Raw genomic sequence first — 56951 nt, forward strand, 5'->3', positions numbered from 1 at the left:
AAGGTGGCGCCGAGATTGCGCAGGGTCGAGTACGTGCCGCCCTGCCCGCTCGGGTCCTGATCCCGGGCCAGACGTGAACGGCTGACGCCGGCACTGGCATCCAGGGTCGGCATGCGCTCGGCATCGGCAGCATAAGCGGCGGCGCTGGCCTGGTGGGCGCGGGCGTCGGCGATCTGCATGTCAGGGCTGTCTTGCAGCGCTTCACGGATCAGGCCGTCCAGCTGCGGATCACCCAGGCTTTTCCACCAGTCGCTTTTCGGCCAGGCCGCCGGTGTCAGGGTAACGCCGCTCAGGGATTGGCCAGCCTTGAGGGTTTTCGCATCGAGGCTTTTGCCCTCGGTGGTCAGGCCGCTGTAGCTGGCGCAACCGGCCAGAGTCATGGCGGCGAACACTAAACCCAGATGCAGGCCCAGACCGGTACGCAAGGTTTTGCTGCTCATTTGTCACCAACCCGCAGCAAGGTGATCGAGTCACCGGCTGCCACCAGGATTTTCTTCAGGATCTGCTCCAGGGTGGCCAGCTCGTCCGGCGTAATAGCGCCGGCCAGCTCGTTCATGGCTTCAGCGCCGATATGTGGCAGGCGGTCGGCAAGGTGCTGACCTTCTTCAGTCAACACCAATTGCACCTGGCGGCGATCCGCTTCTGAACGTTGGCGAGCGAGGAAACCTTTCTGTTCCAGACGATCGAGCATGCGCGTCATCGAACCGCTGTCCAGGGACAGGTGGCGGCACAGCTCGGCCGGGGTATCGACGCCGAACTGGGCCATGATGATCAGCACCTTGAACTGCGCGGCAGTGATGCCGTGAGGTTCCATGTGGGTGTCGATGATCCGGTCCTTGAGCAGCGCGGCGCGCCCGAGCAGGAGCCCGAGGTGGCAATTCTTGAAGTCGTCCGGGGTGAAATGTTTCATCTGTCCACCAATTAGCTGCCTAGGCAGAGAATGTATGTCGAGATGTTACTGCCTAGGCAGCGAATGTCAACGCAATAGTTAGGATGCTTGGTATTAGGTTGATAAACGGTGCCTGATTTTGCGCTGAGCGGTCTGACGCCATCGCGGGCAAGCCCGCTCCCACAGGGATTACCTTGACCTGTGGGAGCGGGCTTGCCCGCGATGGGGACGACGCGATTTTCGAATGGAAAGCAGGCCTAGAAATCCCGCTTGTAGAAGATATCCAGCGAACTGGCGACGCCGCCCGCGGCTTCCAGATACACCTTCTTGCTCAGCTTGTAGCGCAGCGCAATGGTGTTGGCCGGCTCGAACACCCCCACCCCATAACGCAAGCTGAGTTTTTCCGAGATGTTGCCGCTGGCCACCACGGAGGTTTCATTGCCGCTGCCCTCGGTGTCGAGCTGGAAATCCTGGATGCCCAGGTTCTTCGCCAACCCGCTGGTCACACCCGAACTACCCATCAACCCCAAACCGAGGGCGGCCTGGGCGAGCATGTTGTTGTCTTCGCCGTTGGTGCTCAACGGACGGCCCAGCACCAGATAGGACAACGCCTGTTCCTGGCTCATGGCCGGTTCGGAGAAGATTTGCGTGGTCGGCTGCTCGGCGCTGCCGCTCAGGCGAATCCCGGCGATGATGTCATCGGTCTGGCGAATCGCTTCGATGTCCAGGTACGGTTGATCGATAGGACCGGCAAACAGCAAGCGCGCCCGGCGCACCGTCAAACGCTGACCGTAGGCACGGTAACGGCCGTCGTTGAGCCAGAGTTCGCCACGGGTGTCCATGTTGTCGCCGATGTGCACATGGCCTTGCAGGTTGGCCGTCAGTCCAAATCCGGCAAAGCTCAGTTTGTCCTCACCCACGACCACGTCGATGTCCATTTTCATGGCAATCGGCGGTTTCCCTTCTTCGGTTTGCTGCCCGACAATGACCGTGTCGTTGGAGACCTTGACCGTCGATGGCGGCAGTTCGCGCACGGTGATGTCGCCTTTGGGCACCAGTACCTTGCCGGCAATCGCCAGTTCATCGTCCTTCATCGAGATCTTCAGGTCCGGCGCCACTTCCAGCTTGGCGTAGGGTTCGACGGTCACCGGCAGTTGAGAGCCTTTGAGTGCCAGGTCCACCACCAGCGCCTGGCCCCACGCGATGTTGCCGTTCAGGCTGCCCTGCCCGGCCTTGCCGCTTTTCCAGCCACCGTTCACTTGCACGGTTTCGCCGGCGATGACGGCTTGCAGCTGCAACGCCTGAATCTCCATCGGCAGTTCCGGCCCGGACACTTCGCCATTGCTCAGCAGCAGATTGCCGTTGACCAGTGGCGCCATCAGCGTGCCTGCGATGGTCCCGCTACCATTCAGACGCCCCGTGAGTTTCTCGACCAAGGGCAAAAACGGTCGAGCCACGGACAAATCCAGACCATTCAGGCGGAAGTTGCCACTGAGCGGTTTGTTCGCCGGAATTGGATTGATCTGCGCCTGTACCCGCAATTCACCCAGCTTCTGACCGACGAAGTTGAGGTCGGTGTCGATGCGTTTTGGCGTGAGTTTGCTGGTGAGCAGCAAGGTCTGGTACGGGAAGTCCAGCCACTGGTCCTTCTCGCGCACACGCAGCGTGCCGCCGCTGGCATCAAGGGTGATCTGACCGTTCGGGCCGCTGGCAGGCAGGTCCAGTTGCAGGTCGGCGTTGAGCCGGCCTTTCCACGCAAAATCTTTCGGCAACCATTGAGCCAGGCTGTCGATCGGGAATTGCTTGAGGTGGTATCGCAGCTTCGGTTCCGGCATCAAGCGCTGGTCTTCACCGCACAAGCTGGCTTGGCCTGACATCCAGCAATGGGCGCCGAAATTGATTTTGCCATCGGCCAATCGCTCAAGCTTTGCCGGACCTTGCAGCTTCCAGTCCTGTCCGCCGGCCTGAATGTCTCCCCTGGCCAGGCGTCCACGCCAATTGCCTTTGTCCAGTGCGCCATCGAGGCCGAGCGCGAGTTTGAGCTGCGGCCCTTGCAAATCGAGGCTGAGCTTCTGGTTTTTGATATCGCCCTGGCCGCTGGCAGTCAACGTGCCCAACGAGGTATCGCCGGCTTGTATGCCACTGCCCTTCAGGTCAATTTTCGCCCGCTGTGCGCTGTCCAGCGTTGCGTCCAGATTGAGGCTTTGCAGGCGATTGTCCTGGAATGCCAGTTGGGTGCCTTGCAATCCGAGCTTGCCCTGGGGCGCCTTGAGCGTGCCGGCAACGTCGACCCGGCCATTGAGCTGGCCACGCAGTTGCGGCCACAGCTGGGCAAGACGCGGCATCTTGATATCGATCTGGCCGGCGAGTTTCTGATGCAGGCTGCCCTTGCCGTTGATGCTGTTGTCACCCAGGCGCACTTGCAGCGCGTTGAGGTTCCATTGCTCACCGCCGCCATCAGCCTTGGCCTGGATCACCGCCGGTTGCCCACGCAGTTTGCCCTTGAGGTCGAGATCCGCGTTCAGGCTGAGCTTTTCATTTTTCATTTCACCGGTGCTGCGCAACGGGCCGGCCAGGGTGCCTGGCAACTCCGCGACCCAATACGCCGGGTTGATCGCCGACAGGTCCAGCGCCGTGTCCCAGGCGATGCCATCGGCGAATTGCAGGTTCAGGTGACCTTCGGCCTTGCCCTGCCCGGCTTCGAGTTGAATCTGCTGCAGGTAGATTTTCGTCAGGTCGCCTGCGAACGGACTGCTCAAGCTGAATGCGCCTGCCGGACCATCCAGTGCGGCCTTGAAGTGGCCCAGGTATTTACCGTCGGTATAGGACACTTCGCCAGTGAAGCTGCGCAATGCGACTTCCGGCTCATCGATCAGCGGATAGAGACGATGCCAGGGGAAATCCACCCAGTCGACGGTCGCTTCGGCGCTCAGGCCTTTGCTCCAGTCGAGGTTGCCGGTGAGCTTGAGGCTTTGCTTGTCATTGGCGGTCAGATCCAGGCCAGCGATCTGCGCGCCATTCGCGTCGACCTTGCCCTGGAGCAACAACGCGACCGGGCCTTTCTCGGCCGGCAGGTTGGCTTTACCGAGCAACTGGTAACCGTTTTTCAAGTCGCCGGTGCCCGTGAGCTCCAATTGATTGAGTTGAAGGGTATCCGGCAGATCGGCACTGGGTTTGAAGCCGTCCGCGGTGATCCGAACCTTCGCGGGCAGGTTTTCCACCAACGGCTGCAACTCGCCGGTCAACTGCCCGTTGAGGTAACCGCTGCTGTCGGCCTTGAGGTTCAGGGTCTTCAGCAAATCGCCGTCGACGTTCAGGGCCAGCGCCCAAGGCCCGGTGCCGGGTGCCGGCAGTGTCAGCGTGCCTTCGGCCTTGAGCGGCCAGTTGCCCGTCGGTTGCAGCAGGCCGGACAGGTTCAGGCTGAGCTCGTCGCGCTGCAACTTTACCGAATCGATCTGTAGTCCTTGCGCGGTCCAGTGCGCCGCCAGTTGCAAGCCCTTGAGTTCTTCGCTGCCGTTGAACAGCAGGCTGCCGACCTTTACGTCACCCAGTTCGATGGCCAACGGCAGGCTCAAATCCGGAAGACTGATCGGCCCGCTGCTGGCTTCATCGGTGCCGGGTGGAAATTGCAGGCTGACCTGATCGGCTTGCAACTGGTCAATGCACAGGGTTCGGCGCAACAGGCATGAGGGCGACCAGGCGAAAATCGCTTTGCTCAACTCGACCCGACTGGTGTCCTGCTGCCAAACGAGATGGTCGGCGCTCCACTGCCCGCCCAGGCGACCCTGGAAATTGTCCACGGTCAGGCCCGGTACGAAACCCAGCGCCCAACGACTGCCCGCCGCCGTACCGAGCACCGTGGCCAGCGCCAGAACGACCAGCATCAGCAGGGTCAGAATGGCGAGCAGCGTTATTTTCAAACCACGATTCAAAGCTCAGGCCCCATGGAAAAGTGCAGTCGGATGCCGCCGGGGTCGTCCAGCGCGTGGGCCAGGTCGAGGCGGATCGGCCCTACCGGCGAGACCCAGCGCACGCCGATACCGACGCCGGTCTTGAGGCTCGGCAGTTCAAGGTTGTTGAAAGAGTTGCCTTGGTCGACGAAGGTCGCGACCCGCCATTTTTCGGCGACGGAATATTGGTATTCGGCGCTGGCACTGACCATGTAACGGCCACCGATGCGATCGCCTTCGGAGTTTTCCGGGGACAGACTCTGATAGTCGTAACCGCGCACGCTCTGATCGCCACCGGCGAAAAAGCGCAGTGACGGCGGAATCGATTTATAGCCATTGGTGGCGCTGCCGCCGACCTGCACCCGGCCGAGGAACCGGTGTTTGTCGAACACGGTGGTCAGGCCTTTGACCAGCGCGGTGCCATATAGGAGGTTGTTGTCGGACCCCAACCCTTCCTTGGCCACTTTGCTCTCGAACTGCAGGCGATAACCATTGTGCGGATCGATGCGGTTGTCGCTTTTCAGGTACGAATAACTGATACCGGGCATGAGCAAGGTGCTGAGTCCCGAGTCATCGCCCAGACGGTATTCCTCGCGTTGCCACTTGAGCGATACCACCCGCTGCCAACCGCTGGGCAACTTGCTGTGCCACTCAGGACCAATTGTCAGCAGTTTGCTGAGGGAGTCCTTGTCGGCAATTTCTTCGCTCTGGTAGCCACCGGCGAAACGCAGTTTGTCGGTGAGCGGCGGGTCCAGGGGAATGTCGTAGAAGATCCCGACGTTCTGCCGGGGCGCCGAGATTTCGGTCTCCCAGCCATAACTATGCCCTTGGGGATTGACCCAGTGGCGGGTCCAGTTGGCCTTGACCCGTGGACCGACGTCAGTGGAGTAGCCGAGGCCCAGGCCCATGGTCCGCGGCTTGCGAGTGTCGAGTTTGACGTCCACCGGGATCACATTGTTCTTGGATGCGGTGGGTGCCGCATCGACCCGGACGCTTTCGAAATAGCCGCTCGACTGCATGGCCTGGTTGAGTTCGGCGATCAGTTCGGAGTCGTAAGGCGCGCCTTCCTTGAACGGCACCATGCGCTTGAGCAAGTCTTCATCGAACGGCGTGTCGCCCTCGAAACTGACCTTGCCCAGCGAATAACGCGGGCCGCTTTCGTAGACCAGATCGATGTCTGCCACCCCGGCTCGCGGGTCGACCGATAACGTCTGGTGCGAGAAGTGACCACTGAAAAAACCGTAGCGCGAAGCCTGGTTCTGGATCAGTCGTTTGGCGTCTTCGTAGTGCCCATGATTGAGCACCGCGCCGGTTTTCAGCGCAGCACTCTTGGGCACCCGAAAGGATTTGAGCGAAGCGGCAGGCCCCTCGACACGCACCGTGACGTTGCGCAGATGGATCGGCTCGCCGGGGTCGATCGTGAGAATCAGGCGCGGCGACTTGCCGCCCTGCACGTCCGATTCGATCTGGGGCTGGTAATAACCCAAGGCCTGGGCAGCCTTGCGCGCCTGTTCCTCGGCACCGCGACTGAAGCGCAGCAAGGCTTCCTCGTCGCGATCGCCGAGGCTGCCGATATAGCCCTCTATATTGGCGTTCAGTTCATCGTTGGACGGTTTGATCCGCACATCCAATTCACTTTGCGCCAGCGCCGCGCAGCTGGATAACAGCATCAGCACGCCGCTGGTAATTCTTCCTGGAAACTTCATAGGCGCGGATGCTATCACGAGCTTGGGAGCGTGATAGAGCCTTGGGTGCGCGGAAAGTTCGACCTTTATGCGGTGGCGGTTTGCAGCACCTGCGGATTGGCGTGAAAAAACACGTGTTCGCGTACCGGCCCTACGGCCACTTCGCCGATTTCTTCATAACCCTGGCGTTTGTAGAACTCAAGGTAACGAGGATTGCCGGTGTCGAGGACCACACCCTGGGAATGCTCATCGACCGCGCACCAGTTGTGCACCGCTTGCAGCAGCTGTTCGCCGAAGTGCTTGCCTTGAAACTGCGGATGAATCCCCAGTAACGGCAGCAGGTGAACCGAGTCGGACGGCACGCAGGCCATGACTGCATCGTGGTATTCCAGATAACGACGGGTGCAGCGGAAACCGGTGCTGAGCACCATGCGCAGACGCCAGGCCCAGCTCTCCGTGATGCCCAGGCGACGTTGCGGCGGCGCGATCAGGGCAATGCCGATCAACCGGTCATTGACCAACAGGCCGATGGCCGGCAGGTCTTGAAGGAAATGCTGCTTGACCAGCTCACGCACCGTGGCGCGCACGCGCTGCTCATAGCCGGGACGCTCCGCTTCGAACAGATAGCTGAACGTTGGCTCATGTCGATAGGCCTGGTACAGCAACGAACGGGCTTCACGGGAATAGCCACTGTCGAGCATGTGGATATCGGCAATGGCGGTCGAGGTTTCGGGCATAACGGTCAATCTCCCCAGGGCGCCGCTCAAAATGGTGGCGCTCTTGTTATTACGAGCCTACATGGGTAGGCACAGTTCCTTGCTGACTGAAATCAGTGTCGACACGGGGCTGACATCGCTAGTAGTTATAGTCCAGGTTCTGGCGCGGTACTCAGAACCTGTAGACCTCCTGTAGGAGCAAAGCTTGTTCCGGGCAGCGTTCCGACGATAGCGCTGGGTCAGCGGCATCAACGGGATCTGACACACCGCGATCGTCGGAACGCCGCCCGGAACAAGCTTTGCTCCTACGGGCGGAAGTCGGCTAGCATCGCCCTTTTTGCCAGGACTGCCGACCATGAAGATCGTCTCCTTCAACATCAACGGGCTGCGTGCTCGCCCGCATCAGCTGGCGGCGCTGATAGAAAAGCATCAGCCCGATGTGATCGGACTGCAGGAAACCAAGGTGCACGACGACCAGTTCCCGCTCGCCGAGGTTCAAGCGCTGGGCTACCACGTGTATTTCCACGGTCAAAAAGGTCATTACGGCGTCGCCCTGCTCTCGCGCAAGGAACCCCTGGAACTGCACAAAGGTTTCACGACCGATGACGAAGACGCACAGCGTCGCTTCATCTGGGGCAAGTTCGCCGACGAAAATGGCGTACCGGTGACCATCATGAACGGTTACTTCCCACAGGGCGAAAGCCGCGATCACCCGACCAAATTCCCAGCCAAGGAACGCTTCTACAACGACTTGCAGCAATTGCTGGAAAGCCAGTTCAGCAACGACCAGCCAGTCGTGGTGATGGGCGACGTCAATATTTCTCCGGAAGATTGCGACATCGGCATCGGCCCGGACAACATGAAGCGCTGGCTGAAAACCGGCAAATGCAGCTTCCTGCCCGAAGAGCGCGAGTGGATGGCGCGCCTGAAGAACTGGGGTCTGGTGGACAGCTTCCGGCACCTGAACCCGGACGTGGCCGACCGTTTCAGCTGGTTCGACTACCGCAGTCGCGGGTTTGAAGACGAGCCCAAGCGCGGGCTGCGTATCGACTTGATCATGGCGTCCCATGGTTTGCTGCCACGGGTCAAGGATGCGGGCGTGGATTACGAACTGCGCGGGATGGAGAAACCCTCGGACCATGCGCCGATCTGGCTGGAATTGAGCTAAAAAAGCAAAAGATCGCAGCGTGCCGTGTAGTGGTTCAGTTTTTTTAAACCATCCTGTAGGAGCTGCGGCACGCTGCGATCTTTTGATCTGTCATCTTTGTGAAACCCTACTGACTTAATCTCCCGGCACCTCCTTTGGCTTATTAGGGTGCCGGCATGATGCTGCGCGTTTTGTACCTGTGGATACTGGGCGCCCTGGCGCCTGCGTCGGTGTTCGCCGCAGCGTTGCCGACACCTGAACACGGCCCGGCTTTGCGCATTCAGGGTTCCAACACCATTGGCGCAGCGCTGGGCCCGGCGCTGGTCGAAGGGCTCATGCGCGAACAGGGCCTGATCAAGGTTCATCGCGAAATGCCTGGCACCACCAATGAACTGCGCATCGCGGGCGAGACGGCGCAGGGGCGCCGGGTCGTGGTGGACATCGCCGCCCACGGTTCCAGCACCGGCTTCACCGCCTTGCAAGCGGGGACTGCCGACCTCGCCGCGTCCTCCCGTCCGATCAAGGACGGCGAGGTGTCCAACCTCCGCTCCCTGGGCGATTTGAAAAGCCCCGTCGCCGAGCAGGTCATTGCCATCGATGGCCTGGCGATCATCCTTCATCCCCACAACCCCCTGACCCAACTCAACACCGATCAACTGGCGCGAATCTTCAGCGGTGAAGCGAAAAGCTGGGAAGACGTCGGCGGTGTCGGCGGCACCATTCATCTGTATGCGCGGGATGATCAGTCGGGCACTTACGACACGTTCAAGGAGCTGGTCCTCAGTGGCCGTGGGAAAGCCCTGAGCGCCACCGCGAAACGCTTCGAATCCAGCGAACAGTTGTCCGACGCCGTCAGTCAGGACCCGCAAGCCATCGGTTTCATCGGCCTGCCCTATGTCCGAGAAGCGAAAGCCGTGGCCATTGCCGACGGCCCCTCCCAGGCCATGTTGCCGCTCAACAGTCTGGTCGCCACCGAAGACTATCCGCTGTCTCGTCGATTGTTCTTTTACCTGCCACCCAACGGTAAAAATCCCTGGGCAGATGCACTGGTGGCCTACACCCAAAGCAGCCAGGGTCAGGCAATTGTCGCTGCCAACGGTTTTATCGCCCAGACCGTCCAGGCGATGGCCGTTACGCCCAACGCGCTGATGCCCGAGGGTTACCAGGCGCTGAGCCGGCATGCCCAGCGCCTGACGGTGAATTTCCGCTTTGAAGAAGGCAGCGCAATGCTAGATAACAAAGCCCGGCAAGACCTGTCACGGGTGCTCGACTATATAAAGCAACGGGACAAAACCAATCGGCAGGTCACGCTGGTGGGGTTTGGCGATGCCAAGACTGATCCGGCACGTGCCGATCTGTTGTCGAAACTGCGGGCCATGGCGGTACGGCGGGAGTTGGTGAAGCGTGGCGTGGTGTTTCGCGAGATTCGTGGTTTTGGCGCCGAAATGCCGGTGGCGGCGAACAGCGCGGATGAGGGACGGATCAAGAATCGGCGGGTTGAGGTCTGGGTGTATTAAGGGTTTGAAGAGCAAGGCCAAAATTCGGCAGCCCCCCCTGTGGCGAGCGAGCTTGCTCGCGCTGGGCTGCGTAGCGGCCCCAAAAATTTTGCAGCCAATGCATTTTTGTGAGTGCTGCGCACTCAAGCGTCGGAACGCCGCCCGGAGCAAGCTCGCTCGCCACAAAATCACCACAAACTCATCACCCGGTCAGCGTGTCCTTTCAAGCGATGCGTAATCAGCCCAGCAGCTTCTCAAGCTGTGCGGTGGTGTCCACCGCGCCCATGGTCTTCGCAGCGTCCAGCGCGCAAACGCCATTGGCATCCTTGGCTTTCGGATCGGCACCTTTGCTGATCAGGTAGTCGACGATTTCCACGCGGTTGAACATCGCAGCCATCATCAGTGCCGTACGACCGTCGAAGGACGACCCTTCGACCTGTGCACCACTTTCTACCAACGCCTTGACCACCGGCAGGTCGCCCTTGAACGCTGCACCAGCGATCGGGCTCTGGCCGTTGTCGTTGCGGATTTCCGGGTCAGCCTTGTGCTCGAGCAGGACTTTTACCGTCTCCAGATGACCGTGGTACGCCGCCAGCATCAGCAAGGTATCGCCCTTGTGATTGCGCAGGTTCGGTGGCAGGCCTTTGGACAGCAGCGCAGCCATCATGGCCGCATCACCCTCACGTGCCTTGTTGAATACCTGCTCGGCAAATTCAGCGGCCTCTTCCGGGGTCATCTGACGGCTTTGGTCTGTCATGGGAAACTCCACTTCTGTGTCATCGCAAAAGGGCGACAGTTTCCGGAGCAGGCTGGAAACTGTCACTTCTTTTTTCTCATCAAGGGTCATAGCCACATTCAATAACGGTATTTGCCGTCATGAATCTCAGCCAGCACCTCTTCAGTCACTTGCACGTAGGTGTGAGTTCCCGGCAGCCAGGCATAAATGGGATCGTCGCCGGTTTTTCCAGGATCAAAACCTTCGTCCTTGAGTCGAGTCTTCTGGTACTTGAAGGTCCCGGTGGTCTCCATCTTCACTTTCACTCGCAGAAACAACGGCACCGCGTACGCCGGCATTTGCTCGCGGGCAAAGGTCAGCAGTTCGCTGAAATCCAGGGTGGCCAACGACTCGGCCGGGGTAATCGCCGCCATACCGGCGCGACCGTTGGTGTTGCGCACTTCCACTCCGTAGGCCACGGCCTCAGAAATATTCAGGTGCTGCAGCAGGATGTTTTCGACTTCAGTGGTCGAGACGTTTTCGCCCTTCCAGCGGTACGTGTCGCCCAGCCGATCGACAAACTGCGCATGACCAAAGCCGATGTTGCGCAGCAGGTCACCGGTATTGAAGTAACGGTCACCCTTCTCGAACACGTCGTGCAACACGACCTTCTCGGTTTTCTGCGGATCGGTGTAGCCGTCCAGTGGCGCTTTTTCATCAATCTTCGCCAACAGCAACCCCTGCTCGCCTTTGCCAACTTTGCGCATGAACCCCTTGGCATCGCGAATCGGTTGTCCGCTGTCATGGTCGTACGCCGCCAACTCCCACGACATCAGGGAAAAACCGACGGTGTTGTCGAAGTTGAGAATATTGGTGAAGCCGATGTTGCCGTCGCTGGCGGCATACAGCTCGCAGATGTGATCCACCGCAAAGCGGGTTTTGAAGGCGGCCCACGCGCCAGGTCGCAGGCCGTTGCCGATCATTTTCGTGACTCGGTGCTGGTTGTCCTCGGCACTCGGTGGCTGGTCCACGAGGTAGCGGCACAGCTCGCCGACATATCCGAGCGTGGTTGCGCGGTACTTGCGCACATCGCTCCAGAACTGACTGGCGCTGAACTTGCGGCGGATGGCGAACCCCGAGGCGCCGCTGATGGCCGAACCCCAGCACACGCACAGCCCCGTGGCGTGATACAGCGGCAGGGTGCAATAGACGACATCATCCGGCCCCATGTTCAGGGCGATCATGCCGAAGCTGGCCGAACTGCGCATCCAGCGCCCGTGCTTGAACACCCCGGCCTTGGGCAATCCCGTGGTGCCTGAGGTGTAGATGTAGAAACAAGGGTCGTCGAAAAATATCTGCTGACTGCTGGCGGGATTGCCATCCGGGCTGTCGGCTGTGGCGGTCATCAAGTTGATGAAACCCTCGGGGGCATCGCCGGGATGGCCGATGGCGGCTCGTTCTGCAACGAACCAGGTGCGGCTCGCCTCTATCGCCACACGCTCGCGAACAGCGGAGAACGCCGGGACCAACTCTTGACCGACGATGATTGCCGCCGGCGAAACCAGGTTCAGGCTGTGGGCCAGGGTGTCGCGGGTTTGCGAGGTGTTGAGCAATGCACTGATGGCACCGGTCTTGGCCACCGCCAGGATGGTGACCAGCAGTTCCGGGCGGTTTTCGATGAACACCGCCACCACGTCGCCCTTGCGGATGCCTTGTGCCGTCAGGTGATGGGCGATTCGATTGGCCCACTGGTTGACTTGCGCGTAGCTCAACACCACATCGTCCTGCAGCAATGCCGGGCCGTCGGGGTTACGCAGGGTTGCCTGTTCAAAACTCCAGCCCAGACCGCACGATTGGGTCGGGTCCGTGACGTTGGCAGCTTTCATGCCCTTGACCACGCGAGGAATGGCTCTGGCGATGGAGGGCAGCTTGCGGAGCATCATGCTCCAGGTAATCGTGTCGTTCTGCGTGCGGCTCATAGTTGCTCCCGTTCGATCTTTTTATTGTCGGGTGGCGATGTCTGAGGCCGAAAGTACGTCAGCCGTTCCTGAGCTGTACACGCGGTTTTTGAAATGTTTTGTATCCGCGAAAACCAGGGGTGGAAACGAGAGCACGGGTTTAGCGAATGGTTCCGTAGAAACCTCCCCAACCACGCAAAATGCAGGATGCACGATGGCCATTCATGCACATTGCACGAAAGCAAAAAACGCTTAAAAATGCAAACTATTGATTTATATGGGTTTTTTATTTTTCAAATGCTGGCACAAAGGCTGCAACTACCTCTCCATGCTTGCCAACCAAGTGCTAACGGAGCTGATAGACATGAGCCTGATCCAAGAAAAATTTACCTCCCTGTTCTCCAACTTCGAAGTCAACACCCAGCCTCGTCCTGACGGTGGCATCCTGCTGACGCTGCGCAGTCAGGAAGGCAAAGTCTTCAAGCGTTCGATTTCCTACCAGCAGTTGCACGCCGGCGATCAGTTGTCGTGGGTAATCAGTGCCATTCGCCGCGACCTGGCTGAACAAGCCAGCGAGCTGCCACAGATTTCCATGCTGCAAAGCCAGCAACGGTTCGCTCTGCCGACTTATCACTCGGCGTAAATCGCTGCAGGGCTACAAACAAACAGGCCGTGAGAGCTTTCGCTTCACGGCCTGAATTGTTTCTGGGGTAGGTCCTCGATCGCCCGATCCCCTGCCTATCTGGTGTGGGGCCGGGCTTGCTCGCGATAGCGGTCTGTCAGTCAATACTGATTTGTCTGCCAGGCCGCATCGGCTCAGTCATCAAGACCCGGGAATCGGCTGGCGATGTCTTCGCCAGTGAACTTCGCGGGCGAGCCGTCAGAACGACTGATCATTCGGATCGTAATGAAATGCGGATGCTCGCCCATGTCGAAACAATGCCGGATGCCGGCGGGCACTGTGATCAGGTCATTCTTTTCGCAGAGCACTGCATAGACGTAATCGTCGATGTGCAGGTTGAACAAGCCACTTCCCGCCACGAATAACCGGACTTGCTCCTCGCCGTTACAGCGCTCGTCAAGCAGTTCTGCGCGCAGCTCGGCTTTTTGCGGGTGGTCGCTGTTCAAGCTGATGACATCGACGGTGACGTACCCGCGTTCGGTCATTAACTGGTCGATCTGTTCCTGGTAGGCGCCGATCAGGTCTTCCTGACTGGCACCGGGCTGGATTTTTGCCGCTGCGTGCCAGCGGTCAAATCGCACGCCCTGTTCGGCCAGGGTCGAGGCAATGTCTTCTAAATGGGTCAGCACCTTGTTGGGAATGTCAGGGCTTGAGACGTGGTAGACGGACAGGCTGCTCATCAGGCAACTCCTTAACGGTTCATTCTTTACAGGTTCGAGCGCGAGCGCGAGCGCGGCGTCATCTCGCATTCGAACAAAAATTCAGCGGCGTCGGACTGCGCTCATGGCCGGTCCTCTTGCATGCGAACGGCAATGATAACGGCAGCCGCGAGGGCCGCGATGCTTGCAATACTAAAGGTCAACTGTGAGCCAAGGGCGTTCCAGCTGTAGCCAGAATACAGGGCGCCCAATGCGCCACCCGTGCCGGCCAACGCGGCGTACAACGCCTGGCCCTGCCCTTGCTGGCGTGCACCGAAGCTACGTTGTACGAACTGGATGGCCGCCGCGTGAAAGCTGCCGAAAGTGGCCGCGTGCAGTACCTGGGCAAACAGCAGCACCCAGAGGTATTCGGCAAAGGTGCCGAGCAACAACCAGCGCAGCGCGGCCAGGAGGAAACTCGCCATCAGTACCCGGCGCACCGAGAACCGCGCAAGAATCCTGCTCATGGCCAGGAACATCAAAACTTCGGCGACGACGCCCACGGCCCAGAGCATACCGATCAGGCCACGGGTGTAGCCGAGGCGTTCCAGGTGCAGTGTCAGAAAGGTGTAATACGGGCCGTGGCTCATCTGCATCAGCGCCACGCAACCGTAGAAAGCCAGCACGCCTGGACTGCGAAGTTGCCTCAGAAAGCCGTCCCCGGCGATCCGCTCAGTCTGCACCGGCTGGGCGTTTGGCACCCACAGGCTGCTGACGACGATGCCTGCCATGATCAAAACCAGCGCCGTCGGGTAGATGTCCAGGCTCAGCCATTCAAACAGCCGGCCCAGCGCGACGACTGTAATGATGAAACCGATGGAGCCCCACAAGCGGATCTGACTGTAGCGCGACGTCTGCCCTTTCAAATGCGCCAGGGTAATGACTTCGAACTGCGGCAACACGGCGTGCCAGAAGAACGCATGCAAGGCCATGACCATCGCCAGCCAGGCGTAGGTCTTGCTGACGAAAATCAGCGAAAAGGTGAGCAGCGTGCAGACCGCGCCGAAACGCACGATGGCCAGCCGGCGGCCGGTGTAATCACCGAGCCAGCCCCAGATATTCGGCGCCACGCAGCGCATCAGCATCGGTATCGCTACCAGTTCACCGATGCGCGCGCTGGAAAAACCCAGGTGATCGAAGTACAGCGCCAGAAACGGCGCCGTCGAACCGAGCAAGGCGAAATAGAACAGATAGAAACTGGAGAGCCGCCAGTACGGGAGCGTCGCCACGGTCGTCAGACCGCAGCGACCGAGAGGTCAGCCATTAAAGCTGACCCAGCACCGGCGTGCTCACGCGCACATCGGCATTCTGCCCACGATGACGCAGCAGGTGATCCATCAGCACGATGGCCATCATCGCTTCGGCGATGGGCGTGGCGCGGATGCCGACACACGGGTCGTGGCGGCCCTTGGTGATGACGTCAACCGGATTGCCATGCACGTCGATCGAACGGCCCGGCGTGGTGATACTGGATGTAGGTTTGAGCGCCAGGTGCGCGATGATTGGCTGACCGGACGAGATGCCGCCCAGAATGCCGCCCGCGTTGTTGCTGAGGAAACCTTGCGGGGTCATCTCATCGCGGTGTTCGGTGCCGCGTTGAGCGACGCTGGCGAAACCGGCGCCGATTTCCACGCCTTTGACGGCGTTGATGCTCATCAACGCATGGGCCAGCTCGGCGTCGAGACGGTCGAAGATCGGCTCGCCAAGACCCGGCATGACGCCTTCAGCAACCACGGTGATCTTCGCACCGACCGAATCCTGATCCCGGCGCAACTGGTCCATGTACGCCTCGAGCTCCGGGACCTTGTCCGGATCGGGGCTGAAGAACGCGTTCTCTTCCACGCAATCCCAGGTCTTGAACGGGATTTCAATCGGGCCGAGCTGGCTCATGTAGCCACGAATGACAATGCCCTGGGTGGCCAGGTACTTCTTGGCAATCGCGCCGGCCGCAACACGCATGGCGGTTTCCCGCGCCGAACTGCGACCGCCGCCGCGGTAATCGCGCTCGCCGTATTTGTGGTGGTAGGTGTAATCAGCGTGAGCCGGGCGGAACAGGTCCTTGATCGCCGAGTAGTCCTTGGACTTCTGGTCGGTGTTACGGATCAACAGGCCAATGGCGCACCCGGTGGTGCGACCCTCGAACACGCCGGAGAGGATTTCGACTTCGTCGGCTTCCTGGCGCTGGGTGGTGTGGCGGCTGGTGCCGGGCTTGCGGCGATCGAGGTCGCGCTGCAAATCCTCGAGGGAAATCTCCAGACCCGGCGGGCAGCCGTCGACAATGGCGACCAACGCCGGACCATGGCTTTCGCCAGCGGTGGTGACAGTGAACAGCTTGCCGTAGGTATTGCCGGACATGCAGGACGCTCCGTGAAATGAACCTGAATACGTAATGCGCGCCAGTATACGCAGGCTACCCAAGTAGTTCATCCTCGAACCTTATGGGTGCCCGCGAGTCCAACCGGCATCTTCGTGAATGATGGCGTGATGATGCTGCGAGTTCTAGCCTTGAGTCTTACCTTGTTTACCGGCTTTGCCCAGGCCACTGTCCTGCAACGCCCGATCACTCTCGACACCGGCCACGGCGAGCTTTTCGGCTCGCTGCTGCTGCCCAAATCCGACACGCCCGTGCCCGTCGTCCTGATTATTTCCGGCTCCGGTCCGACGGATCGCGACGGCAATAATCCCGACGGTGGGCGTAACGACAGCCTCAAACGCCTGGCCTGGGTGCTCGCCAAGCACAACATTGCCAGCGTGCGTTACGACAAGCGCGGCGTGGCAGCGAGTCTGGCCGCCGCCCCTGACGAACGTAATCTGTCAGTGGAAGGCTATGTGTCCGACGCGCAAGCGTGGGGCCAGAAACTTAAAGCCGACCCTCGATTCGGCCAGTTGATCCTGCTGGGACACAGCGAAGGTGCGTTGATCGCCACCCTCGCCGCGCCGAGCGTTGATGCGGCAGCGGTGATTTCCATGTCCGGCAGCGCTCGCCCGATTGACCAGGTATTGCGCCAGCAACTGAGCAATCGCCTGCCGCCTCCGTTGATGCTGCGCGCCAATGAATTGCTCGACAGCCTCAAGGCCGGCCAGACCGACGACAACGTGCCGCCGCAACTGCAGGTGATTTTCCGCCCGAGCGTCCAGCCGTATCTGATTTCGCTGTTCCGCCAGGACCCGGCGGCGGCTTTCGCCAAACTCAAAATGCCGGCGTTGATCATTCAGGGCAGCAACGACATTCAAGTGGGTGTCGGCGACGCCAGGCTGCTCAAGGCGGCCAAACCGGACGCTGAACTGGCGTTGATTGAAGGCATGAACCACGTGATGCGCATCGTGCCCAACGATGTAAAACGGCAGTTGGCCTCTTACAAAGACCCGCAGTTGCCGTTGGCCGCCGAACTGGGCGCACGAATCCTCGGGTTTATTGACGGACTTCGCACCAGTTAAGCTCTTTTTGTCCTCCAGTCCTGACAAAAACGGCCGATAAGCCTTTGTCGCCAGCGCCAAGACTGGCGACAAGCAGAGCTTGGACAGGATCTCGCCGTTATGACCGACAACCCGACTTCACCCGACACCCCTGCTGAACAAGAGGCACCGCCGGCGGTTGAGCTGCCGTGGGCGGATGTGCACGTCGAGCACCAGAAAATGCTCCGCCTGGCGCCGTTGCAGACCGATCGCAACACCGGTGGACGCCCGCTGCGCTTTGTCGAATTCGGTTACGCCGAACGCCACGACAAGGAGCGCAGCCTGATGCGCATGACCATCACCCTGCCCGGTCAGCGCGTGCGCAAGGAACAGAATCATCTGGATGTGTGGGTCGATCACGTCGACAAAACCGTGGGTTTCGGGCCGGACAGCGGCTTGCAGATTGAACCGATGAACCGTGGCATCGGCCGTTTCATGGCCGCCCACGCAATTAACTGGGCCAAAAAACGCTGGTCTGGCTACACCGTCGAAGGCTCGGACCTGAACAACAAGGACGCGTTGAACGAAGACACTCGCTTGCGTCGCGACCACTTTCTGAAGAGCCACGGTTTTGAAGTGGTGTACGCCGATGCCCAGCATCTAAAGGGCAGCGTCAAAGACGCGCGGGTCGGTGACCTGAAAGCAGACTGGAACCGCGAAAAGCTTCAGGTGGTGGAAATTATCGAAGCGGCGCACATGCTTCAGCAAGCCGAGCACAACCTGGCCGAGCAGGAAGTGAAACTCAAGAAACACGAAGAAAAAGTCAGCAAGTACATGCGTGAAGACGCGGCGCTGCGGTTCACCATTACGTGTTTGGTGGCGTTCGCGATGTTTCAGGCGGGGTTGTTGATCTGGATTGCTACGCAGCGGTGATGAATTTTTTGGCGTGCAGGTTTTTTGCGGCACGTGGGTTCTGTGGCAAGGGGATTTCGTGGCGAGGGGATTTATCCCCGTTGGGTCGCGTAGCGGCCCCCTTATCCCTGAAGGGACTGCTTCGCAGTCCAACGGGGATAAATCCCCTCCTACTCGCCACGAAACCTGCTCACCACAAAACCTGCTCACCCATTAATCAAAGTCAGACGCGGGAGGCGAACACTGCCTGATGATTGCGGCACTGCTCTGCCGTCAGCATGAACACCCCATGCCCACCGCGTTCGAAATCAAGCCAGGCAAAATCGACTTCCGGGTACAGTGCCTCGACGTGAACCTGGCTGTTACCCACCTCGACAATCAGCAAACCCTTCTCGGTCAGATGATTCGCGGCTTCGGCGAGCATGCGACGTACCAGGTTCAAACCATCGTCACCGCAGGCCAGGCCCAGTTCCGGTTCGTGCTGGTACTCGTCCGGCATGTCGGCAAAATCCTCCGCATCGACGTAAGGCGGGTTTGACACGATCAGGTCGAAACGCTGACCCGGCAACCCGTCAAAACCATCGCCCTGCACCGTGTACACACGTTCATCCACGCCATGACGCTCAATGTTCTGGTTGGCGACTTCAAGCGCTTCGAAAGACAGATCGGCCAATACCACTTCGGCGTTCTGGAATTCATACGCACAGGCGATGCCGATGCAGCCGGAGCCGGTGCACAGGTCCAGAATGCGTGCGGGCTCGGCGGCCAGCCAGGGTTCGAAACGTTTTTCGATCAGCTCGCCAATCGGCGAACGGGGGATCAACACGCGTTCGTCGACGATGAACGACATGCCGCAGAACCAGGCCTCGCCCAGCAGGTAGGCGGTCGGTATGCGCTCTTCGATACGACGCTTGAGTAAACGCTGCAGGTTGACCAACTCATCGTCTTCCAGCGCGCAATCAAGGTAGCTATCAGCCATTTCCCACGGCAAGTGCAAGGCACCCAACACCAGTTGACGGGCTTCGTCCCAGGCGTTGTCGGTCCCATGGCCGAAAAAAAGATCCTCCCCATGGAAGCGGCTGACGGCCCAACGAATATGGTCTCGCAGGGTACGAAGTCGGGAAGTGATCACGGGGGCAAACTCCAGAAAAAACGACTGGCGATTCTACCAGCCAAAACGCATCACGACGACGCCGTAAAAATACAGGGGCAGTTGTAGGATATTTCTGTTTTTCTGGTCTGCTATTGAACAATACGAGCCACTTGACAAGGCTGCGAGCCAATAACGACGGCCTCTACGATGGTAGCGATTCACAGAAGCGCTCAGCCAGAGGACAATGTCGCAAAAGCCCCACCCGAAGGAGCCCCAGAATGTCCGTTCCAAAAACGATGTTTCAACTCAGCGGCCGCGGTTATGCAGCAGCCAATCTGAGTCACGCGACGCTTGTGATCATCGATGCCCAGAAAGAATACCTCAGTGGCCCGTTGGCCCTGGTCGGCATGGATGCTGCCGTCGCGAACATCAAGCAACTGGTCGCCGCTGCCCGTGCAGCCGGTCGGCCGATCGTGCATGTCCGCCATCTCGGCACTGTCGGTGGGTTGTTCGACCCGCAGGGCGAGCGCGGCGAGTTCATCCCCGGGCTGGAGCCACAGGCCGACGAAACGATCATCGGCAAATTGCTGCCAAGTGCCTTCCACGGTACGGAACTGCTGGATCGCCTGCAGAACCTGGGGTCGCTGGACCTGATCGTCTGCGGCTTCATGAGTCACTCGAGTGTGAGCACTACCGTACGTGCGGCGAAAAACCTGGGCTTTCGTTGTACCCTCGTTGAAGACGCCTGCGCCACCCGTGATCTACCCTACAAGGGAGGAGTGCTCAGCGCCGAACATGTGCAGCAGACCGAGATGGCGATCATGGCGGACAACTTCGCCACCCTCGCGCTGACGCACGAACTGATTTGATCCACGCTCGATGAGCGGCCAACATCGCCGCTCATCCGCAAAAGCCTCTCATTACCTGTAATTGTCTTAGCCTCAGGAACATCCCGGACAACTCCCGGTCGAAGGGCCGATACCCATTGAGGAAGGTCGGAATGAAGTTATCCGATGGTTTTGACGCTCGCCGCTTGCGGCCCAAAGGCCAAAGCAACTGGCGTTTTCGATTCGGCGCAGCGTTTGCGGCGTTGCTTGCCATGTGCGGCGTGTTACTCGCCATGGCCGGTGCAGCGAGCCTGCTCGGCCGTCCGCCGGCACTCGGCGAACTGAATGCAAGTCCGCTGGGGTCGGCAATCATCCTGGCGGTAGGCCTGTTCGTGCTGTACATCGGTGTCTGGCTGTGGCGCCGATGCCGGCGTCGCTCTCGCCAGTCCCGTGAACTCAACATGTCCCCGCACTTGATGAAAAAACACGATTGAATTGAAGGCCCGACCTGACGGCGGGCCTTCATTTGTATGGCTGAAGCCTGGACTTGGGTAAACTGGCCGCCCTTCGCGGAGGCTGACATGCAAGACGACGATTTTTCCCTGTTCAAAAGTGCGATCCAAGGCGTCAAGCCGATCAAGCACGATCGCGCCGAAACCGGCAAACCCAAAGCCGACCGCGCGCAAATTGCCAAACTGCGTCAGGCCGCCACCGTGCGCACCGATGCCACCACCGTTGACGGGCTCTCCGATCAGTTCGTGATCGACGTCGGGCCGGAAGACGAGCTGATGTGGGCCCGGGACGGCGTGCAGGAAAGCCAGATGCGCAAGCTCAAGGTCGGACAGATTCCGTTCGAAGGCAGCCTCGACCTGCACGGCATGAACGTGGAAAAAGCCCGGGAAACGCTCTGGGCCTTCCTGGCAGAAGCCACCAAATTCGAAATCCGCTGCGTGCGCGTCACCCATGGCAAAGCCGTGCGTCTGGACGGCAAGCGCCCGATGATCAAAAGTCACGTCAACACTTGGCTGCGCCAGCATTCCCAGGTCCTTGGCTTCACCTCGTGCCAGGCCAGACATGGCGGCGCCGGGGCGGTTTACGTGATGCTCAAACGAACCATGATGGAAGGTCGCGACGAGTAGCGCTGTCGCTTCACGCGCGTTTCTGGCTGTTGTTGTCTTTCGTCAACGTGATGAGTAGGCTTTGAAACCTCAATATTGCTTGAGCTCAACAGCCATGAAGGAAAAAGTCACCGACCTTCAAAATCTAAGCGTGGGCCAAGTCGCAAAACGCAGTGGCTTGTCTGTTTCCACGCTGCATTTTTATGAGTCCAAAGGCTTGTTAGGGTCTAAGCGCACAGCCGGCAATCATCGGGTCTACGCTCGCGGCACGCTTCGTCGGATCGCGATTATTCGAATAGCGCAAGCCAGCGGGATTTCACTGGCGGAGATCAAGACAGCGCTTGAACCCATTCCCCATGATCGCAAAGCTTCAGCCAAGGAATGGGAAACGGTATCGAAAGCGTGGGCTTCCTCTCTGAAACGACGGATCGAGCAACTGACCAGGCTGTCCACCAGCCTTGAAGGTTGCATCGGTTGCGGCTGCCTGACCATGGGTGCATGCCCGTTGCTCAATCCACAGGATTTGCTGGGCGAAACCGACTCGGGCCCGGTGATTTTTGACCAGGCACTAGAGAAAACACTGGAAACATGATCAGCGCCCCTCCCCGTCATGAGGCCAGCACAACTGCAAACCCTTCATGACGGCAGTGCTCGCTCTGAACATCAGAGCCAGACGGCAATACAACTGCCGGCACACTTACGCTACCATGTGCCCAATGACAGGCATGAACCTCGGGTTCATTGCGAATCAGCTCGGCCACAGCGTGCAAATGCTGCTGACGACTTATAACCGGCGGTCGACTCCAGACAAGACTGAAGCGGAGCCGGGAAGCTGGAGCAACGCCTGATTGGTACAAAATTGGTACAGACAGAAACCGTACCCCTCTAGAACCTATACGGAATAAAGCTCTGTGACATTGGAACAGAATTACACCGCGATTCTCGGCCAATTGGGCGAGGACGTCTCCCGCGAGGGCCTGCTCGACACGCCAAAGCGTGCCGCCAAAGCCATGCAGTACCTCTGCCGCGGCTATGAACAAACGCTGGAAGAAGTCACCAACGGTGCCTTGTTCAGCTCCGATAACAGCGAAATGGTGCTGGTGAAGGACATCGAGCTCTACTCGTTGTGCGAACACCACCTGCTGCCGTTTATCGGCAAGGCCCACGTCGCCTACATCCCGAGCGGCAAAGTACTGGGGCTCTCGAAAGTCGCGCGGATTGTCGATATGTACGCCCGTCGCCTGCAGATCCAGGAAAACCTCAGCCGTCAGATCGCTGATGCCGTGCAGGAAGTCACCGGCGCCCTGGGCGTTGCCGTGGTGATCGAAGCCAAGCACATGTGCATGATGATGCGCGGTGTGGAGAAACAGAATTCGTCGATGATCACTTCGGTGATGCTGGGTGAGTTCCGCGAAAACGCGGCGACCCGCAGCGAGTTTCTCAGCTTGATCAAGTAATTCGCAGCACGAAAATAACCGGCATTTATCGCCGGTTTTTTTTCGCCTGTGAAAAATCAGGTAAGCTGCGCGCCTTCCGCTTGCCCCTGTGAGGCTTATACCGTGTTCGTAAAAGCGCTTCGTGTCGGCCTAGGCCAACTGATCATCTTCATCGACTTCATCACTCGCCCCGGCAAAAAACAGCGCCCGGCCGAAGTTCAGGCTCAGGTCAACACCGCAGCCAAGGGCCTGACCCTGTATCAATTCCACGCGTGCCCGTTCTGCGTAAAAACCCGCCGCACCTTGCGCCGCCTGAATGTTCCGGTCGCATTGCGCGACGCAAAGAACAACGAACAGGATCGCCAGACGCTGCTGGAACAGGGCGGCAAGGTCAAAGTGCCGTGCCTGCGCATTGAAGAGAATGGCCAGACCACCTGGATGTATGAGTCCAAGGTGATCATTGATTATCTGGACAAGCGGTTTGCGGCGGCTTGATGTATATGCGGTGCGCTGACTGACGCCATCGCCAGCAGGCTGGCTCCCACAGGTTTTGTGAGCGCCGCTAATCCACTGTGGGAGCCAGCCTGCTGGCGATGAGGACAGCCCAGTCACCGCTGATTAAAAAACCGGCCCCAGAGCCGGTTTATTTGTATTTCAGGCAACTTTTTCTATCAGCGCCTGGCGCACTACCCCCGCCAAACGCTTGAGCCCTTCATCCAGCCGTGCCGGATCGATATGGCTGAAGTTCAGCCGCAAATGCCCCGGATGATTATCCGGTTCAGGGAAAAACGGCTCCCCCGGCATGAACGCCACATCAGCCGCCAGCGCGTTCTTGAGCAACGTACGGGTGTCCAGCGGTTGCTTGAGCGTCAGCCAGAAAAACAACCCGCCCTGCGGCACACTCCAGTCTGCCAGATCGGAAAAATGGGTTTCCAGAGCCAATTGGAATGCATCCCTTCGAACCCGATAGAAGTCCCGCAGCTCGCTCAAATGGTGCTGGAATTTCTCGGTGCCGATCCATTGCAATGCCTGCCACTGCCCTACCCGATTGGTGTGCAGGTCAGCCGATTGCTTGAGTTTCAACAAGTGCGGGAACAGATCCGGGCTGGCAATCAGGTAACCGACACGCAACCCCGGCAGAAGGGTTTTCGACACGGTACCGGTATAGATCCAGCTGCTTTTCTTCAAACGACTGACAATCGGTGTGGCGCTACCACCATCGAAAGTCAGCTCACGGTACGGCTCGTCTTCAATTAGCGTGACGGCGAATTCATCGAGCAACGCCGCCACGGCATCACGCTTGGCTTCGCTGTAGCGAACCGCTGAAGGATTCTGGAACGTCGGGATCAGGTAGATGAAAGCCGGACGGTGTTTTTCCAGACGGCTGCGCAACGTCGCCAGGTTGGGACCATCGGCTTCCAGCGGAACCGTGATGCAGTCTGCCCCGAACAGCTGAAAGATCTGCAGTGCGGCCAGGTAGGTCGGCGCTTCTAGCAGGATTTCAGTGCCTTGGTCGATGTACAGCTTGGCTGCGAGGTCCAGGGTCTGTTGCGAACCGCTGACCACCAATACCTGGCTCGCTTCGCACGGTACGCCCAAGGCGCGCGCTTGCGCAGCCAACACTTCACGCAACGCCGGCTCCCCTTCGCTCATGCCGTACTGCCCTATGGCCACCGGCATGTCGGCCCAGTCGACTTTCGGCAGCATCGCCTCGGCCGGCAAGCCGCCCGCGAACGACATCACTTCGGGGCGCTGGGCAGCAGCAAGGATTTCACGGATCAAAGAACTTTTAAGGCGCGAGACACGTTCGGAAAAAGCCATGGGGATCACCGGTAGCGAGGCTTGAGGAAAATAAGTCAAACTGGTTGACCGAAATTACGACACCCCGAACGGATACGTCAATATGCTTGACCTTAAAAATCCATCGACTCAGCAACAGGCCATGGAAGCGTTTTTCTTTGGCTATCAGGCGTTCACCGCCAAGGCTGACGAAATGCTTGAGCGGCGCGGATTGAGTCGAGTCCATCAACGGATCGTATTTTTCATCGCCCGTTATCCGAACCTGAGCGTCAAGGAACTGCTGGAACTGTTGGGTGTAACCAAACAAGCGTTGAACATGCCGCTGCGTCAATTGGTGGAAATGCACCTGGTCGACAGCGTCGCGTCCGAGACAGACAAACGTAAGCGGTTGCTGGAATTGACCGAGGATGGCGCGCGTTTTGAGCAGTCACTGCGGCGTGAGCAAGTGAAGTTGCTGGAGCGGGTGTTCGCCGAGGCTGGAGAGGCGGCGGTGGATGGGTGGCTGGCGGTGAATCTGGCGCTTGGGAAAAGTCAGACTGTTGATTGACTGTTCTGGCCCCATCGCCAGCAGGCTGGCTCCCACATGACCTGTGGTGGACATAATCCTGTGGGAGCCAACCGGATGGGGGCACAGTGATCCGTGGTGAACACAAATCCTGTGGGAGCCAGCCTGCTGGCGATGGGCCCTCGAAGGCCATATATCCCTATCACCAAACTTTTCGTCTACAAAATCAAAAACAATATTTGCTTTATTTGTACACAAAAGCATAATCCACTTCGTGCGAGTTCCTGACCAAGCGGTCAACAAATTCGCAAGTGCCTCAAAGGACCGCTGCCGCCCTCATGGGTCCGGTCCTGGAAATAACAATAAAACTCTTGAGGAGTACTCGCTGTGGAAAGCCGCAAATCCGAAGCATCGACGCTGGATCTCTCGCCGCCTGTACCTAACGGCTGGCTGGAGCGCATCTTTAAACTCACCTTGCATGGCACCACGGTGAAGACCGAACTGATTGCCGGTCTGACAACCTTCATCACCATGGCTTACATCATCTTCGTCAACCCCAACATCATGGCCGATGCGGGGATTGATCACGGCGCCGCGTTCGTGGCCACCTGCATCGCTGCTGCGCTGGGCTGCCTGCTGATGGGCCTTTACGCCAACTGGCCAGTGGGCCTGGCACCGGGCATGGGCCTGAACGCTTTCTTCACCTACACCGTGGTCGGCACCATGGGCTACAACTGGGAAACCGCACTGGGCGCGGTGTTCGTGTCCGGTGTGCTGTTCATGATCCTGACCTTTTCCCGAATCCGCGAATGGCTGCTCAACAGCATCCCCGTGAGTTTGCGCTACGCCATGGGCGCTGGCGTGGGCTTGTTTCTTGGGCTGATCGGTCTGAAAACCGCCGGCATCGTCGTCGATAGCCCGGCCACACTGATCAAACTCGGCTCCCTGCGCGAGCCTGGTCCACTGCTCGCCGCCATCTGCTTCCTGATGATCGCCGTGCTCAGCTATCACAAAGTGTTCGGCGCGATCCTCATCAGCATCATTACCGTGACCCTGGCCGGTTGGGGCCTGGGCCTGGTGCACTACGAGGGCATCATGTCGGCCCCGCCGAGCCTGGCACCGACCTGGATGGCGATGAACGTCGCCGGCGTCTTCAACATCAGCATGATCAGCGTGGTATTGGCTTTCCTCTTCGTGCACATGTTCGACACCGCCGGCACCCTGATGGGCGTTGCCCAGCGCGCCAATCTGGTGAACGCGGACGGGCGGATTGAAAACCTCTCGCGCGCCATGAAAGCTGACAGTGCTTCCAGCGTGTTCGGCGCGGTAGTCGGTGTGCCCCCGGTCACCAGTTATGTGGAAAGCGCCGCGGGGGTTGCCGCAGGTGGTCGGACTGGTCTTACCGCGGTGACGGTAGGTGTGCTATTTATTGCCGCGATGTTCTTCGCACCGCTGGCCGGCATGATCCCCGCCTACGCCACTGCGGGCGCGCTGATTTATGTCGCGATGCTGATGATGGGCGGCATGAAGCACATCGAATGGGACGAAGCCACAGACAGCATCCCTGCAATCGTCACGGCGATCATGATGCCCCTGACCTTCTCGGTCGCTGATGGCATCGCGCTAGGCTTTATCACTTACGTGGTACTGAAGGCATTCACCGGCAAGCACAAGGAAATCTCCGTCAGCCTGTGGGTGCTCTGCGCGATCTTCATCGCCAAGTTTGTTTTCTTGTAAACGTTACGCATAACGCGTTTCGAACCAGCCTCACCCCGTCGGGTGGGGCTTTTGCACAAATGGAGGAAAGTGATGAGTCTGGAAACCTGGCTGCTGTTCAGCGGCGCTGCGCTGGTAGTGATCCTGATCCCGGGGCCACTGTCTTTGCTGATGATCAGCAACAGTCTGAATTACGGTTTGCGTCGTTCGTACCCGGCGTTTCTGGGCGGCGTGATTGCGTCGATCTGTTTGTTGAGTGCTTCGGCTTTGGGGTTGGGCGCGTTGTTGCTGGCCTCGGAACAGCTGTTCAGCGCGCTGAAGATTGTCGGCGCGCTGTACCTGTTCTACCTCGCCTGGCAGAGCTGGCAGCAATCGCGTCAGCCTTCGGTGGGCGCTGAAGTGCCCCAGGCGGCGGCTGTTCCGCGCTTTCGCGCATTGTTCGGCCGCGCGTTTGTGTTGGGTGCCAGCAACCCGAAAGATATTCTGTTCTTCGCCGCGTTCCTGCCGCAGTTTCTGAGTGCCGAGCAACCGTTCCTGCCGCAGTTGCTGGTGATGATCGCGACGTGGACGGTGCTGGATCTGCTGTGCAAGCTGGCTTATGGGCTGGGAGCCCACGGTGCCGCGCGTTATCTACGCAGCGGCAAGGGGCAGAGTTGGTTTAACCGGGTGAGTGCCGGCCTGTTCAGTGGGGCGGGTGCGGCGTCGCTGTTGAGCCGTTAAAAGGCATCGCGGGCAAGCCCTCCCCCACAAGGTTCTGTGAGCGCCATCACCTTGTGGGAGCGGGCTTGCCCGCGATGGCGTCGGCGCTGACAACCCATTTCTCGAAGCAAAAAAAAGCCCGCAGTGTGAGCGGGCGAAAGACCAAAGAAGCTATATGCGCAGTCGCTTCCAGGTTGAGGCAGCTGCTTGGGGGATCAGCTGCCGCGGTACGTGGAATAGCTGTACGGCGAAATCAGCAGCGGTACGTGGTAGTGATCCTGCTCCGCAGAGATGCCAAACCGCAGCACCACCACATCCAGAAAAGCCGGCTCCGGCAACTGAACACCACGGGCGCGATAGTAATCGCCCGCATGGAACTGAACCTGATAAACCCCGGTACGGTAATCATCACCTTGCAGCAGCGGTGCATCGACACGGCCATCGCTGTTGGTTATCGCGCTGGCGACCAATTCCAGCTGCGAGCCTTCAACGCGGTACAACTCGACTTTGATCGAGCTGCCCGGGCAACCGTGTGCAGCGTCCAAAACGTGTGTAGTCAAACGTCCCATTGATTCTGCGCGCCTGCCTGCCAAGAGCAGTCAGGCCTCGCGCCTCCCGAAGTCAGTTGTAAAGGAGACCGCACCGATTCGGAGCACGAAACGCTGCGGCGAGCGATTGATTAAGACACTTTTCAAAAAAATTGTACACAATAAAAACGACATTTTTCCATCCGACAACGCCATTGCAAATTTTGTGGTGCATAGACAGCCAAACCATAGGATCAGCGGACCTTCCATCCATTAGCTGACCGGTCAGGCAGGTTTCTTGCAGTACCATCCTTTCATGACAGTCAATGAAAAATGCGAAAATTCAGGCTTACAAAGTGGATATAAAGTTGTATACAATCAGCCCATCGCTGTGACGCCAGCCTGTAATCCGTTATCAGGCACGCCACACTTACCTGACATTGATATGCCACGAACAAGAAGGAAGACTGCAGTGAGCGCTGACTACCCACGCGACCTGGTCGGTTACGGCAGTAACCCTCCGCACCCACACTGGCCGGGCAATGCCCGCATCGCCTTGTCCTTCGTACTCAATTACGAAGAAGGTGGCGAGCGCAACATTCTGCACGGCGATAAAGAATCTGAAGCCTTCCTGTCGGAAATGGTCTCGGCGCAGCCTTTGCAGGGCGAGCGCAACATGAGCATGGAATCGCTCTACGAGTATGGCAGCCGTGTCGGCGTCTGGCGGATCCTGAAACTGTTCAAGGAATTCGACATTCCGCTGACCGTCTTTGCCGTGGCCATGGCAGCACAACGCCACCCGGACGTGATCCGCGCAATGGTCGACGCCGGCCACGAGATCTGCAGCCACGGCTATCGCTGGATCGACTACCAGTACATGGACGAAGCCCAGGAACGCGAGCACATGCTCGAAGCGATCCGCATCCTCACCGAAATCACCGGCGAACGCCCGCTGGGCTGGTACACCGGCCGCACCGGCCCGAACACCCGTCGCCTGGTGATGGAAGAAGGTGGTTTCCTCTACGACTGCGACACCTATGACGACGACCTGCCCTACTGGGAACCCAACAACCCGACTGGCAAGCCGCACCTGGTGATCCCGTACACGCTGGACACCAACGACATGCGCTTCACCCAGGTCCAGGGTTTCAACAAGGGTGACGATTTCTTCGAATACCTCAAGGACGCGTTCGACGTGCTGTACGCCGAAGGCGCAGAAGCACCGAAGATGCTGTCGATTGGTCTGCACTGCCGACTGATCGGCCGTCCGGCGCGCCTGGCCTCGCTCAAGCGCTTTATCGAATACGCTAAAAGTCATGAACAGGTGTGGTTCAGCCGCCGCGTCGACATTGCGCGCCACTGGCAAGAAACCCACCCGTACCAAGGGGCTGCCAAATGAGCACCTTCAAAACGCTGAAACCATCGACCCTGAGCCGCGACGCGTTTGTCGCTGCCTTCGCCGACATCTACGAACATTCGCCATGGGTGGCCGAAAAGGCTTTCGACCTGGGCCAGGACCCTTCGATCGACGAGATCGAAACCCTGCACCAGCGCATGAGCGACATCCTGTTGAGTGCTGATCACGAAAGCCAGCTGGCCCTGATCAACGCTCACCCGGACCTGGCCGGCAAAGCTGCCGTCCAGGGCCATCTGACCGAAGCCAGCACCAATGAACAAGCTGGCGCCGGTATTCACCAATGCACGGCCGAAGAGTTTCAGCGCTTCACCGAGCTGAACGACGCCTACAAAGCGAAGTTCAAGTTTCCCTTCATCATGGCGGTAAAAGGCAGCAACCGGCATCAGATCCTCGCGGCGTTCGAAACGCGCATTCACAACTCGGCAGACACCGAATTCAAATGCGCGCTGGCGGAGATCAACAAGATCGCCCTGTTCCGATTACTGACCCTATAAGCAAGCCTGGCCCGAGTGCTGTTAAACGCGAAAAGCACCCAGGGCCCTGCAAGCATCCCAAGCCAACTTATTAAAGGCAGACAAGAAGAATGAAAGCTTACGCCGTACCTTTCGAGAAGTTCGTCAACCTGGCCGACGCCCGCCTGGGCACCAAAATCATCTCGGTCACCGATGACTGGTTTGCAGACGCCAACCGTCTGTTTCAGCCGACCCCGGCCGTATGGAAGGAGGGCGTGTTCGATGACAACGGCAAGTGGATGGACGGCTGGGAGTCGCGCCGCAAGCGCTTTGAAGGCTACGACAGCGCGGTGATCCGCCTGGGCGTTCCGGGCTCGATCAAAGGCGTGGACATCGACACTTCATTCTTCACCGGCAACTTCCCGCCGTCGGCCTCCCTGGAAGCCTGCTTCCTGGCCTCGGGCGAGCCGGACGAAAACACCCAGTGGACTGAAGTACTGTCAGCCGTCGAGCTGCAGGGCAACAGCCACCACTACCACGAGATCAACAACGACCAGTCGTTCAGCCACCTGCGCTTCAACATCTACCCGGATGGTGGCGTGGCCCGTCTGCGCGTGTACGGCATTCCGTTCCGCGACTGGTCCGCTGTGGGTGACAACGAGCAAGTGGACCTGGCTGCAGCCCTCAACGGTGGCCGCGCCCTCGCCTGTTCCGACGAACACTTCGGTCGCATGAGCAACATCCTCAACCCGGGCCGTGGCATCAACATGGGCGATGGCTGGGAAACCGCACGTCGTCGCACACCTGGCAATGACTGGGTGATCGTCGCACTGGGTCATGCCGGCGAGATCGAGAAAGTCGTCGTCGACACCCTGCACTTCAAAGGTAACTACCCGGACACATGCTCGATCCAGGGCGCGTTCGTGAAGGGCGGTACCGACAGCCAGATCGAAACCCAATCGCTGTTCTGGCGTGAGCTGTTGCCCGCTCAGAAACTGGAAATGCACGCCGAACACACCTTCGCCGAGCAAATCAAGGCCCTGGGCCCGATCACCCACATCCGCCTGAACGTGTTCCCGGATGGTGGTGTAAGCCGTCTGCGCGTACTGGGCAAGGTCGCTAAATAAGGTTGAATTCAATCGCTGGCAAGCCAGCTCCCACAGGTTTTGTAAACGCCACAGTCCATTGTGGGAGCGGGCTTGCCCGCGATGGCGATAGTTCTAACAACACAGAATTCGGAAAAGAACAGCATGCGCACATTGACGATTGAACCGCTGACTAAAGAAGCCTTCGCCCCTTTCGGTGACGTGATCGAAACCGATGGCAGCGATCACTTCATGATCAACAACGGTTCGACCATGCGCTTCCATAAACTGGCGACGGTGGAAACCGCCAAGCCAGAAGACAACGCGATCATCAGCATCTTCCGCGCCGACGCGCAGGACATGCCGCTGACCGTTTGCATGCTGGAGCGTCACCCGTTGGGCAGCCAGGCTTTCATTCCGCTGCTCGGCAACCCCTTTCTGATCGTGGTCGCGCCAGTTGGCGATGAACCTGTATCAGGCTTGGTCCGCGCCTTCGTCACCAACGGCAGGCAGGGCATTAATTACCATCGCGGCGTTTGGCACCATCCGGTGCTGACGATCGAAAAGCGGGATGACTTCCTGGTGGTTGATCGCAGTGGCACAGGCAATAACTGCGATGAGCATTTTTTCAAAGAGGATGAGCGTTTGATCCTCGCCCCCCACCAATAAGAGAAGGTCTGATCACTCGACAACAGAGTGACAGGCGAGAGGTAAAGACTGTGGAAGCACATCTGTTTGAATGGCTGAACCTGAGCGTGCGCTGGGTTCATATGATTACTGGCGTGGCCTGGATCGGCGCGTCGTTCTATTTCGTCTGGCTGGAAAACAACCTCAATCGGGTCAACCCGAAAAGTGGTCTGGCGGGCGATTTGTGGGCGATCCACGGCGGCGGTATCTACCACCTGGAAAAATACAAACTGGCCCCACCGACCATGCCGGACAACCTGCACTGGTTCAAATGGGAAGCCTACTTCACCTGGCTGTCGGGGATCGCGCTGCTGTGCGTGGTGTTCTACTCCAACCCGACGCTCTACCTGCTGGCTCCGGGCAGCACACTGAGCGGTCCTGAAGGCGTGGCCATCGGTATCGGCTCGCTGTTCATCGGCTGGTTCATCTACTCCTTCCTCTGCGACTCGGCCTTGGGCAAACGCCCTGCCCTGCTCGGTTTCATCCTGTTCGTCCTGATCATCGGCGCGGCTTACGGCTTCAGCAAAGTGTTCAGCGGTCGTGGTGCGTACCTGCACGTCGGCGCGATTATCGGCACCATCATGGTCGGCAACGTGTTCCGCATCATCATGCCGGCGCAACGTGCACTGGTGGCGGCGATTGCCGAGAACCGCACGCCCGATCCGGCACTGCCGGCCAAAGGCTTGCTGCGTTCGCGTCACAACAACTACTTCACCTTGCCGGTGCTGTTCATCATGATCAGCAACCACTTCCCGAGCACCTATGGCAGCCAATACAACTGGCTGATCCTGGCCGGGATCGCGGTGCTGGCGGTGTTGGTCCGTCACTACTTCAACACCCGTCACGACAGCCACAAGTTCGCCTGGACCCTCCCGGTTGCCGCCATCGGCATGATCAGCCTGGCCTACGTAACGGGTCCTGCGCAGATGCCGAGTGCACCTGATGTCGCCAAGGCTGCTGGCACCATCGAGTACCAGCCATTGCCGGAAACAGCAGTGGGCGGTGGTTTGAAACCGGCTGAAGCAAAACCTGCCGAGGCCCCTGCTACCGCACCGGCCCAAGCGTCCAATGCGGGCCCTGGTTTCGAGAAGGTGCACAGCGTGATTCAGGAACGTTGCGCGGTGTGCCACTCGGCCAAACCGACCAGCCCGCTGTTCAGTGCAGCACCCGGTGGCGTGATGTTCGATACCCCCGAGCAGATCCGCCAGAACGCCCCGCGCATTCAGGCGCAAGCGGTCACCAGCCAGATCATGCCACTGGGCAACATCACGCAGATGACCCAGCAGGAACGTGACCTGATCGGTGCCTGGATTGTGCAGGGAGCGTCGACCAATTAACCGCTGAAAAGCTTCGCGGGCAAGCCTTGCTCCCACAGGATTCACTAGAACCTGTAGGAGCAAGGCTTGCCCGCGATCGGCCGCACTGCGGTCACCCTGCTGCAAAAATCACAAGAATAAAAAAGATCCGAGGTGTTGCATGTCCGAGCTATCCCAAGCGCGCATCCCCGACGCACCCGCTATTCAGCGTTTGCCCCTTTTGCAATTGATTCTGGTCGGGCTGCAACACGTTCTGCTGATGTACGGCGGAGCCATTGCGGTGCCGCTGATCATCGGACAGGCCGCTGGCCTGAGTCGTGAAGAAATCGCCTTCCTGATCAACGCCGACCTGCTGGTCGCCGGGATCGCCACCATCGTGCAATCCATGGGCATCGGCCCCGTGGGAATAAGAATGCCGGTGATGATGGGCGCCAGTTTCGCCGCCGTCGGCAGCATGGTCGCCATGGCCGGCATGCCCGGTATCGGTCTGCAAGGGATCTTCGGCGCGACCATCGCCGCCGGGTTCTTCGGCATGATCATCGCGCCGTTCATGTCCAAAGTCGTTCGCTTCTTCCCGCCTCTGGTGACCGGCACGGTCATCACCTCGATCGGTTTATCGCTGTTCCCCGTGGCCGTTAACTGGGCCGGCGGCGGTGCTGGCGCCACTCAATTCGGTTCCCCCATCTACCTGACCATCGCCGCACTGGTGCTGGGCACGATTCTGTTGGTGCATCGCTTCATGCGCGGTTTCTGGGTGAACATTTCCGTGCTGATCGGCATGTGCCTGGGCTACGTGCTCTGTGGCGTGCTGGGCATGGTCGACCTCAGCGGCATGGCCCAGGCGCCCTGGTTGCAGTTCGTCACCCCGCTGCATTTCGGCATGCCGAAATTCGAACTCGCGCCGATACTCTCCATGTGCCTGGTGGTGGTGATCATCTTCGTCGAGTCCACCGGGATGTTCCTTGCACTGGGCAAGATTACCGACCAGGAAGTCTGCCCGCGCATGCTGCGTCGCGGCTTGCTCTGCGATGCCGGCGCCTCGTTCTTTGCCGGTTTCTTCAACACCTTCACCCACTCCTCTTTCGCCCAGAACATCGGCCTGGTGCAGATGACCGGCGTGCGCTGCCGCTCGGTCACCATCGTCGCCGGCGGTTTGCTGATCGTCTTGAGCCTGCTGCCGAAGGCCGCGTTTCTGGTGGCCTCGATTCCGCCTGCGGTACTGGGCGGCGCCGCGATCGCGATGTTCGGCATGGTCGCCGCGACCGGGATCAAGATTCTCCAGGAAGCCGATATCGGTGATCGCCGCAACCAGTTACTGGTGGCAGTGAGCATCGGGATGGGACTTATCCCGGTGGTGCGTCCGGAGTTTTTCGCCCACTTGCCGATGTGGATGAGCCCGATCACCCACAGCGGGATCGCCATGGCGACCCTCAGTGCGCTGACGCTGAACCTGCTGTTCAACATCCTTGGCGGCGCTGAACGCGCGGCCATCAATGACTGCCACGCACACCAGCAATAACAGAGACGCCATGAACCTTGCAGGAGCGAGCCTGCTCGCGATGACGGTATGACATTCAACACCTGAGTTGACTGATTCAACGCTATCGCGAGCAGGCTCACTCCTACAGGGTCAAGGGCTGTCTGCGCCTCAAACAATAAAAACAAGAGGGAGCAACAGATGATTCGGACACAGACACACATGCTGTTGGGCGGCAGTCTTCTGGCCGCCAGTCAGGCCATGGCCGGCGATTTATTGCTGTGGCAGACCAACAGCTTGAGCTACCTGTACGGCAAGGATTTTGCGGTCAACCCGTCGATCCAGCAGACAGTGACCTTCGAGCATGCCGACAAATGGAAGTACGGCGACAATTTCCTGTTCGTCGACAGTACGTATTACAACGGCGAAAAAGACCGCAACAAAGGCTCTCACGCCTATTACGGCGAGTTCAGCCCACGCCTCTCCTTCGGCAAAATCCTCGACCGCCGTCTAGAGTTCGGCCCGATCAAGGACGTGCTGCTGGCCATGACCTACGAGAACGGCGAAGACGACACCGAGGCCTACCTGATCGGCCCAGGTTTCGACCTCGCCGTACCGGGCTTCAACTACTTCACCTTGAACTTCTATCGGCGCCAGACCGAAGGCAGCCGCCCCGGCGATGACGTCTGGCAAATCACACCAGCATGGTCCTACACCCTTCCATTGGGTAACTCGACCGTGTTGATCGACGGCTACATCGACTGGGTCGTGGATAACGACCAGAACGCACGCGGTACCTATCACGCCAACGTGCACGTCAACCCGCAGGTGAAATACGACCTGGGCAAAGCCATGGGCTGGCGTGAGAAACAGGTGTATGTCGGCGCCGAGTACAGCTACTGGAAAGACAAATACGGCATCGAGAACACGTCCAGCTTCGACACCAATGAAAATACCACCAGCCTGCTGGTGAAGGTGCATTTCTAAGATGACCCGCAACCGTGCGCCAAACCTGTCGTCGGTGCTCTGTTGCGGGGCACTTGAGACCTGGTCAAGGAGTCAGTATTCTCCGCGGCCGCCTGAATCCGCTTTAAAAAAAAGTCCGGATTTAAATCCTGACCAGAAAGCCAACTTATCCCGGCCCCGGTCAGCATCAAGGCATTCCAAAACCCCTCTCAATCGACCGCTTTCGAGCAGCCGAGCGGGAGTTTTTGTGCTTTTTGAAAGCCTTGGCTCAGCTCTTGCTAACAGCACTAAAGCTGACCGAATGGATGACTTTTGCAGCGACGGAAAAGGCGCCACACCAGAGCGCCAATCTTAGAAAAAAAACGTGGAACACCAACTTTTTGGGAGCAACCGAATGAAACGTACGTGCACTAGCCTGATGCTTGCCACGACCTTGCTGGCGGGGGGCCAAGCGATGGCCGGCGACTTGTTGCAATGGCAGAACAACAGCCTGAGCTACCTGTATGGCAAGGACTTCAAGGTCAATCCGGCCATTCAGCAAACCGTCACCTTCGAACACGCCGACGGGTGGAAGTATGGGGATAACTTCTTCTTCGTCGACAAGATCTTCTACAACGGTGGCAAGGACTTCAACAACGGTCCGAACACTTACTACGGTGAATTCCAGCCGCGCATTTCCCTGGGCAAGGTGCTGGACCAGAAGATCGAGTTCGGCCCGATCAAGGACGTGCTGCTGGCGATGACCTACGAGTTCGGCGAGGGTGATACCGAGTCCTACCTGATCGGTCCGGGTTTCGACCTGGCGATCCCTGGTTTCGACTACTTCCAGCTGAACTTCTACCAGCGCCACACCGAAGGTTCGCGTGCGGGTGACAACGTCTGGCAGGTCACGCCTGTGTGGTCCTACACCATTCCGGTCGGCGACTCGAACATCCTGATCGATGGTTACATGGATTGGGTGATGGACAACGACTCGAACTCCAAAGGCGACTACCACGCCAACCTGCACTTCAACCCACAGGTCAAATACGACTTGGGCAAGGCGCTGAATTTCGGCGAGAAGCAGTTGTATGTGGGTGTGGAGTACGACTACTGGAAGGACAAGTACGGGATCGACGACACCCGTGCGTTTACGACCAATCAGAACGTGACGAGCTTCCTGGTGAAGTTCCACTTCTGACCGTAAAAAGCATCGCTGGCAAGCCAGGCTCCCACAGGGTTGTGTGTCGTTCACGTCATCAGCGAACGACACAATCTCTGTGAGAACCTGGCTTGCCAGCGATGGCCGCACCGCCAATCTCAGGCCGGGATAACAGAATCCGCCAACCCCAAAAACCGGCAAAGCTCCCCCCGCTTGGCCAACGCATCCCGCCGTCCCAGATCAATCAATTCGCTGCAATACCCCGCCTCGAACAGCAGATAGCTCAGCACCCCTGCCCCGCTGGTTTTCGTGGCTCCCGGCCCGCGCAGGAACAGCCGCAGCGCCGCCGGCAATTCCTGGCGATGCCGCGCCGCAATTTCATCAATTGGCTGACTCGGTGAAATCACCAGCACTTCCACCGGAGCCACGCCCAACGCACGGGTCGGCGTGCCATCGGGCATCAGGTGGCTGAACTGGTTCAGACGCTGCAGCAGCTCGATGTCGCTTTCCAGGCTGTCGATGAACGTACTGTTGAGCATGTGCCCACCGATCTGCGCCAGGGTCGGCTGCTGGCCTGTGTAGGCGCGTTGCAGCGGCTGCTCCGGGTCGACCCCTCGCGGATTGCCACTGACACCCACCACCAGCACACGGCTCGCGCCCAGGTGCAGGGCCGGGCTGATCGGTGCGGATTGGCGGACAGCGCCGTCGCCGAAATACTCCTCGCCGATTTTTACCGGTGCAAACAGCAGCGGAATGGCGGAGCTGGCGAGCAAGTGTTCAACCGACAATTGAGTCGGCACGCCGATACGCCGATGGCGCAACCAGGCGTCAATGGTGCCGCCGCCCTGATAGAACGTGACGGCCTGGCCGGATTCGTAGCCGAAGGCGGTCACCGCCACGGCCTGCAATTGTTTTTGCGCGATGGCCTCAGCGATGCCGTTCATTTGCAGTTTGTCGTTGAGCAATCCGCGCAGCGGCGAACTGTTGAGCAAGGCCACCGGTACCTGCGCACCGATGCCCAACAAGCTGTGACCGACAAAGCGGCTGGCTTGATGGATCACCCCCGGCCAATCGCTGCGCAGCACCAGATGGCTGCGAAAGCCCTGCCAGAAGGTCGTCAGACGCTCGATAGCGCCACGGAAGTCCATCGCCCCGCTGGCGAGGCTCACCGCATTGATTGCTCCGGCCGAGGTGCCGACGATCACCGGGAACGGATTGTCCGCACCCTCGGGCAGCAACTCGGCAATCGCCGCCAGCACCCCCACCTGATAGGCCGCCCGAGCCCCGCCGCCGGATAGAATCAAACCTGTAACCGGTTCAGCAGGACTCATCGCAACACTCCCTGGTGCTTGTGGGTTTTAACCGCGTTTGGCGTAGAGCTTGGGCTCGCCGGGTGGACGGCTCTTGAAGCGGCGATGGGCCCAGAGGTATTGCTCGGGGCATTCGCGCAAGACGCCTTCGACCCATTGATTGATGCGAATGCAATCGGCCTCTTCGTTTTCGCCCGGGAAACCTTCGAGCGGGGCATGAATCACCAGTCGGTACCCGCTGCCGTCTGCCAGACGCTCCTGGGTGAATGGCACTACCAGCGCCTTGCCCAGGCGCGCAAACTTGCTGGTGGCAGTGACCGTGGCCGCCTGGATACCGAACAACGGCACGAAGATACTTTGCTTGGCGCCGTAGTCCTGATCCGGCGCATACCAGATCGCCCGGCCGGCACGCAGCAGTTTGAGCATGCCACGCACGTCGTCACGCTCCACGGCCAGCGAGTCGAGGTTGTGCCGCTCGCGGCCACGGCGCTGGATGTAATCGAACAGCGGATTTTTGTGCTCGCGGTACATGCCATCGATGGTGTGCTGCTGACCGAGCAATGCCGCGCCAATTTCCAGCGTGGTGAAATGCACCGCCATCAGGATCACGCCTTTGCCTTCGCGCTGGGCTTTTTGCAAATGCTCCAGGCCTTCGACATGGGCCAGTTTCGCCAGACGCTCGCGCGACCACCACCAGCTCATGGCCATTTCAAAGAAGGCAATGCCGGTAGACGCGAAGTTTTCCTTGAGCAGTCGTTTGCGCTCGGCGGCGGTTTTTTCAGGAAAACACAGTTCGAGATTGCGCTTGGCGATGCGCCGTCTGTCGCCGGCCAGCCTATACATCAATGCACCGAGCAAGCGACCGATAAACAGCAACGCGCGATAAGGCAGCTGAACAATCAGCCACAACAGCCCCAAGCCACACCACAGCGGCCAGAAACGCGGAGAAAGAAAGGCTGTTCGAAAACGCGGGCGATCCATTAAAGCTTCCGTCAAGACAATGGCCGCGCATTCTACATCGTTCGACCCGGCTTGCGGCTCGCGGGCGTTCTCGTTATAAGTCTCGGCACTTTTAGTGACAAGTCGTTGTATGCCGACCATGAGCCAAACCGAACCGCTAGACAAAGATCCCGTGTTCCAGTTGAAGGGCAGCATGCTCGCCATTACGGTGCTGGAACTGGCCCGTAACGACCTCGAGAACCTCGATCGACAACTGGCCGCCAAGGTCGCCCAGGCGCCCAACTTCTTCAGCAACGCCCCGCTGGTGCTGGCCCTGGACAAACTTCCACCCAGCGAAGGCGCCGTGGATTTGCCAGGCCTGATGCGCGTGTGTCGCCAACATGGCCTGCGCACGCTGGCGATCCGTGCCAGCCGCATTGAGGACATCGCTGCCGCCATTGCCGTGGATTTGCCGGTGCTCCCGCCGTCCGGTGCCAGGGAACGTCCACTGGACCCCAATGAAGGCGTCGTGGTGAAAAAACCGGAAAAACCACCGGAGCCGACGATCAAGCCAACGAAAATCATCACGTCACCGGTACGCGGCGGTCAGCAGATTTATGCCCAGGGCTGTGATCTTGTGGTGATCTCCTCGGTGAGCCCGGGGGCGGAACTTCTGGCCGATGGCAACATCCATGTATACGGCCCGATGCGTGGTCGCGTTCTGGCCGGGGTCAAGGGCGACACGAAAGCCAGGATTTTCTGTCAGCAAATGAGCGCTGAACTGGTCTCCATCGCGGGCCATTACAAGGTTTCGGAGGATCTGCGCCGCGACCCTTTATGGGGTTCGGGCGTACAGGTCAGCCTGTCGGGCGATGTGTTGAACATCATTCGGCTTTAACGGATACTGCCGCATTTTCCAAGCATCTCTAAAACGTAGCGAAAACGGCTTGAACGAAGTCGGAAAATGGCCAAAAGCAGTGTTTACCGAAGGTAATCGCCGTTCAGGGCCGGATTCCAGCCAAGGCTGTCCGACTGCAGTAGTTTTCTAGAGATGTTTTTCAGGGGCTAAATGTCCTTTTTCCTTAGGGGTGAAACACCTTGGCCAAGATTCTCGTGGTTACATCCGGCAAGGGTGGTGTGGGTAAGACCACCACCAGTGCCGCTATCGGTACCGGCCTCGCACTGCGCGGTCACAAAACAGTTATCGTCGACTTCGACGTGGGCCTGCGTAACCTCGACCTGATCATGGGTTGCGAACGTCGCGTGGTGTATGACTTCGTCAACGTCGTCAACGGCGAAGCGAACCTGCAACAGGCCCTGATCAAAGACAAGCGCCTGGAAAACCTTTACGTCCTCGCCGCCAGCCAGACCCGCGACAAAGACGCGCTGACCGTCGAAGGCGTGGAAAAAGTCCTGATGGCGTTGAAAGAAGATTTCGAATTCGTGGTCTGCGACTCCCCGGCGGGCATCGAGAAAGGCGCCCACCTGGCCATGTACTTCGCTGATGAAGCGATCATCGTGACCAACCCGGAAGTGTCCTCGGTACGTGACTCGGACCGTATGCTTGGCCTGCTGGCCAGCAAATCCCGCCGCGCTGAAAAGGGCGAGGATCCGATCAAGGAACACTTGCTGCTGACCCGCTACAACCCGCAACGCGTGAGTGACGGTGAAATGCTCGGCGTCGAAGACGTCAAGGAAATCCTGTCCGTCACCCTGCTGGGTGTCATTCCCGAATCCCAGGCAGTGCTCAAGGCTTCCAACTCGGGTGTACCGGTGATTCTCGACGACCAGAGCGATGCCGGCCAGGCATACAGCGATGCCGTTGATCGTCTGCTGGGCAAAACCGTAGAGCATCGTTTTCTCGATGTCACGAAGAAGGGATTCTTCGAGCGCCTGTTTGGAGGTAGGTAATGAACCTTTTTGACTTCTTTCGTGCCAACAAGAAGACAAGCACAGCCTCGGTAGCGAAAGAGCGTCTACAGATCATCGTGGCGCATGAACGCGGCCAACGCAGTACACCGGACTACCTGCCAGCCTTGCAGAAGGAACTGGTCGAGGTGATTCGCAAATACGTCAATATCGGGTCCGATGACGTGCATGTCGCTCTGGAAAACCAGGGCAGCTGCTCGATTCTGGAACTCAATATCACCCTGCCTGACCGCTAGTCGATCAGACAGGAGCCACGGCGGCTCAGGCTTACGCCCCTGTGGGAGCAAAGCTTGCTCGCGATAGCATCCATCCGGTTCGGACCGGGTTGACTGCATCGCGAGCAAGCTTTGCTCCCACGGATTTGCGAAAGCCTGAGCCGCCGTTGGCATTTGTTACGAGGCTGTTTTAATGCCGCTGTCCAACGTCCACATCATTTATCAGGACGCCGCCGTATTGGTGGTGAACAAGCCTACGTTGCTGCTTTCCGTCCCTGGCCGGGCTGATGACAACAAGGACTGCCTGATTACCCGCCTGCAAGAAAACGGCTACCCGGAAGCGCGAATCGTCCACCGACTGGACTGGGAAACCTCCGGCATCATTCTGTTGGCGCGTGACCCGGATACTCATCGCGAGCTGTCCCGGCAATTTCACGACCGCGAAACCGAAAAAGCCTACACCGCACTGTGCTGGGGTCAGCCTGAACTCGATAGCGGCAGCATCGATTTGCCGTTGCGCTACGATCCGCCGACCAAACCACGTCATGTGGTTGACCATGAATTCGGTAAGCACGCCCTGACCTTCTGGCGCGTGCTGGAGCGATGCGGCGACTGGTGCCGGGTCGAACTGACGCCAATCACTGGCCGCTCCCATCAACTGCGCGTGCACATGCTGTCCATTGGTCATCCACTGCTGGGTGACGGGCTGTACGCCCACGAACAGGCGCTGGCTGCCTGGCCACGACTGTGTCTGCACGCGAGCATGCTGAGCTTCACCCATCCGCAAACCGGTGAACGCCTGCGCTTCGAGTGTCCGGCACCGTTCTAAAGCAAAAGCAAAATCCTGTAGGAGCGAGCCTGCTCGCGAAAAACCCAAGGACGCCGCAGCGCATTTGGTTTTCCGCGTAATCGTTCACGACCTTCGCGAGCAAGCTCGCTCCTATAGGGATTTCCTCCGGACCCGATACCGTGGACCGCCTAACCAGCACTCCCCCGCCAATTCTTTGATCAATACGTTAAACTGGCGCCATTGCTGTCTGGAGCTACTTATGCGCGAAGAGTTGAACCAAGGCCTGATCGACTTCCTCAAGGCCTCCCCCACCCCGTTTCATGCCACTGCCAGCCTTGTACAGCGCCTGGAAGCGGCCGGCTTTCAGCGCCTTGATGAGCGCGAGCCCTGGACCACCGAAGCCAACGGCCGATACTACGTCACCCGTAACGACTCCTCGATCGTCGCCATCAAGATGGGCCGTCACTCACCGCTGCATGGCGGTATTCGCCTGGTGGGCGCCCATACCGACAGCCCGTGCCTGCGCGTCAAGCCGCAACCGGAACTGCAACGCCAGGGTTTCTGGCAGCTGGGTGTCGAAGTGTACGGTGGTGCGCTGCTGGCACCCTGGTTTGACCGGGATCTGTCCCTGGCTGGCCGTGTCACCTTTCGTCGTGACGGCAAGGTCGAGAGCCAGCTGATCGATTTCAAAGCGCCCATCGCGACCATTCCCAACCTGGCGATTCACCTCAATCGTGAAGCCAACATGGGCTGGGCGATCAATGCGCAGACTGAACTTCCACCGATCCTCGCGCAATTTGCCGGCGACGAGCGCGTCGACTTCCGCGCAGTGCTCACCAATCAACTGGCACTGGAACATGGTCTGAACGCCGACGTGGTGCTCGACTACGAGCTGAGCTTCTACGACACCCAAAGCGCGGCGGTTATTGGCCTGCACGGCGACTTCATCGCGGGCGCGCGCCTGGACAACCTGCTGTCGTGCTACGCCGGCCTGCAAGCATTGCTGACGGCCGAGACCGACGAAACTTGCGTACTGGTGGCCAACGACCACGAAGAAGTCGGCTCCTGCTCGGCGTGCGGCGCCGATGGCCCGATGCTTGAGCAAACCTTGCGCCGCCTTCTGCCCGAGGGTGACGAGTTCGTACGGACCATCCAGAAGTCCCTGCTGGTGTCGGCCGACAACGCCCATGGCGTGCATCCCAACTACGCCGACAAGCACGACGCCAACCACGGCCCTAAACTCAACGCTGGTCCGGTCATCAAGGTCAACAGCAACCAGCGCTACGCCACCAACAGCGAAACCGCCGGGTTCTTCCGTCATCTGTGCATGGCCGAAGAAGTACCGGTGCAGAGCTTCGTGGTGCGCAGCGACATGGGTTGCGGCTCGACCATCGGCCCGATTACCGCCAGTCACCTGGGCGTGCGCACCGTGGACATCGGCCTGCCGACATTCGCCATGCATTCGATCCGTGAACTGTGCGGCAGCCATGACCTGGCCCACCTGGTGAAAGTGCTGAGCGCTTTTTACGCCTGCCAGGAATTGCCTTAATCGTCAAAAAGCTTCGCGAGCAAGCCCGCCCCCCCACAAGGGAACCCATTTCACGATGTGGGAGCGGGCTTACTCGCGAAAGCGTCGTTAGGGACGACACTTTCATGCGGCGGATGCCTCATTTTTGATACGCCTCAACACCGCGCGGCTAAAAGCCACCTAAACTTAAATCATCCCAAGACAAGGCAGTCGCTCCATGATCTCCATGCAGTCCTTCCACGCCATGCTGATTCCGATCCTGTCCGGGATGATCCTGCTCGCCATCGGCTTCAATTTCCGTGACAAGAATGCCGGCGTGTTCGCCATGTGGATCGGCATGCTGACGATCCTCGCCACCGTGGTGTTCAAGATCCTCGCCAAACTTAACGAATAAATCCGCTCCCCGGCTCGCATTGATTTTAGCGGGCTCGTACACTCGGTCGATCTGCTCATTCCAAGGTTGACCGCCTAGTGTTCGCTCGTCTTTTCGCCCTGCCGTATCTCCTCCTCGTCTGCCTCATGACGCTCTTGCCAATGGCGCCAGCCAAGGCCGTCGGCCTGCCGAGCCTGCTCAACGGTTCGGCGAAAGCCCAGCCAGAAGCCCAGGAACCGCTGGGGCAATCCCTTGACGAAGTCATCAAGTCGCTGGAGAACGATCAGCAGCGGACCAAATTGCTCGCCGACCTGAAGAAGTTGCGTGATGCCACCAAAAAGGCCCAGCCCGCCGCCGAACAGGGCGTACTCGGATTGATCGGCGGGACCTTGGCAAGTCTCGAGAAGCAGTTTTCCGGCGCCGACAGTCCACTCACGCGCTGGTCCGAAGAGTACGAACTGACCAAGGAAGAACTGAAGGCCTTGATCGTGCCGGCCAATGAATGGCTGCCGATCATCTTTGCCTTTGCCATGATCCTGATGGTCTGGAGTTTGCTCGCCGCCGTGCTTATCTGGCTCAGTCACCGGGTGCGCATGCGCTTCGGCCTGACCGAAGAGTTGCCGCAACATCCCAGCGCCCTGGACATGTTGCGTTTCGCCTTGCGCAAACTCGGGCCGTGGCTGATAGCGCTGGTGATGACGGTCTACATGACCTACGCGCTGCCCTCGTCATTAGGCAAAAGCCTGGCCATGGTGTTGGCGTATGCGCTGGTGGTGGGCACCTGCTTCTCGGCGATCTGCGTCATCGCTTTCTCCCTGCTCGACGGCCCACACCGTCACCGTGCCCTGTACATCCTGCGGCATCAGGCCTTTCGGCCGTTGTGGCTGATCGGCAGCTTCGCCGCATTCGGCGAAGCCTTGAGTGATCCGCGACTGGTTGAAAGCCTCGGCACCCACCTGGCGCACACCGCCGCAACGATCGCCAATGTCCTGGCCGCACTGTCCACCGGACTGTTTATCCTGCGCTTCCGCCGTCCAATTGCGCACTTGATCCGCAACCAGCCACTGTCACGGCGCCTGACCCGCCGCGCACTCAGCGACACCATCGATATCCTCGGAACCTTCTGGTACATACCCGCCCTGGTACTGGTGGGCATTTCGTTGTTTGCCACTTTCGTGTCAGCTGGCGACACCAGCACTGCGTTGCGTCAGTCGCTGATCTGCACGGTGCTGTTGGTGCTGTGCATGGTCATCAATGGGCTGGTGCGCCGTCACTCGCTCAAACCGCAGCGAGGCGTGAAGCGGCATGCGTTGTATTCGGATCGACTGAAAAACTTTTTCTACACCCTCGCCCACCTGTTGGTGTGGCTGGCGTTCATTGAGCTTGGCCTGCGCGTCTGGGGCATGTCACTGATTACCTTCACCGAAGGCGAAGGTCATGAAGTCAGCGTCAAACTGTTCAGCCTGGCGGGGACGCTTATTTTTGCCTGGCTGATCTGGATTCTCAGTGACACCGCAGTGCACCACGCCCTCACCCGCTCGCGCAAAGGCCTGGCAAATGCCCGCGCGCAGACGATGATGCCGCTGATCCGCAACGTGCTGTTCGTGGCGATTTTCATCGTTGCGCTGATCGTTGCGCTGGCAAACATGGGCATGAACGTCACGCCACTGCTGGCCGGTGCCGGCGTGATCGGTCTGGCCATTGGTTTCGGTGCCCAGTCGCTGGTTGCCGACCTGATTACAGGGCTGTTCATCATCATTGAGGATTCCCTGGCCATCGACGATTACGTGGACGTTGGCGGCCACCTGGGCACGGTTGAAGGCCTGACGATTCGCACCGTGCGCCTGCGAGATATCGACGGCATCGTCCACACCATCCCGTTCAGCGAAATCAAAAGCATCAAGAACTACTCCAGGGAATTCGGTTACGCGATTTTCAGGGTGGCCATCCCTTCCGCCATGAACATCGATGACGCGATCAAGTTGATGCGCGATGTGGGGCAGAAGATGCGGACGGACCCACTGCAACGGCGCAACATCTGGTCGCCACTGGAGATTCAGGGCGTCGAGAGTTTCGAGTCGGGCAACGCAATACTTCGCGCCCGATTCAAGACCGCTCCGATCAAGCAGTGGGAAGTCTCCCGGGCGTTCAACCTGTTACTCAAGCGGCAACTGGATGAAGCAGGGCTTGATCTGGCGACACCGCGCATGAGTGTGCAAGTGATTACGGCGGGTGGCGGACCGGTTACGGACTAACCTTGTAGCCGCTTTGTGGCATTTGGAACAGCTGCAATGTGGCGAGGGGATTTATCCCCGTTCGGCTGCGAAGCAGTCGTGAGTTCGGGCAGCGCGGTGCATCAGATAGATCTTGCGTTCAGGTTTTACGACTGCTGCGTAGCCGAACGGGGATAAATCCCCTCGCCACAACGCAGGCATAAAAAAATCCCCGAACCAGTCGGGGATTTTTTATTTTTGATCAATCAGCTCGAGAGCGGATCAATCTTCGCGGTAGCGACGCAGCTTCAACTGCTTACCGGCAACGCGAGTGTCCTTCAGCTTGGTCAGCAAACGCTCCAGACCATCTTCCGGCAGCTCAACGAGGCTGAAGCTGTCACGCACCTGGATGCGACCGATCGCTTCACGAGCCAGGCCGCCTTCGTTCAGGATGGCGCCCAGCAGGTTCTTGGCGGCGATACCATCACGCGCGCCCAGCGCGGTACGGCAACGAGCACGGCCTTCAGCCAATGGAACCGGAGCACGACGCTCGCGATCACCACGGTCCGGACGATCACCGGTACGCTCAGGACGATCGCCACGCGGTGCATTGTTCGGCACCAGTGGACGTTCTTTCTCGATCGCAGCCAGGGTCAGTGCTTGACCGTTTGTAGCCTTGCGCAGCAGGGCCGCGGCCAGGGCACGCGGGCTGCAACCGATGTCGGCAGTCAGACGATCCAGCAGATCACCGTGAGTCGATTCAGCATCAGCAACCAGCGGCGACAGGCTGTTGGTCAGTTTCTTGATGCGGGCATCGAGAACGGCCTGAGCATCCGGCAGGCGGACTTCAGCCACTTTCTGACCGGTTACACGTTCGATCACTTGCAGCATGCGGCGCTCACGCGGAGTCACCAGCAACAGCGCACGACCTTCGCGACCGGCACGGCCAGTACGGCCGATACGGTGAACGTAGGACTCTGGATCGTACGGCATGTCAACGTTGAACACGTGAGTGATGCGCGGAACGTCCAGGCCACGAGCAGCAACGTCGGTCGCCACAACGATGTCCAGACGGCCATCCTTGAGGGAGTCGATCACGCGCTCACGCTGATTCTGGGCAATGTCACCGTTCAGCGCAGCGGCTTTGTAGCCTTTGGCTTCCAGGGCACTGGCCAGGTCCAGGGTCGCTTGCTTGGTGCGCACGAACATGATCAGGGCGTCGAAGTCTTCGACTTCCAGCAGGCTCAATACAGCCGAGGTCTTCTGGTCAGCGTGAACCAACAGGTGAGCCTGTTCGATCGCGGTAACGGTCTGGGTCTTGGTCTGGATCTTCACGTGTTGCGGGTCACGCAGGTGACGTTCGGCAATGGCACGGATCGACTGTGGCAGGGTCGCCGAGAACAGTACGGTCTGACGGGTCGCTGGCAGAGCCTTGAAGATGACTTCCAGGTCGTCCATGAAGCCCAGCTTGAGCATTTCGTCAGCTTCGTCGAGAACCAGATGGTTCACGGTCGACAGGACTTTCTCGTCGCGACGCAGGTGGTCGCACAGGCGGCCCGGGGTGGCGACAACGATCTGTGCGCCGTTACGGATTGCTTTCAGTTGTGGGCCCATAGGCGCGCCGCCGTAAACGGCCACAACGGTAACGCCCGGCATTTGCTTGGCGTAGGTTTCGAAAGCGGTTGCTACTTGCAGCGCCAACTCACGGGTTGGCGCCAGGATCAGGGCTTGCGGCTCGCGCTTGGCAGGATCGATGCAATGCAGGATCGGCAGGGCGAAAGCGGCGGTTTTACCCGTACCGGTTTGCGCTTGGCCAATCATGTCGTGGCCGGCCATGATGATCGGGATCGATTGCTGCTGAATAGCCGAAGGCTCTTCGTAGCCAGTCGCAATGACGGCTGCAAGAATATTCGGATTAAGATTAAAAGCGGCGAAGCCGCCGGTTTCCTGGGTCATGGGTCTGCCTCTAAGTGCATCCGCAAAGACCCATGCTCCAAAGCTGCGCATGCCGTGTAAGACTCAAGAGTCGCCCTGGCTGCTTTGTCGGCGGGGATTTGCGAAAACGAATGAATGAAAAAGATTCGTCAAGGGAGAGTCCGGTGTGCGGACGTGCAGCCGAAGCTGACTTCGGGGAATTGCGCTACCTAAACGCGGCCCGGTTAAAGGCCGGCGCGCACTATACCGGAATTCGCCCAAAAAGGGAGCATTATTTGTCGGAAAACTGACGGATACACCGTTATGTCACAGGCTTTGCGCATAATCGCGCAACGGTCTATTTTTCAAAGGCCCAGCCCTGCTGGGGATGGCGCTAAAACGGTTCACCCTGACGACAAAAACTTGCGGTCTCACTGACGCCTTCCCACCTCTTCCCGCCCGAGGAAATGTTCCATGGATCAACCCAGCTGCAGTCGAGTCAGCCGCGAACGGCGCGGTCATGTCCTGTTAATCGGTCTGGACCGGGTGGCCAAGCGCAACGCCTTCGATCTGCAACTGCTCAACGAGCTCAGCCTGGCCTATGGCGAGCTCGAAGCGGACAGCGACGCGCGGGTGGCCGTGGTGTTCGGCCATGGGGAGCATTTTACCGCCGGGCTCGACCTGGTCAGTGCCAGCGCGTCCCTGGCTGAAGGTTGGCAGGCGCCTCCGGGCGGCTGCGATCCCTGGGGTGTATTTGCCGGGCCAAGGGTGAGTAAACCGGTGATTGTCGCTGCACAAGGTTACTGCCTGACCATCGGCATCGAGCTGATGCTGGCCGCTGACATCAACCTGTGCGCCAGCAACACCCGTTTTGCCCAGAAAGAAGTGCAACGGGGGATATTCCCGTTTGGCGGGGCCACGCTGCGCCTGCATCAGGTCGCGGGCTGGGGCAATGCCATGCGCTGGTTGCTGACCGGCGATGAATTCGATGCCCACGAGGCGTTGCACCTGGGGTTGGTGCAGGAAGTCATGGCCAGCGAGGATTTGTTGCCACGGGCGATTGAGCTGGCCGAACGGATCGCCCGGCAGGCGCCGCTTGGGGTTCAGGCGACATTGATGTCGGCTCGCCAGGCACGGTATGAAGGGGAAACTGCAGCGGCGCAGGCGTTGCCGCCGCTGGTGAAGAAGTTGATGGCGAGTGAAGATGCCAAGGAAGGGGTGCGGTCGATGGTCGAGAAGCGGCCGGGCGTTTTCAAAGGCTGCTGAAGGCAGCACCACCCCTGTAGGAGCTGCCGAAGGCTGCGATCTTTTGATCTTGATTTTCAGCTTGTTGAAGCTGCCAAAAGATTAAGATCAAAAGATCGCAGCCTTCGGCAGCTACAGGGGGCTCAACAACCTCAAGTAGCCGGGCGAATCGCCTTGATCAACGGCTGCAACGAATACCCCAGCTGCGGCGCCAGTCCTTCAGCCCGCGCGATCAGCCCATCCATGTCCAGTTCCTGATCCAGCTCCGAAGGCACGATCAAAATCACGTTGCCCTCCTTCACCGGCAACTCCCAGTAATGGCGGTGGTACAAACCGCGCAGCAGCGCCGCGCCCAAGGGTTTTCCATCATCGGTGGCCCATTGGTTGATCACCAGCCAGCCGCCTGGATTCAGGCGCTTCTGACAGTTTTCCAAAAAGCTCCAGGCCAGATGCCCGACACCCGGACCGACATCGGTATAGAGGTCGACGAAAATCAGGTCGGCAGGCTCGGCGGTGTCGAGCAGTTCCAGCGCATCGCCCACACGGATATACAGCCGCGGGTCATCATCCAGCCCAAGGAACTCAATGGCCAGGCGCGGTACATCGGGACGCAGCTCGATAGCCTCGACGTCTTCCAGCGGCAGGAACTTCAGGCAGGCCTGGGTCAATGTGCCTGCCCCGAGCCCCAGAAACAGCGCACTCTCCGGCTGATCGTGGCACAACGCGCCGATCAACATCGCGCGGGTGTAGTCGTATTCGAGCCAGCTGGGATCGGCAGTAAACACGCAACTCTGTTCGATGGCATCACCGAATTCGAGAAAACGGTAATCGGCCACTTCCAGCACGCGTATCACGCCGAACTCATCCTGTACCTCGGCGAGCAGATGCTCGACGCGCTCCTCAGTCATTTCGTCTCCAGATCATTACCGGGCCTGCCGCAGCTTGAAGCGGCAAAGGCGCGATTGTCCGCGAAGCAACGGGAACAGGTCACGCATTAATTGCTGATAACATGACGGTCCGAGCGTAAACCAACCGAGACCGTGATGAGCCAACCCTGGAGTCCTGACAGCTGGCGCGCCTTGCCGATCCAGCAACAACCCCACTACCCCGACGCGGCGCATTTGCTGCACGTCGAGCAAACGCTGGCCAGCTATCCGCCGCTGGTGTTTGCCGGTGAAGCCCGGGAGTTGCGCCGTCAGTTTGCCGAGGTGACCCAGGGCCGCGCGTTTCTGTTGCAGGGCGGCGACTGCGCCGAGAGCTTCGCCGAGTTCTCCGCCGCGAAGATTCGCGACACGTTCAAAGTGCTGCTGCAAATGGCGATCGTCATGACGTTTGCTGCCGGATGCCCGGTGGTCAAAGTTGGACGCATGGCCGGGCAATTCGCCAAGCCACGATCAGCCAACGACGAAACCATCGACGGCGTGACCTTGCCGGCGTACCGCGGAGACATCGTCAACGGCATCGGTTTCGACGAGAAAAGCCGTGTGCCGGACCCGGAGCGCTTGCTCCAGTCCTATCACCAGTCCACGGCGACCTTGAACCTGCTTCGGGCCTTTGCCCAAGGCGGTTTTGCCGACCTGCACCAGGTGCATAAGTGGAACCTGGATTTCATCGCCAACTCGGCACTGGCTGAAAAATACAGCCACCTGGCCGATCGCATCGATGAAACACTGGCCTTCATGCGCGCCTGTGGCATGGACAGTTCGCCACAGCTGCGCGAAACCAGTTTTTTCACCGCCCACGAAGCGCTGCTGCTGAACTACGAAGAAGCCTTCGTGCGTCGCGACAGCCTGACCAACGATTACTACGACTGCTCGGCGCACATGCTGTGGATCGGCGACCGCACCCGTCAGCTCGACGGCGCTCATGTCGAGTTCCTGCGGGGCGTGAACAACCCGATCGGCGTCAAGGTCGGGCCAAGCATGAACCCCGACGATCTGATTCGTCTGATCGACGTGCTAAACCCGGACAACGACCCAGGTCGTCTGAACCTGATTGCCCGGATGGGCGCGAACAAGGTGGGTGATCATCTGCCCGCGTTGATCCGCGCCGTGCAGCGCGAGGGCAAGCAGGTGCTCTGGAGCTCCGATCCGATGCATGGCAATACCATCAAGGCCAGCAGCGGCTACAAGACTCGCGACTTTGCGCAGATTCTTGGAGAAGTGAAGCAGTTCTTCCAGGTTCACGAAGCGGAAGGCACTTACGCCGGTGGCATCCACATCGAGATGACCGGGCAGAACGTGACCGAGTGCATCGGTGGCGCGCGACCTATTACCGAAGATGGATTGTCGGACCGGTATCACACCCATTGCGATCCGCGGATGAATGCCGATCAGTCGCTGGAATTGGCGTTTCTGATTGCCGAGACGTTGAAACAAGTCCGGCGGTAAATCACTTTGAAACAATCGCTAGCGGGCTAGCTCCCACATTTTTACCGCGCTGTTCTGCCGAACGCGTTCAACTGTGGGAGCTAGCCTGCTAGCGATCAGGCCAGCTCAGGCACCCTCAATCGCAGCCAATGCTACCCGCAACCTGGCCGCACTCACCCGCTGACAATTCAGCTGCACCCGCGTCAGCCCTAGCCAATCCGCCATCCGCCGCAAATTCATCGCCAACGCCAGCATTCCCTCGTCATCCAGCCCCGGCTCTTCCTCGTGTACCGCATGCACCGCCAACCTCCCCTGGGCCCTTTCCGCACGCAGGTCCACCCGTGCCGCGATTCTTTCATGGTGCAAGAACGGCAGCACGTAATAGCCGAACACCCGCTTGTCCTGCGGCGTGTAAATCTCCAGCCGATAACGAAAATCGAACAATCGCTCGGTGCGGCTACGCTCCCAGATCAGTGAATCGAAGGGTGAAAGCAACGCACTGGCCTCGACCTTGCGCGGCACTTTGGGCTCGGGCAGGCAGTAGGCCGGTTGCCGCCAACCCTGCACATCGCAGGTCAGCAATGCCCCCTCCTCAACCAGCTCGGCGAGACGCGGGCGAGCATCACCCGGGCTAAGCCGGAAGTAATCGCGCAGATCCTTTTCCGTCGCCACGCCCAAGGCAGTCGCGGCATGCAGCAACAGCCCTCGCTGGGCTGCCGCTTCCTCAAGGACAGGTTGCTGGAGTATCGCCGAGGGGATCACTCTTTCCGGCAAATCATAAAGCCGCTCGAATCCACGTCGCCCCGCCACGGTCACTTCACCTGCAGCGAACAACCATTCCAGCGCATGCTTTTCTGCGCTCCAGTCCCACCAGGGTCCGGCCCGTTCTTCGCGAGTCGACAGGCTGCCGGCACCCAGCGCCCCAAGCTCCTCAACCGAAGCCAGCACCCGGCGAATCGTGTCCTGTTGCTCACGACCAAAACGCGCCAGTTGCTGATAGATGTCCTCGCCACGGGTCGCGCGCAGCATTCGCCAGCGCATCAACGGATACATCGACAAGGGCAACAGAGAGGCTTCATGGCCCCAGTATTCGAACAGCGTGCGTCGCCGGCCCTGACTCCAGGCAGCCTGGTCGAGCAAGTCGGAGGAGTAGCTGCCGAGGCGGGAAAACAGCGGAAGGTAGTGCGAACGCACCAGCGCATTGACCGAATCGATTTGCAGGATGCCCAGACGTTCGATCAGGCGATTGAGCTGCGCCGCCTTGATCGTCGCTGGCGGCTGGCGCCCGTTGAATCCCTGGGCAGCCAGCGCCATACGCCGAGCCTGTTTGATGGAGAAGGACAGTGTTGCGGGCATGAGCATCTCCTTGTCTGCTCGCAACCTACCTCACCGGAAGAGGTTTTGTGTAGGTGTGAATGACTCATTTGTGCATCGGGTCATCCCAGAATGGACGGACCACTTCGTGCTCGACATCTGCACGACTCAGGCCGATGTCCTTCAACGCCTCGTCGCTCATACCGGCCAACAGTTCGCGTTCACGGTGCAATTCGTACCAGCGAGTCAACTTGTGCAGCAAATCAGATACGACATGGATGGAATGTTTTTCTGTGGCTAAGACTTCGTTTTGACCTTTCATCTTGTTGCCCTCCGTTTGGGATGGCTCAAGTGTCGCGCTGGCGCTAAGATCAATCCAACGAATGTTTCTTATGCAACACATCTCGGAGATTGATGTATGTCAGCCTTCCCAAGTATCGACACCGAAGTGCTGCGCACCTTCGTCGCCATTGCCGACCAAGGTGGTTTTACCCGTGCAGGGGAGCTGGTCAACCGCACGCAATCTGCCGTAAGCATGCAGATGAAGCGGCTTGAAGAGGATGTGTTGCAGCGCCAGTTGTTCCAGCGTGACGGTCGCCAGGTGCGGCTGACGGCGGAAGGCCAGGTATTGCTGGGCTATGCCAGGCGCATTCTGAAGTTGCACAGCGAGGTGTTCAACACGCTGCGAGAACCGCACATGGTCGGCATGGTGCGTATCGGCACGCCCGACGATTATGTGATGCGGTTTCTGCCGGGGATTCTGCGGCGGTTTGCACAGTCCTACCCGCTGATCCAGATCGAGGTCCATTGCGAATCATCAAAACAATTGCTGCTGCGCCAGGACCTGGACTTGTCCATCGTCACTCGCGAGCCGGGCAACGAGATCGGCCAGTTGTTGCGCAAGGAGCGTTTTGTCTGGGCCGAAGCGCAATGTTTCAGCGCCCATGAGCAAACGCCGTTGCCCTTGGCGATGTTCAACAGTGATTGCTTCTGCCGGTTGTGGGCCTGCAATGCGCTGGACGCCATGGGCCGGGATTATCGGGTCGCATACAACAGTTCCAGCCTGTCGGCGATCATGGCGGTGGTCAGCGCCGGCCTGGCCGTCACCGCACAACTGGAAAGCCTGATCACGCCGGACATGCGCATTCTGGGTGAAGCCGAGGGCCTGCCGGAGTTGCCCGAGGCGAGCATCATGCTGGTGCGCAACCTGCACAATCCGTCGCCGATCACTGAAAGCCTGGCCGAACATATCGTCGAAGGCTTCAAACTTTAAAGGCGAGCATCACCGCGCACAGCACCAGAAAGGCGCAAAACAGCCCGCGTAGCAGCCGCTCCGGCATGGCGTGGGCAATCTTCACGCCCCAGCTGATGCTCATCAGGCCACCGACGGCCAGCGGCACGCCGATCATCCAGTCGACTTGATGGTGCACGGCGTACGTGACCAACGTGACGCCAGTACTTGGCAACGCCAGTGCCAGCGATAAACCCTGGGCAACCACCTGGCTTGTACCAAACAGACTGGTCAACACCGGAGTTGCCACGACCGCCCCGCCTACGCCAAACAACCCACCCATGGAACCGGACGCAGCGCCAAGGACACCCAGCCACGGCCAGGAATAACGCATCTGCGACGACGCGGGTGCGTTAGCGGTAAACATGCGCACCAGGTTGTAGGCCGACAGGGCAATCAGGAAGGCGACGAAGCCGACGCGCATGGTTTGCGCATCAATGCCCACTGCCCAGATCGAACCGAGCCAGGCGAAGCAGAATCCCATCGACGCCAGCGGCAACGCGTGGCGCAGTTCGATCCGGTTGCGCTGGTGATAACGCCACAGCGCCAGCATCACGTTCGGTACAACCATGACCAGCGCGGTGCCCTGAGCAATCTGCTGATCGAGACCGAACAGCACGCCCAGCAGGGGAATCGCGATCAAGCCGCCGCCAATACCGAACAAACCACCCAGCGTACCGAGGGCAGCGCCAAACACCAGGTACATCAAAAACTCGATCACGGCCAATTTCCCTTCCTGTCAGAAGGCTCATCCTACGCAGTCACTGCTGGCAGTGAAACGCACAGCAACGCACAATGGCTGTGCCTACTTTGCATAAGCAACGCTCATGAACCCTAATCAATTGACCGAACAGCTCGGGTTGTTTCTTGATGTGCTGGAAACCGGCAGCTTTTCCGCCGCCTCCCGCCGTTATCCGCTGACGCCCTCCGCAGTGGCGAGGCGCATCGACAGCCTGGAACACGCCGTCGGCAGCCAATTGTTCATCCGCAGCACCCACGCTGTACGTGCGACACCGGCCGGCCTGGCTTTTGCCGAACGTGCACGGCGGATCGTGGCGGAATTACGCCTCGCCAGGGCGGAAGCAGTTTCCCTGAGCAGTGCGCCGGAAGGATTGATCCGGATTGATGCGCCCGCCGCGTTCGGGCGTAGGCACCTTGCACCGGTGATTGCCGACTTTCTGATGCTCTACCCCGGCCTCGATGTGCAATTGCACCTGATCGACAGCTTTGTGGACATGCAGGGGTTGAACCTGGGCAAAGTCGATCTGGTACTGCGCGCAGGGCAAATGGCCGATACGCGTTTGGTGGCCACGCCATTGGCGAGCATGGTGCGCATTGCCTGCGCCAGCCCCGATTACCTGAAGCGCCGGGGCGTACCGAGCGAGCCGGCGCAACTGGTTGAACATGACGGTCTCGACTGGGAGGGTCTGGCACCACTGTTTGCCTGGCGATTTGAACGCAACGGCCAGCTGCAAGTGCATCGCCCCGCGCGTATCCGTATGAGCGCAAACAATGCCGAAGCGCTGGTCTGCGGCGCGCTTGCCGGGCTTGGCGTTGCGCACTTGCCAACCTGGCTGGCCAGCGAATACCTCGTGCGCGGCGAGTTGCTGCCGTTGTTCTGCGACAACGGTCTGCCCGATCCGGAAAGCACCGGAATTTATGCATTGCGTCTGGAACAACAACCCAATCCACGCAGCCGACTGCTGCTGGAATATCTCAAGAGCCGGTTCAGTCCAATCCCGCCATGGGATCTGGCGCTTCAGAAAAACCTGGATCGGCACTAGCCGAGAATTATCTGGCGCATCAAAGATTAGCCCGCTAGATTCATTACGATCATTGATCAAGGCTTCGACATGACCAAAAAGCACACCTCTCCCGATAACTGTGACCACCTGCTGCTGGATAATCAGGTCTGCTTCGCCCTGCATTCCACGTCGTTGATGATGACCAAGGTTTACAAGCCGCTGCTGCAAGCCTTGGGTCTGACCTATCCGCAGTACCTGGCGATGATGGTGTTGTGGGAACGTGACGGGCTGACTGTCGGTGAAATCAGCACGCGCCTGCTCACCGATCCTGGCTCGTTGACGCCTCTGCTCAAACGCCTGGAAGTCGAGGGTTTACTGAGTCGTACGCGCAGTCGTGAGGATGAACGGGTAGTGATTGTCGAACTGACGGAGCAAGGTCGTGCATTGCGGGACAAGGCACGTGATATTCCGCAATGCATCCTCGGTGCCAGTGGGCAGACGCTGGAGCAATTGCAGAAGCTGCAGGCGGATTTGCAGGCATTGCGTCGGCATTTGCAGGGCAGTCTCTAAACCTCGCCCCACCTTGACCCCTGGGAGGCGAGCCTGCTCGCGATAGCGGTGAGCCAGTCAACACATGATGTGCCTGTCATACCGCCATCGCGAGCAGGCTCGCTCCCATATTTGTTTTGCGCTGCTCTTGGCATTTAAACCGCTCTATTCCGCTGCTCTGCGCACACGGCTTCGTCGAAGGGAAATTTTTTCAAAAATTTATCTTGCGCGCTAAATATTATCGAGATACATTTATCTCGCACTTACTTAGCGCGCAAACATTTAGCGCAGACAGTCAATCCAGATCGAGGCTTTCACCATGCAAACTCTCTACACTGCAATTGCTACCTCCACTGGCGGCCGTGACGGTCGTGCGGTGTCCAGCGACAACATTCTCGATGTCAAACTGGCCACCCCGAAAGAACTCGGCGGTGCGGGCGGCGCGGCAACCAACCCCGAGCAACTGTTTGCTGCCGGATACTCCGCCTGCTTCATCGGCGCACTGAAGTTTGTGGCCAGCCAGACCAAACGCACCATTCCAAACGACGCCTCGATCACCGCCCATGTGGGCATCGGCCAGATTCCTGGTGGTTTCGGTCTGGACATCGACTTGCACATCAGCCTGCCAGGCCTGGAACAAGCCGATGCGCAATCGCTGGTTGAAGCGGCGCACCAAGTCTGCCCTTACTCCAATGCGACCCGTGGCAACGTCGACGTGCGT

Annotated in this window: 55 protein-coding genes (1 of these 55 running past the window's edge); 35 read left to right on the forward strand and 20 right to left on the reverse strand. The window is 59.2% G+C overall.

The genetic code is table 11. The features are described from left to right. From GBC55_RS10815 to GBC55_RS10835, 5 genes are all read right to left on the reverse strand, one after another. Positions 1-440: TolC family protein (locus GBC55_RS10815; protein ID WP_247266896.1), on the reverse strand; the 440-nt coding region annotated here is incomplete at its 3' end. Further along, a complete protein-coding gene (locus GBC55_RS10820) occupies positions 437-910 on the reverse strand; it encodes a MarR family transcriptional regulator (RefSeq protein WP_162437466.1) in 474 nt (157 codons plus the stop codon). The genes GBC55_RS10820 and GBC55_RS10815, both read right to left, overlap by 4 nt. A 236-nt stretch (positions 911-1146) precedes the next feature. Next, positions 1147-4821 carry a translocation/assembly module TamB domain-containing protein gene (locus GBC55_RS10825; protein ID WP_162437467.1) on the reverse strand — a complete coding sequence of 1225 codons (3675 nt, stop codon included), beginning with the start codon at positions 4819-4821 and terminating at the stop codon, positions 1147-1149. Further along, positions 4818-6545 carry an autotransporter assembly complex family protein gene (locus GBC55_RS10830; protein WP_162437468.1) on the reverse strand — a complete coding sequence of 576 codons (1728 nt, stop codon included), beginning with the start codon at positions 6543-6545 and terminating at the stop codon, positions 4818-4820. The genes GBC55_RS10825 and GBC55_RS10830 overlap by 4 nt, the downstream gene beginning before the upstream one ends. A gap of 65 nt (positions 6546-6610) precedes the next feature. After that, complete coding sequence (locus GBC55_RS10835; RefSeq protein WP_162437469.1) at positions 6611-7261, reverse strand: GNAT family N-acetyltransferase; 651 nt, start codon at positions 7259-7261, stop codon at positions 6611-6613. A 334-nt stretch (positions 7262-7595) separates the two neighbouring features. Here GBC55_RS10835 and xthA point away from each other — a divergent pair, with 334 nt between their 5' ends. Both xthA and GBC55_RS10845 read left to right on the forward strand, forming a co-directional pair. Further along, entirely contained in the window at positions 7596-8408 is an 813-nt protein-coding gene (xthA, locus tag GBC55_RS10840) for an exodeoxyribonuclease III (protein ID WP_162437470.1), read from the forward strand. A gap of 155 nt (positions 8409-8563) precedes the next feature. Continuing rightward, on the forward strand, positions 8564-9904 hold the full coding sequence (locus GBC55_RS10845; protein ID WP_162437471.1) for a phosphate ABC transporter substrate-binding/OmpA family protein: 1341 nt from the start codon (positions 8564-8566) through the stop codon (positions 9902-9904). A gap of 217 nt (positions 9905-10121) precedes the next feature. On the opposite strand, the gene GBC55_RS10850 is transcribed toward GBC55_RS10845, so the two are convergent. Further along, positions 10122-10640 (reverse strand): ankyrin repeat domain-containing protein, encoded by a 519-nt coding sequence (locus GBC55_RS10850; RefSeq protein WP_162437472.1) that lies wholly within the window; start codon positions 10638-10640, stop codon positions 10122-10124. A 98-nt stretch (positions 10641-10738) separates the two neighbouring features. Next, entirely contained in the window at positions 10739-12577 is a 1839-nt protein-coding gene (locus GBC55_RS10855; RefSeq protein ID WP_162437473.1) for a long-chain-acyl-CoA synthetase, read from the reverse strand. Between the two features lie 343 nt (positions 12578-12920). Here GBC55_RS10855 and GBC55_RS10860 point away from each other — a divergent pair, with 343 nt between their 5' ends. Then, a complete protein-coding gene (locus GBC55_RS10860) occupies positions 12921-13199 on the forward strand; it encodes a DUF3509 domain-containing protein (RefSeq protein ID WP_045059161.1) in 279 nt (92 codons plus the stop codon). Between the two features lie 173 nt (positions 13200-13372). On the opposite strand, the gene GBC55_RS10865 is transcribed toward GBC55_RS10860, so the two are convergent. The 3 genes from GBC55_RS10865 to aroC all read right to left on the reverse strand — a co-directional run bounded on the left by GBC55_RS10865 (position 13373) and on the right by aroC (position 16291). Then, positions 13373-13918: an acireductone dioxygenase gene (locus tag GBC55_RS10865; protein WP_162437474.1), complete on the reverse strand. Its 546-nt coding sequence runs from the start codon at positions 13916-13918 to the stop codon at positions 13373-13375. A gap of 101 nt (positions 13919-14019) precedes the next feature. Further along, positions 14020-15165, reverse strand: a complete 1146-nt coding sequence (locus tag GBC55_RS10870) for an MFS transporter (RefSeq protein ID WP_162437475.1) — start codon at positions 15163-15165, stop codon at positions 14020-14022. A 34-nt stretch (positions 15166-15199) separates the two neighbouring features. Beyond that, complete coding sequence (gene aroC / locus GBC55_RS10875; protein ID WP_162437476.1) at positions 15200-16291, reverse strand: chorismate synthase; 1092 nt, start codon at positions 16289-16291, stop codon at positions 15200-15202. A 129-nt stretch (positions 16292-16420) separates the two neighbouring features. On the opposite strand from aroC, the gene GBC55_RS10880 reads away from it, so the two are divergent. Together GBC55_RS10880 and GBC55_RS10885 are read left to right on the forward strand one after the other, a co-directional pair. Further along, complete coding sequence (locus GBC55_RS10880; RefSeq protein ID WP_162437569.1) at positions 16421-17374, forward strand: alpha/beta fold hydrolase; 954 nt, start codon at positions 16421-16423, stop codon at positions 17372-17374. A 99-nt stretch (positions 17375-17473) separates the two neighbouring features. Continuing rightward, positions 17474-18265: a hypothetical protein gene (locus GBC55_RS10885; protein ID WP_162437477.1), complete on the forward strand. Its 792-nt coding sequence runs from the start codon at positions 17474-17476 to the stop codon at positions 18263-18265. Between the two features lie 202 nt (positions 18266-18467). Here the strand turns inward: GBC55_RS10885 and prmB are convergent, their stop codons facing one another. Beyond that, the gene (gene prmB / locus GBC55_RS10890) at positions 18468-19376 is read right to left on the reverse strand and encodes a 50S ribosomal protein L3 N(5)-glutamine methyltransferase (protein WP_162437478.1); all 909 of its coding nucleotides are present in this window, start codon (positions 19374-19376) and stop codon (positions 18468-18470) included. Positions 19377-19615: 239 nt separating this feature from the next. On the opposite strand from prmB, the gene GBC55_RS10895 reads away from it, so the two are divergent. From GBC55_RS10895 to GBC55_RS10920, 6 genes are all read left to right on the forward strand, one after another. After that, the gene (locus GBC55_RS10895; protein WP_162437479.1) at positions 19616-20206 is read left to right on the forward strand and encodes a cysteine hydrolase family protein; all 591 of its coding nucleotides are present in this window, start codon (positions 19616-19618) and stop codon (positions 20204-20206) included. A 131-nt stretch (positions 20207-20337) separates the two neighbouring features. Continuing rightward, entirely contained in the window at positions 20338-20658 is a 321-nt protein-coding gene (locus GBC55_RS10900; protein ID WP_162437480.1) for a hypothetical protein, read from the forward strand. A gap of 87 nt (positions 20659-20745) precedes the next feature. Next, on the forward strand, positions 20746-21303 hold the full coding sequence (locus GBC55_RS10905) for a Smr/MutS family protein (RefSeq protein ID WP_162437481.1): 558 nt from the start codon (positions 20746-20748) through the stop codon (positions 21301-21303). Positions 21304-21397: 94 nt separating this feature from the next. Then, entirely contained in the window at positions 21398-21874 is a 477-nt protein-coding gene (gene soxR, locus GBC55_RS10910; protein WP_162437482.1) for a redox-sensitive transcriptional activator SoxR, read from the forward strand. A 319-nt stretch (positions 21875-22193) separates the two neighbouring features. Further along, positions 22194-22739, forward strand: coding sequence for a GTP cyclohydrolase I FolE (gene folE, locus GBC55_RS10915; protein WP_162437483.1), 546 nt, complete (start codon positions 22194-22196; stop codon positions 22737-22739). A gap of 102 nt (positions 22740-22841) precedes the next feature. Next, positions 22842-23213: a glutathione S-transferase N-terminal domain-containing protein gene (locus tag GBC55_RS10920; RefSeq protein ID WP_162437484.1), complete on the forward strand. Its 372-nt coding sequence runs from the start codon at positions 22842-22844 to the stop codon at positions 23211-23213. A 159-nt stretch (positions 23214-23372) separates the two neighbouring features. Here GBC55_RS10920 and GBC55_RS10925 read toward each other — a convergent pair whose 3' ends face one another. Then, the gene (locus GBC55_RS10925; RefSeq protein ID WP_162437485.1) at positions 23373-24539 is read right to left on the reverse strand and encodes a PLP-dependent aminotransferase family protein; all 1167 of its coding nucleotides are present in this window, start codon (positions 24537-24539) and stop codon (positions 23373-23375) included. 82 nt (positions 24540-24621) lie between these two features. On the opposite strand from GBC55_RS10925, the gene GBC55_RS10930 reads away from it, so the two are divergent. From GBC55_RS10930 to GBC55_RS10940, 3 genes are all read left to right on the forward strand, one after another. After that, positions 24622-25065, forward strand: a complete 444-nt coding sequence (locus GBC55_RS10930; RefSeq protein ID WP_162437486.1) for a MarR family transcriptional regulator — start codon at positions 24622-24624, stop codon at positions 25063-25065. A 375-nt stretch (positions 25066-25440) separates the two neighbouring features. After that, positions 25441-26760, forward strand: coding sequence for an NCS2 family permease (locus GBC55_RS10935; RefSeq protein ID WP_208525774.1), 1320 nt, complete (start codon positions 25441-25443; stop codon positions 26758-26760). Between the two features lie 72 nt (positions 26761-26832). Further along, positions 26833-27459, forward strand: a complete 627-nt coding sequence (locus GBC55_RS10940; protein ID WP_162437488.1) for a LysE family translocator — start codon at positions 26833-26835, stop codon at positions 27457-27459. Between the two features lie 194 nt (positions 27460-27653). Here the strand turns inward: GBC55_RS10940 and uraH are convergent, their stop codons facing one another. Further along, a complete protein-coding gene (uraH, locus tag GBC55_RS10945) occupies positions 27654-28007 on the reverse strand; it encodes a hydroxyisourate hydrolase (RefSeq protein ID WP_008031462.1) in 354 nt (117 codons plus the stop codon). A gap of 430 nt (positions 28008-28437) precedes the next feature. Here uraH and puuE point away from each other — a divergent pair, with 430 nt between their 5' ends. The 8 genes from puuE to GBC55_RS10985 all read left to right on the forward strand — a co-directional run bounded on the left by puuE (position 28438) and on the right by GBC55_RS10985 (position 36545). Next, the gene (puuE, locus tag GBC55_RS10950) at positions 28438-29364 is read left to right on the forward strand and encodes an allantoinase PuuE (RefSeq protein WP_162437489.1); all 927 of its coding nucleotides are present in this window, start codon (positions 28438-28440) and stop codon (positions 29362-29364) included. Next, positions 29361-29876, forward strand: coding sequence for a 2-oxo-4-hydroxy-4-carboxy-5-ureidoimidazoline decarboxylase (uraD, locus tag GBC55_RS10955; protein WP_162437490.1), 516 nt, complete (start codon positions 29361-29363; stop codon positions 29874-29876). The genes puuE and uraD overlap by 4 nt, the downstream gene beginning before the upstream one ends. A gap of 89 nt (positions 29877-29965) precedes the next feature. Next, entirely contained in the window at positions 29966-30961 is a 996-nt protein-coding gene (gene alc / locus GBC55_RS10960) for an allantoicase (RefSeq protein WP_162437491.1), read from the forward strand. Positions 30962-31084: 123 nt separating this feature from the next. Further along, a complete protein-coding gene (locus tag GBC55_RS10965) occupies positions 31085-31588 on the forward strand; it encodes an ureidoglycolate lyase (RefSeq protein WP_162437492.1) in 504 nt (167 codons plus the stop codon). 50 nt (positions 31589-31638) lie between these two features. Then, a complete protein-coding gene (locus tag GBC55_RS10970; RefSeq protein WP_162437493.1) occupies positions 31639-32943 on the forward strand; it encodes a urate hydroxylase PuuD in 1305 nt (434 codons plus the stop codon). A gap of 139 nt (positions 32944-33082) precedes the next feature. Further along, the gene (locus GBC55_RS10975) at positions 33083-34441 is read left to right on the forward strand and encodes a nucleobase:cation symporter-2 family protein (protein WP_162437494.1); all 1359 of its coding nucleotides are present in this window, start codon (positions 33083-33085) and stop codon (positions 34439-34441) included. Between the two features lie 159 nt (positions 34442-34600). Beyond that, positions 34601-35386 carry an outer membrane protein OmpK gene (locus tag GBC55_RS10980; protein WP_162437495.1) on the forward strand — a complete coding sequence of 262 codons (786 nt, stop codon included), beginning with the start codon at positions 34601-34603 and terminating at the stop codon, positions 35384-35386. Positions 35387-35759: 373 nt separating this feature from the next. Beyond that, positions 35760-36545, forward strand: a complete 786-nt coding sequence (locus GBC55_RS10985; protein WP_162437496.1) for an outer membrane protein OmpK — start codon at positions 35760-35762, stop codon at positions 36543-36545. A gap of 119 nt (positions 36546-36664) precedes the next feature. Here the strand turns inward: GBC55_RS10985 and GBC55_RS10990 are convergent, their stop codons facing one another. Continuing rightward, the gene (locus GBC55_RS10990) at positions 36665-37837 is read right to left on the reverse strand and encodes a patatin-like phospholipase family protein (RefSeq protein ID WP_162437497.1); all 1173 of its coding nucleotides are present in this window, start codon (positions 37835-37837) and stop codon (positions 36665-36667) included. Positions 37838-37864: 27 nt separating this feature from the next. Then, positions 37865-38797, reverse strand: a complete 933-nt coding sequence (locus GBC55_RS10995) for a lipid A biosynthesis lauroyl acyltransferase (RefSeq protein WP_162437498.1) — start codon at positions 38795-38797, stop codon at positions 37865-37867. 118 nt (positions 38798-38915) lie between these two features. Between GBC55_RS10995 and minC the strand changes: the two genes are divergently transcribed. The 7 genes from minC to GBC55_RS11030 all read left to right on the forward strand — a co-directional run bounded on the left by minC (position 38916) and on the right by GBC55_RS11030 (position 45845). Then, entirely contained in the window at positions 38916-39653 is a 738-nt protein-coding gene (gene minC / locus GBC55_RS11000; protein WP_162437499.1) for a septum site-determining protein MinC, read from the forward strand. Positions 39654-39853: 200 nt separating this feature from the next. Further along, positions 39854-40666: a septum site-determining protein MinD gene (minD, locus tag GBC55_RS11005; protein ID WP_162437500.1), complete on the forward strand. Its 813-nt coding sequence runs from the start codon at positions 39854-39856 to the stop codon at positions 40664-40666. Next, positions 40666-40920: a cell division topological specificity factor MinE gene (gene minE / locus GBC55_RS11010; RefSeq protein ID WP_162437501.1), complete on the forward strand. Its 255-nt coding sequence runs from the start codon at positions 40666-40668 to the stop codon at positions 40918-40920. The genes minD and minE overlap by 1 nt, the downstream gene beginning before the upstream one ends. Positions 40921-41092: 172 nt before the next feature. Beyond that, positions 41093-41728, forward strand: coding sequence for an RluA family pseudouridine synthase (locus GBC55_RS11015; RefSeq protein WP_162437502.1), 636 nt, complete (start codon positions 41093-41095; stop codon positions 41726-41728). A gap of 220 nt (positions 41729-41948) precedes the next feature. Next, positions 41949-43238: a M18 family aminopeptidase gene (locus tag GBC55_RS11020; RefSeq protein ID WP_162437503.1), complete on the forward strand. Its 1290-nt coding sequence runs from the start codon at positions 41949-41951 to the stop codon at positions 43236-43238. A 196-nt stretch (positions 43239-43434) separates the two neighbouring features. Next, the gene (locus GBC55_RS11025; RefSeq protein ID WP_178114294.1) at positions 43435-43611 is read left to right on the forward strand and encodes a hypothetical protein; all 177 of its coding nucleotides are present in this window, start codon (positions 43435-43437) and stop codon (positions 43609-43611) included. A gap of 77 nt (positions 43612-43688) precedes the next feature. Beyond that, on the forward strand, positions 43689-45845 hold the full coding sequence (locus tag GBC55_RS11030) for a mechanosensitive ion channel domain-containing protein (RefSeq protein WP_162437504.1): 2157 nt from the start codon (positions 43689-43691) through the stop codon (positions 45843-45845). A 240-nt stretch (positions 45846-46085) separates the two neighbouring features. Here the strand turns inward: GBC55_RS11030 and GBC55_RS11035 are convergent, their stop codons facing one another. Then, a complete protein-coding gene (locus tag GBC55_RS11035) occupies positions 46086-47759 on the reverse strand; it encodes a DEAD/DEAH box helicase (protein ID WP_162437505.1) in 1674 nt (557 codons plus the stop codon). A gap of 432 nt (positions 47760-48191) precedes the next feature. Here GBC55_RS11035 and GBC55_RS11040 point away from each other — a divergent pair, with 432 nt between their 5' ends. Then, entirely contained in the window at positions 48192-48983 is a 792-nt protein-coding gene (locus GBC55_RS11040) for a crotonase/enoyl-CoA hydratase family protein (RefSeq protein WP_162437506.1), read from the forward strand. Between the two features lie 131 nt (positions 48984-49114). On the opposite strand, the gene GBC55_RS11045 is transcribed toward GBC55_RS11040, so the two are convergent. Further along, positions 49115-49870, reverse strand: coding sequence for a spermidine synthase (locus GBC55_RS11045; RefSeq protein ID WP_162437507.1), 756 nt, complete (start codon positions 49868-49870; stop codon positions 49115-49117). 135 nt (positions 49871-50005) lie between these two features. Between GBC55_RS11045 and GBC55_RS11050 the strand changes: the two genes are divergently transcribed. Next, positions 50006-51352, forward strand: coding sequence for a 3-deoxy-7-phosphoheptulonate synthase class II (locus GBC55_RS11050; protein WP_162437508.1), 1347 nt, complete (start codon positions 50006-50008; stop codon positions 51350-51352). Positions 51353-51457: 105 nt separating this feature from the next. Here the strand turns inward: GBC55_RS11050 and GBC55_RS11055 are convergent, their stop codons facing one another. Then, on the reverse strand, positions 51458-52687 hold the full coding sequence (locus GBC55_RS11055) for a winged helix-turn-helix domain-containing protein (protein WP_162437509.1): 1230 nt from the start codon (positions 52685-52687) through the stop codon (positions 51458-51460). Positions 52688-52751: 64 nt separating this feature from the next. Continuing rightward, complete coding sequence (locus tag GBC55_RS11060; RefSeq protein ID WP_162437510.1) at positions 52752-52967, reverse strand: DUF1127 domain-containing protein; 216 nt, start codon at positions 52965-52967, stop codon at positions 52752-52754. Positions 52968-53063: 96 nt separating this feature from the next. Between GBC55_RS11060 and GBC55_RS11065 the strand changes: the two genes are divergently transcribed. Further along, entirely contained in the window at positions 53064-53918 is an 855-nt protein-coding gene (locus GBC55_RS11065; protein WP_162437511.1) for a LysR substrate-binding domain-containing protein, read from the forward strand. Here GBC55_RS11065 and GBC55_RS11070 read toward each other — a convergent pair. After that, the gene (locus GBC55_RS11070) at positions 53908-54657 is read right to left on the reverse strand and encodes a sulfite exporter TauE/SafE family protein (protein WP_162437512.1); all 750 of its coding nucleotides are present in this window, start codon (positions 54655-54657) and stop codon (positions 53908-53910) included. The two genes, GBC55_RS11065 and GBC55_RS11070, sit on opposite strands and share 11 nt — an antisense overlap. A gap of 106 nt (positions 54658-54763) precedes the next feature. Here GBC55_RS11070 and GBC55_RS11075 point away from each other — a divergent pair, with 106 nt between their 5' ends. From GBC55_RS11075 to GBC55_RS11085, 3 genes are all read left to right on the forward strand, one after another. Continuing rightward, complete coding sequence (locus GBC55_RS11075; RefSeq protein WP_162437513.1) at positions 54764-55720, forward strand: LysR family transcriptional regulator; 957 nt, start codon at positions 54764-54766, stop codon at positions 55718-55720. A 69-nt stretch (positions 55721-55789) separates the two neighbouring features. Continuing rightward, a complete protein-coding gene (locus GBC55_RS11080) occupies positions 55790-56251 on the forward strand; it encodes a MarR family transcriptional regulator (protein WP_162437514.1) in 462 nt (153 codons plus the stop codon). 298 nt (positions 56252-56549) lie between these two features. Further along, a protein-coding gene (locus GBC55_RS11085) for an organic hydroperoxide resistance protein (protein WP_123406683.1) crosses the window boundary here: on the forward strand, positions 56550-56951 show its 5' portion. It continues 18 nt past the right edge of the window; only the first 402 of its 420 coding nucleotides appear in the window; the start codon lies at positions 56550-56552; its stop codon lies beyond the right edge, outside the window.

Source organism: Pseudomonas sp. TNT3 (assembly GCF_010095445.2).
In the GTDB taxonomy this organism is placed as follows: Bacteria; Pseudomonadota; Gammaproteobacteria; order Pseudomonadales; family Pseudomonadaceae; genus Aquipseudomonas.

Bases quoted from the DNA above. Each gene is read 5' to 3' on its own strand.
- GBC55_RS10820 (WP_162437466.1), bottom strand. From the start codon at position 910: ATGAAACATTTCACCCCGGACGACTTCAAGAATTGCCACCTCGGGCTC.
- GBC55_RS10830 (WP_162437468.1), bottom strand. From the start codon at position 6,545: ATGAAGTTTCCAGGAAGAATTACCAGCGGCGTGCTGATGCTGTTATCC.
- GBC55_RS10835 (WP_162437469.1), bottom strand. From the start codon at position 7,261: ATGCCCGAAACCTCGACCGCCATTGCCGATATCCACATGCTCGACAGT.
- xthA (WP_162437470.1), top strand. From the start codon at position 7,596: ATGAAGATCGTCTCCTTCAACATCAACGGGCTGCGTGCTCGCCCGCAT.
- GBC55_RS10845 (WP_162437471.1), top strand. From the start codon at position 8,564: ATGATGCTGCGCGTTTTGTACCTGTGGATACTGGGCGCCCTGGCGCCT.
- GBC55_RS10850 (WP_162437472.1), bottom strand. From the start codon at position 10,640: ATGACAGACCAAAGCCGTCAGATGACCCCGGAAGAGGCCGCTGAATTT.
- GBC55_RS10855 (WP_162437473.1), bottom strand. From the start codon at position 12,577: ATGAGCCGCACGCAGAACGACACGATTACCTGGAGCATGATGCTCCGC.
- GBC55_RS10860 (WP_045059161.1), top strand. From the start codon at position 12,921: ATGAGCCTGATCCAAGAAAAATTTACCTCCCTGTTCTCCAACTTCGAA.
- GBC55_RS10865 (WP_162437474.1), bottom strand. From the start codon at position 13,918: ATGAGCAGCCTGTCCGTCTACCACGTCTCAAGCCCTGACATTCCCAAC.
- aroC (WP_162437476.1), bottom strand. From the start codon at position 16,291: ATGTCCGGCAATACCTACGGCAAGCTGTTCACTGTCACCACCGCTGGC.
- GBC55_RS10880 (WP_162437569.1), top strand. From the start codon at position 16,421: ATGATGCTGCGAGTTCTAGCCTTGAGTCTTACCTTGTTTACCGGCTTT.
- GBC55_RS10885 (WP_162437477.1), top strand. From the start codon at position 17,474: ATGACCGACAACCCGACTTCACCCGACACCCCTGCTGAACAAGAGGCA.
- GBC55_RS10895 (WP_162437479.1), top strand. From the start codon at position 19,616: ATGTCCGTTCCAAAAACGATGTTTCAACTCAGCGGCCGCGGTTATGCA.
- GBC55_RS10900 (WP_162437480.1), top strand. From the start codon at position 20,338: ATGAAGTTATCCGATGGTTTTGACGCTCGCCGCTTGCGGCCCAAAGGC.
- GBC55_RS10905 (WP_162437481.1), top strand. From the start codon at position 20,746: ATGCAAGACGACGATTTTTCCCTGTTCAAAAGTGCGATCCAAGGCGTC.
- soxR (WP_162437482.1), top strand. From the start codon at position 21,398: ATGAAGGAAAAAGTCACCGACCTTCAAAATCTAAGCGTGGGCCAAGTC.
- GBC55_RS10925 (WP_162437485.1), bottom strand. From the start codon at position 24,539: ATGGCTTTTTCCGAACGTGTCTCGCGCCTTAAAAGTTCTTTGATCCGT.
- GBC55_RS10930 (WP_162437486.1), top strand. From the start codon at position 24,622: ATGCTTGACCTTAAAAATCCATCGACTCAGCAACAGGCCATGGAAGCG.
- GBC55_RS10940 (WP_162437488.1), top strand. From the start codon at position 26,833: ATGAGTCTGGAAACCTGGCTGCTGTTCAGCGGCGCTGCGCTGGTAGTG.
- uraH (WP_008031462.1), bottom strand. From the start codon at position 28,007: ATGGGACGTTTGACTACACACGTTTTGGACGCTGCACACGGTTGCCCG.
- uraD (WP_162437490.1), top strand. From the start codon at position 29,361: ATGAGCACCTTCAAAACGCTGAAACCATCGACCCTGAGCCGCGACGCG.
- alc (WP_162437491.1), top strand. From the start codon at position 29,966: ATGAAAGCTTACGCCGTACCTTTCGAGAAGTTCGTCAACCTGGCCGAC.
- GBC55_RS10965 (WP_162437492.1), top strand. From the start codon at position 31,085: ATGCGCACATTGACGATTGAACCGCTGACTAAAGAAGCCTTCGCCCCT.
- GBC55_RS10975 (WP_162437494.1), top strand. From the start codon at position 33,083: ATGTCCGAGCTATCCCAAGCGCGCATCCCCGACGCACCCGCTATTCAG.
- GBC55_RS10980 (WP_162437495.1), top strand. From the start codon at position 34,601: ATGATTCGGACACAGACACACATGCTGTTGGGCGGCAGTCTTCTGGCC.
- GBC55_RS10985 (WP_162437496.1), top strand. From the start codon at position 35,760: ATGAAACGTACGTGCACTAGCCTGATGCTTGCCACGACCTTGCTGGCG.
- GBC55_RS10990 (WP_162437497.1), bottom strand. From the start codon at position 37,837: ATGAGTCCTGCTGAACCGGTTACAGGTTTGATTCTATCCGGCGGCGGG.
- GBC55_RS10995 (WP_162437498.1), bottom strand. From the start codon at position 38,797: ATGGATCGCCCGCGTTTTCGAACAGCCTTTCTTTCTCCGCGTTTCTGG.
- minC (WP_162437499.1), top strand. From the start codon at position 38,916: ATGAGCCAAACCGAACCGCTAGACAAAGATCCCGTGTTCCAGTTGAAG.
- minE (WP_162437501.1), top strand. From the start codon at position 40,666: ATGAACCTTTTTGACTTCTTTCGTGCCAACAAGAAGACAAGCACAGCC.
- GBC55_RS11015 (WP_162437502.1), top strand. From the start codon at position 41,093: ATGCCGCTGTCCAACGTCCACATCATTTATCAGGACGCCGCCGTATTG.
- GBC55_RS11020 (WP_162437503.1), top strand. From the start codon at position 41,949: ATGCGCGAAGAGTTGAACCAAGGCCTGATCGACTTCCTCAAGGCCTCC.
- GBC55_RS11025 (WP_178114294.1), top strand. From the start codon at position 43,435: ATGATCTCCATGCAGTCCTTCCACGCCATGCTGATTCCGATCCTGTCC.
- GBC55_RS11035 (WP_162437505.1), bottom strand. From the start codon at position 47,759: ATGACCCAGGAAACCGGCGGCTTCGCCGCTTTTAATCTTAATCCGAAT.
- GBC55_RS11040 (WP_162437506.1), top strand. From the start codon at position 48,192: ATGGATCAACCCAGCTGCAGTCGAGTCAGCCGCGAACGGCGCGGTCAT.
- GBC55_RS11045 (WP_162437507.1), bottom strand. From the start codon at position 49,870: ATGACTGAGGAGCGCGTCGAGCATCTGCTCGCCGAGGTACAGGATGAG.
- GBC55_RS11050 (WP_162437508.1), top strand. From the start codon at position 50,006: ATGAGCCAACCCTGGAGTCCTGACAGCTGGCGCGCCTTGCCGATCCAG.
- GBC55_RS11055 (WP_162437509.1), bottom strand. From the start codon at position 52,687: ATGCCCGCAACACTGTCCTTCTCCATCAAACAGGCTCGGCGTATGGCG.
- GBC55_RS11060 (WP_162437510.1), bottom strand. From the start codon at position 52,967: ATGAAAGGTCAAAACGAAGTCTTAGCCACAGAAAAACATTCCATCCAT.
- GBC55_RS11065 (WP_162437511.1), top strand. From the start codon at position 53,064: ATGTCAGCCTTCCCAAGTATCGACACCGAAGTGCTGCGCACCTTCGTC.
- GBC55_RS11075 (WP_162437513.1), top strand. From the start codon at position 54,764: ATGAACCCTAATCAATTGACCGAACAGCTCGGGTTGTTTCTTGATGTG.
- GBC55_RS11080 (WP_162437514.1), top strand. From the start codon at position 55,790: ATGACCAAAAAGCACACCTCTCCCGATAACTGTGACCACCTGCTGCTG.